31 protein-coding genes (2 of these 31 only partly in view) are annotated in these 57,671 nt (G+C 48.8%); 11 read left to right on the top strand and 20 right to left on the bottom strand.

The genetic code is table 11. The annotated features are described in order from the left end of the window. Both HMPREF0670_RS07875 and HMPREF0670_RS07880 read right to left on the bottom strand, forming a co-directional pair. On the bottom strand, nt 1–991 hold the 5' portion of the coding sequence (locus HMPREF0670_RS07875; RefSeq protein ID WP_052296869.1) for a TonB-dependent receptor. Its footprint begins 1,520 nt before the window's first position; 991 of the gene's 2,511 nt are visible here — the first part of the coding sequence; the start codon lies at nt 989–991; its stop codon lies beyond the left edge, outside the window. A gap of 1,521 nt (nt 992–2,512) precedes the next feature. Beyond that, nucleotides 2,513–3,829 carry a Fic family protein gene (locus HMPREF0670_RS07880; RefSeq protein WP_009230632.1) on the bottom strand — a complete coding sequence of 439 codons (1,317 nt, stop codon included), beginning with the start codon at nt 3,827–3,829 and terminating at the stop codon, nt 2,513–2,515. 557 nt (nt 3,830–4,386) lie between these two features. On the opposite strand from HMPREF0670_RS07880, the gene HMPREF0670_RS07885 reads away from it, so the two are divergent. Both HMPREF0670_RS07885 and HMPREF0670_RS07890 read left to right on the top strand, forming a co-directional pair. Continuing rightward, on the top strand, nt 4,387–5,676 hold the full coding sequence (locus HMPREF0670_RS07885; RefSeq protein ID WP_009230635.1) for a serine dehydratase subunit alpha family protein: 1,290 nt from the start codon (nt 4,387–4,389) through the stop codon (nt 5,674–5,676). A gap of 90 nt (nt 5,677–5,766) precedes the next feature. Next, complete coding sequence (locus tag HMPREF0670_RS07890) at nt 5,767–7,827, top strand: protein-disulfide reductase DsbD family protein (RefSeq protein ID WP_044077969.1); 2,061 nt, start codon at nt 5,767–5,769, stop codon at nt 7,825–7,827. 440 nt (nt 7,828–8,267) lie between these two features. Here HMPREF0670_RS07890 and HMPREF0670_RS07895 read toward each other — a convergent pair whose 3' ends face one another. The 9 genes from HMPREF0670_RS07895 to aroQ form a co-directional block, all read right to left on the bottom strand. Beyond that, nucleotides 8,268–9,836, bottom strand: coding sequence for a hypothetical protein (locus HMPREF0670_RS07895; protein ID WP_009230637.1), 1,569 nt, complete (start codon nt 9,834–9,836; stop codon nt 8,268–8,270). A gap of 302 nt (nt 9,837–10,138) precedes the next feature. Then, on the bottom strand, nt 10,139–10,315 hold the full coding sequence (locus tag HMPREF0670_RS16315) for a hypothetical protein (protein ID WP_009230638.1): 177 nt from the start codon (nt 10,313–10,315) through the stop codon (nt 10,139–10,141). An 887-nt stretch (nt 10,316–11,202) separates the two neighbouring features. Next, entirely contained in the window at nt 11,203–14,220 is a 3,018-nt protein-coding gene (locus tag HMPREF0670_RS07900; protein ID WP_009230639.1) for an endo-beta-N-acetylglucosaminidase, read from the bottom strand. Between the two features lie 136 nt (nt 14,221–14,356). Then, nucleotides 14,357–17,383 (bottom strand): endo-beta-N-acetylglucosaminidase, encoded by a 3,027-nt coding sequence (locus HMPREF0670_RS07905; protein WP_009230640.1) that lies wholly within the window; start codon nt 17,381–17,383, stop codon nt 14,357–14,359. A gap of 177 nt (nt 17,384–17,560) precedes the next feature. Further along, nucleotides 17,561–19,381 carry a SusD/RagB family nutrient-binding outer membrane lipoprotein gene (locus HMPREF0670_RS07910; RefSeq protein WP_044077970.1) on the bottom strand — a complete coding sequence of 607 codons (1,821 nt, stop codon included), beginning with the start codon at nt 19,379–19,381 and terminating at the stop codon, nt 17,561–17,563. A 104-nt stretch (nt 19,382–19,485) separates the two neighbouring features. Continuing rightward, complete coding sequence (locus tag HMPREF0670_RS07915; protein ID WP_083786803.1) at nt 19,486–22,911, bottom strand: SusC/RagA family TonB-linked outer membrane protein; 3,426 nt, start codon at nt 22,909–22,911, stop codon at nt 19,486–19,488. A gap of 1,892 nt (nt 22,912–24,803) precedes the next feature. Next, nucleotides 24,804–25,793, bottom strand: a complete 990-nt coding sequence (locus HMPREF0670_RS07920; RefSeq protein WP_009230643.1) for an ABC transporter ATP-binding protein — start codon at nt 25,791–25,793, stop codon at nt 24,804–24,806. A 176-nt stretch (nt 25,794–25,969) separates the two neighbouring features. Then, the gene (locus HMPREF0670_RS07925) at nt 25,970–26,602 is read right to left on the bottom strand and encodes an O-methyltransferase (protein WP_009230644.1); all 633 of its coding nucleotides are present in this window, start codon (nt 26,600–26,602) and stop codon (nt 25,970–25,972) included. A 3-nt stretch (nt 26,603–26,605) separates the two neighbouring features. Further along, nucleotides 26,606–27,022: a type II 3-dehydroquinate dehydratase gene (gene aroQ, locus HMPREF0670_RS07930; protein ID WP_009230645.1), complete on the bottom strand. Its 417-nt coding sequence runs from the start codon at nt 27,020–27,022 to the stop codon at nt 26,606–26,608. 45 nt (nt 27,023–27,067) lie between these two features. On the opposite strand from aroQ, the gene HMPREF0670_RS07935 reads away from it, so the two are divergent. Then, the gene (locus HMPREF0670_RS07935) at nt 27,068–27,982 is read left to right on the top strand and encodes a site-specific tyrosine recombinase (protein ID WP_009230646.1); all 915 of its coding nucleotides are present in this window, start codon (nt 27,068–27,070) and stop codon (nt 27,980–27,982) included. Nucleotides 27,983–28,198: 216 nt separating this feature from the next. On the opposite strand, the gene HMPREF0670_RS07940 is transcribed toward HMPREF0670_RS07935, so the two are convergent. The 6 genes from HMPREF0670_RS07940 to HMPREF0670_RS07965 form a co-directional block, all read right to left on the bottom strand. Next, complete coding sequence (locus tag HMPREF0670_RS07940) at nt 28,199–29,227, bottom strand: M28 family peptidase (RefSeq protein ID WP_009230647.1); 1,029 nt, start codon at nt 29,225–29,227, stop codon at nt 28,199–28,201. A 336-nt stretch (nt 29,228–29,563) separates the two neighbouring features. Continuing rightward, the gene (locus HMPREF0670_RS07945; RefSeq protein WP_009230648.1) at nt 29,564–31,402 is read right to left on the bottom strand and encodes a fused gamma-glutamyl-gamma-aminobutyrate hydrolase/peptidase; all 1,839 of its coding nucleotides are present in this window, start codon (nt 31,400–31,402) and stop codon (nt 29,564–29,566) included. Nucleotides 31,403–31,562: 160 nt separating this feature from the next. Beyond that, nucleotides 31,563–32,030: an Lrp/AsnC family transcriptional regulator gene (locus HMPREF0670_RS07950; RefSeq protein WP_009230649.1), complete on the bottom strand. Its 468-nt coding sequence runs from the start codon at nt 32,028–32,030 to the stop codon at nt 31,563–31,565. A 217-nt stretch (nt 32,031–32,247) separates the two neighbouring features. Further along, entirely contained in the window at nt 32,248–33,225 is a 978-nt protein-coding gene (locus HMPREF0670_RS07955) for an FKBP-type peptidyl-prolyl cis-trans isomerase (RefSeq protein ID WP_009230650.1), read from the bottom strand. Then, on the bottom strand, nt 33,225–34,100 hold the full coding sequence (locus HMPREF0670_RS07960) for an FKBP-type peptidyl-prolyl cis-trans isomerase (protein ID WP_009230651.1): 876 nt from the start codon (nt 34,098–34,100) through the stop codon (nt 33,225–33,227). Before HMPREF0670_RS07960 ends, HMPREF0670_RS07955 begins: the two co-directional genes overlap by 1 nt. A gap of 145 nt (nt 34,101–34,245) precedes the next feature. After that, the gene (locus HMPREF0670_RS07965) at nt 34,246–34,851 is read right to left on the bottom strand and encodes an FKBP-type peptidyl-prolyl cis-trans isomerase (RefSeq protein WP_009230652.1); all 606 of its coding nucleotides are present in this window, start codon (nt 34,849–34,851) and stop codon (nt 34,246–34,248) included. A 262-nt stretch (nt 34,852–35,113) separates the two neighbouring features. Between HMPREF0670_RS07965 and HMPREF0670_RS07970 the strand changes: the two genes are divergently transcribed. The 3 genes from HMPREF0670_RS07970 to HMPREF0670_RS07980 all read left to right on the top strand — a co-directional run bounded on the left by HMPREF0670_RS07970 (nt 35,114) and on the right by HMPREF0670_RS07980 (nt 41,466). Beyond that, a complete protein-coding gene (locus HMPREF0670_RS07970; protein WP_009230653.1) occupies nt 35,114–35,818 on the top strand; it encodes an SIR2 family NAD-dependent protein deacylase in 705 nt (234 codons plus the stop codon). A 1,740-nt stretch (nt 35,819–37,558) separates the two neighbouring features. Beyond that, entirely contained in the window at nt 37,559–37,978 is a 420-nt protein-coding gene (locus HMPREF0670_RS07975) for a lipocalin family protein (protein ID WP_009230654.1), read from the top strand. 248 nt (nt 37,979–38,226) lie between these two features. Then, the gene (locus tag HMPREF0670_RS07980) at nt 38,227–41,466 is read left to right on the top strand and encodes a glycoside hydrolase family 2 TIM barrel-domain containing protein (RefSeq protein ID WP_044077971.1); all 3,240 of its coding nucleotides are present in this window, start codon (nt 38,227–38,229) and stop codon (nt 41,464–41,466) included. Nucleotides 41,467–41,888: 422 nt separating this feature from the next. Here HMPREF0670_RS07980 and HMPREF0670_RS07990 read toward each other — a convergent pair whose 3' ends face one another. Beyond that, nucleotides 41,889–43,226, bottom strand: a complete 1,338-nt coding sequence (locus HMPREF0670_RS07990) for a hypothetical protein (protein WP_232213885.1) — start codon at nt 43,224–43,226, stop codon at nt 41,889–41,891. A gap of 739 nt (nt 43,227–43,965) precedes the next feature. Here HMPREF0670_RS07990 and HMPREF0670_RS08000 point away from each other — a divergent pair. Continuing rightward, nucleotides 43,966–46,791 carry a M16 family metallopeptidase gene (locus tag HMPREF0670_RS08000; protein WP_009230659.1) on the top strand — a complete coding sequence of 942 codons (2,826 nt, stop codon included), beginning with the start codon at nt 43,966–43,968 and terminating at the stop codon, nt 46,789–46,791. 535 nt (nt 46,792–47,326) lie between these two features. On the opposite strand, the gene HMPREF0670_RS16705 is transcribed toward HMPREF0670_RS08000, so the two are convergent. Further along, nucleotides 47,327–47,794, bottom strand: coding sequence for a hypothetical protein (locus HMPREF0670_RS16705; protein WP_198009288.1), 468 nt, complete (start codon nt 47,792–47,794; stop codon nt 47,327–47,329). Between the two features lie 677 nt (nt 47,795–48,471). On the opposite strand from HMPREF0670_RS16705, the gene HMPREF0670_RS08010 reads away from it, so the two are divergent. The 4 genes from HMPREF0670_RS08010 to HMPREF0670_RS08025 all read left to right on the top strand — a co-directional run bounded on the left by HMPREF0670_RS08010 (nt 48,472) and on the right by HMPREF0670_RS08025 (nt 57,253). Then, complete coding sequence (locus HMPREF0670_RS08010) at nt 48,472–51,258, top strand: TonB-dependent receptor (RefSeq protein ID WP_044077972.1); 2,787 nt, start codon at nt 48,472–48,474, stop codon at nt 51,256–51,258. A 57-nt stretch (nt 51,259–51,315) separates the two neighbouring features. Beyond that, nucleotides 51,316–52,674, top strand: a complete 1,359-nt coding sequence (locus tag HMPREF0670_RS08015; protein ID WP_009230661.1) for a DUF4876 domain-containing protein — start codon at nt 51,316–51,318, stop codon at nt 52,672–52,674. A gap of 87 nt (nt 52,675–52,761) precedes the next feature. Beyond that, on the top strand, nt 52,762–54,282 hold the full coding sequence (locus tag HMPREF0670_RS08020) for a DUF6850 family outer membrane beta-barrel protein (protein WP_009230662.1): 1,521 nt from the start codon (nt 52,762–52,764) through the stop codon (nt 54,280–54,282). A 46-nt stretch (nt 54,283–54,328) separates the two neighbouring features. Continuing rightward, the gene (locus HMPREF0670_RS08025) at nt 54,329–57,253 is read left to right on the top strand and encodes a M16 family metallopeptidase (protein WP_009230663.1); all 2,925 of its coding nucleotides are present in this window, start codon (nt 54,329–54,331) and stop codon (nt 57,251–57,253) included. A 262-nt stretch (nt 57,254–57,515) separates the two neighbouring features. Here HMPREF0670_RS08025 and HMPREF0670_RS08030 read toward each other — a convergent pair whose 3' ends face one another. Further along, nucleotides 57,516–57,671: the end of a hypothetical protein gene (locus HMPREF0670_RS08030; protein WP_009230664.1), read on the bottom strand. The gene runs 684 nt beyond the window's last position; the window shows 156 of its 840 coding nt (coding positions 685–840); its start codon lies off the right edge, out of view — the gene reads right to left on this strand; its stop codon occupies nt 57,516–57,518.

The raw sequence follows: 57,671 nt of genomic DNA on the forward strand, positions 1-57,671 counted from the left end.
GAAGGAAGGTGCTAAGCCCCAAAGTTTTATTGTCTAGCGTGGGCAAGTCGGTATAACCGTCACCATCGCGGTCGTAAGCCGAGCGGTGTCTGCTTTGCGCATAGAGGTAAAAGCCTGCTCTGCCGTTGGTTGTAACAACCGAAACGTTGCCCGTTGTGTTGTTGTCGAAAGCGGTAGAGCCAGTTGTTGCGCCCGTGATGGTGTGCGCCAGCTCGGCCGAATTTTCGCTAGGCTCCTTGGTAATGATGTTGATGGTGCCGCCAATGGCCGATGCACCGAAGAGTGCCGAGCCGCCACCGCGAACTATTTCCACACGTTCTATCATGTTGGCAGGTATCTGTTCGAGTCCGTAAACGCCTTGTAGGGCGGTAAACACAGGACGCGAGTCTACCAATATCTGCGAGTAGTGGCCGTCTAGTCCGTTGATGCGCACCTGCGAAAAGCCGCAATTGGTACAGTTGTCTTCGGTTCGCACGCCCGGTTGGAAGTTAAGTCCTTGTGCCAATGTCGTTGAATGGGTAGACTCGAACAACTTCGTGTCCAGAACATTCACGATAACGGGCGACTCGCGCCTAAGCGTTAGGCTGCGATTGGCCGAAACAACCACCTCGTCGAGTGCAATTTCGTCGGGCGTAAGCTCAAAGTTCTTCTCGGTGGTATAGTTTCTTTCGGTGGTAACCTCTTGTCTAAGTGCGCGGTAACCGGCAGAACGCACCTCTATTTTCACCTTTCCCAAGGGCAGGTTGTTCAGCGCGTAATGGCCCTCGGCATCGGTGGTGGTGGTTATCACCGTGCCAACCACCAGCACACTGGCGTGCGATAGGGGTTGCTGTGTCTTGCTGTCTACCACGCTACCCTTTATGTTGGCATCCGTTTTTTCTTTCACTTCGTTTTCTGCCCGCATGCCAATGGGGATGCTTAGGGCGAATGTTGCGCAGAGTGCGAACATCAGTTTAAAGAATTGTTTTCTTACTGTTCTTTTCTTTTTCATTTTACATTCACTTTTAAAAAGGCATGTTCTGTAAACCTTCCGCATAGCACGCAATTCGCCCTTTCGGGGTTCTTATCGTTCCGCGAAAAGTTTTAGAGCTCGCCTTTAGATTTGTTAATACAAAGTTACGGCTTTGTAGGGATATGCGCAATACCTAGAAGTAGGGAAAAAAGGTGAAAAGGTGAAAGGGTGAAAAGGTGAAAAGGTGAAAAGATGGCTGCGCCCTTTAAAAGGTGAAAGGGTGAAAAGGTGAAAAGGTGAAAAAATGGCTTCGCCCTTTAAAAGTGAAAAAGTGAAAGGGTGAAAAGGTGAAAAAATGGCTTTGCCAATTAACTTGTAAACCGGTCAATTCGTTAACTTCTCAACTCGTCAACTAACATCTTGTTAACTTGTTAACCTGTCAACTCGTTAACTGAAAAGCCTCTCGTTAACTCGTCAACTGCTTTATCTCTCGCGGATTTATTTTGTTTTGTCCACTTTTCAGTATGGGATTTAACACAAAGAGTGCCCTTTTTATCCACCAACAGCTCACTCGGTCGCAAAAAATCGATTCTCGCGAGGGTTTGTTTTGATGAAAGTAAGCGTTGAACTGTGGATGGGGCAAAATGAATATTTATGACAAGGAACTGCCATTTGCACCCGTTTTCTAGGTGTTTACTGCTATGTCTTCTGCAATATGCCGCTAAACGCAACGCGTTTTGGTGCTAATTGCAGTGCGTTTTGGTGCTAAATGCAACGCGTTTTGGTGCTAAACGCAATGCGTTTTGATGCTAAACGCAAGGTGTTTTGGTGCAAAATGAGAGGTAAAAAGCATAAAGATACGCCGTAAATGGCATAAATATAATCCTTTCGAGGCATTAAAATCATGGCTAAAAAGGGCAAAATAACCATTGTTTGGTGGCTTTTTGGTGGCAAAAAGCAGGTTTTTGGGCATGAAAAAATGACGAGTGAGTAACCATCTAGAAAGCTAAAATGGTGCAAAATGCAGGCGGTTTTCTTAAAAACGGACTAAAACAAATACCTATAAGGCTGCAAATAGCGGCTAATTGCCTACTAAATGGGCTTTATTTTTGCTAGAATGGGCTGGCGGTTAGGGTATGTTTTGTAAAACAATCGCACTGTTTTTAACTTTTTGGTTAGGTAAGTTGGCGAGGTTTTTTCATTTTAAATGAAGTATAAATGATGGGAAAAGGGCATTTGTTTCAGACATTCAAACTTTTAGGACTTAGCTGTCTTTGCCATCAAGCATGGGCAAACCCCAACAATATGCTGTGTTTTGCATCGTAAAGATAGGGGTAGACATGCGATAACTCCGCCATAAAAACGTTCCAACACTTTCCAATTCTCTCTAAATTGGAAAGGATTGGAGCGTTTGTTGATGACCGAAAGGCAGTTGGGTTTAGCCTTTTTTGATGGGGGAATAAGCACTTTTTGATAGGGAAACAAGCACTTTGCGCATTGCGAAACACATGCTGCCACTGGCATTAGTGCATAACGGCCAGCAGCGTAGAACAGGGTATGTCAAGCATTTAGCTGTTTTATCACCTCTTCGAAACCCTCACTTCGCACATATCCCTTTTTCACTTTGTTAAACGCAAATTCGCTGACAAGCCCGCGGCTAACAAGGCCCATGATGTCGGTCTTAGCGGTTGTAGGCGTAACCAAGAACCTATTTTGCAACTCTTTAATGGTAAGCACTGCCTTGGGATTATCTACAAGCAGCTGTATTATTTGCGCCTGCCGTTCGTTGATGTCGCCCAGTCGCAGGTAAGTGTTGGCGGCAAGGTGCTCTTTCTGCTTTCGTTTGATGTAGGTTTGCAACTCGCGGAACGCTTGTTGCAACACACGCATGTTGTAAGCAACGAAGTAGCCCATGTCGTTATCATCGGCCTCGGTGTAAAGAAAGGCCTTTTCGTAGGCCGTTTTTGAACGTGCTATCACGCGCGAAATAGACAAATATTGCGTTAGCCAATAGCCACGCCTCAGCAAGTACCAATAAAACAAGGCACGTGCTGTGCGCCCATTGCCATCGGCAAAGGGGTGAACGTAGGCCAACATGAAATGAATAACAATGCCCCTTATCAGCGGGTGGATGAAAACAGACTGCTCTTCGTCGTTGAAAAAGCTACACAAGTCGGCAACGAAGGGTTCTATATCCTTGTGAGATGGCGGCCGATGCACCACTTCGTGCGTTATACCATCTGCCACTACCACCTCATCGTTGGTTCTAAACCTGCCCGCGTACTCATCGTTGCTCAGTGTCTTCTCCGTCATCAGCCTGTGCACGTGTTGCAAAAGCTCCGGGGTAAGCGGCTTGTCCTTGCTCTGCACAATGAATTGTATGGTTTGATAGTTGTTCGCTATCATCTGTTGCGCCTTGTCTTTGGGCTTTGTTTGCTTACGTAGCATTTCTTTTGCCACACGGCGCGTGGTGTTGGCACCCTCCATCTGACTTGACGATATGGCCTCTTCCATGAGCGAACTCACCAAATAACGTTCGTTTGTTTCGGGCGGCAGCTTGTCGTCGGCCATCCACGTACCGCCAAAATTCATGTCGAACTCGTGGCACATACGTTGCATGTGGCTTGTAAGACTTAGCGTAATGGCATAGCTGGGCCATACGCACAGCTTGTTTCGCAGGCGCGATGCCTTGGTGCAGAGCCACAGCTTTTGGGGTGTACAGCCCTTGGGTAACGGCTTATACTTCACCGTGTCCCAATATTCGTACTCCTCGTTTATCTGTTCTACAAGGGCGGTAATGTCTTTATCTTGCATTTTGAACAAAGCTCTTAACCTGTCTTCGATGCTCACCTGCGGTGGTAATTCTATTTTACCCATAGTCTATTTGCCTTTAAACGTCATTACAAAGTTATGCAATTCTTTCCAATATTGCAAGAATTGGAAAGAATTAGAACGTTTGCTGACAAACCAAAAGGCGATGGTTGGGCAGAAGGAAAGGGGTGATTGGGCCGAAAGGGTACACCTTATTATATAGGCAAGTGGCGGCGGCGTGGGGCGAGTTTTTGCCTGCGTGGCAAACTTAATGGTACGAATGGGTTGGTAAGTGGAAAAACATTAGATTGTGTTCGCCTGTTAAAAAAGCCGCGAGATGTGGGCTAAAACATGTTGAAATGTTAAAAAATAGCCCTTTTAGGGCTTGCTTTTGCATTTCTATAAAAAAAATATTCGGTTGGTTGATTGTTTTAAGTAAATTCTACTAACTTTGCATGCGTTAGTGTTCCTCTTGTGCGAGTGGTGTGTTTAGGCATAGATTTTGCACAAAATGAAGGAGGGCATGGCAAACAAATCGCTGGCCGCGGGCAACTAGTCCACGGCTAAATAAAAGCATCAAATTATTCTACAACACCGTAAACAAAACAACCGACAAACTTACCATGCTATCAGAAAACGACAGGAAAGCCATTCTTGAGCTTATACATCGGCAGGTGGTGCCTGCCATTGGATGCACTGAGCCTATCGCTGTTGCACTATGCGCGGCGAAGGCTAAGGAACTTTTGGCACAAATGCCCGAAAGAATTGACGTGCGACTGAGTGCCAACGTACTTAAAAACGCTATGGGCGTGGGTATCCCTGGCACAGGGATGATTGGTTTGCCTATCGCCATCGCCTTGGGCGTACTTATCGGCGACAGCGAAAAACAGCTGGAAGTGCTTAAAGGTTGTACGCCCGAGAGCGTTAAGCAAGGTAAGAAACTGATTGCCGCGAATTGCATCGACATTAAGTTGGAGGAGGAAGACGAAGACAAACTCTTTATCAACATTACCTGCACCTGCGGCGACGAAGTGGCCGAGGCACGCATCAAGGGGTCGCACACCAACTTTGTTTACCTGCGCAAGAACGACAAGGTGTTGCTAGACAAGGCCGCATGTAGCGCAGAAACGGTGGCTAAAACAGGCGTGGAACTGTCGATGCGAAAGGTGTACGAGTTTGCAACGGAGACGGCTTTGGACGACTTGCGCTTTATCCTTGAAGCCAAAAAGCTGAACGAGAATGCCTCGCGCTGCGGATTGGAGGACAATTACGGCCACCAATTGGGTAAAACGATGTGCAGTCCGCTAGGTCGTGGCGTGCTGGGCGACAGCGTGTTTGCACATATTCTCTCGGCAACTGGCGGCGCATGCGATGCACGTATGGCCGGAGCGATGGTTCCTGTGATGAGCAACAGCGGCAGCGGCAACCAAGGAATTTGCACAACGGTGCCTGTAACGACGTTCGCACGCGAGAACCACAATACCGAAGAGGAACTTATCAGGGCGCTAATTATCAGCAATCTGACGGCCATCTACATCAAACAGCACCTTGGCACGCTGTCGGCTCTGTGTGGATGCGTGGTGGCCAGCACGGGAAGTAGCTGCGGAATAACCTACCTGATGGGCGGAACGTTTGAGCAGATATGCTATTCGGTAAAGAATATGATTGCCAACCTCACGGGTATGATATGCGACGGAGCCAAGCCTTCGTGCGCATTGAAACTCTCGTCGGGCGTTAGTACGGCCGTGTTGAGCGCGATGTTGGCCATGCAACACAAGTATGTTACATCTGTTGAGGGCATTATCGATGACGATGTGGACCGCTCGATTAGAAACCTGGCTGCCATTGGAAGTCGAGGAATGGACGAAACAGATAAGTATGTGCTAGACATTATGACACACAAATCGTGTTAACTAGAAAACTTGTCGACCTGTTTACTGGTCAACTCGTTAACTTGTAAACTCGTCAACTAAAATAACAACAAAATCAAAACCCCACCAAATATGAAGAAAATTAGATTGGCCTTACTGACGGCTTTACTTGCCGTCTTCGCGTTGGGGGCATCGGCACAGATGCAAAACCCCGTACATGTAAGCGTACAGCAGAAACAGGTTTCGCCCACCGAGGTGGACGTTATCTTCACGGCAAAGATTGATAATGGCTGGCATGTCTACTCAACAGGCCTGCCTAGTGGTGGCCCGATTTCGGCAACCATTACCACAGAGAAGGCAGAAGGTGCACAAGCAGCAGGCAAACTGCAAGCAAAAGGCAAGGAGATTAGCAACTACGACAAGCTTTTTGAAATGAAGTTGCGCTACTTTGAAAATGCTGTTACCTTTGTGCAGAAATACAAGATCACTGGAAAAACCTATCGCATAAAAGGTTATCTGGAATACGGAGCATGCAACGACCAAAACTGCTTGCCGCCAACACAGGTGGAATTCGACTTTAAGGGCAATGGTCCGGCCAACGCTCCCGATGCGAAAGAAACCAAAACGCCTGCCCAACTGGCCAAGGAAAAGGCCGACTCGCTGGCTGCTCTGGCTGCCGCCAACGCTAATGCAACGACCGACACGGCCAAAACGTCCGCAGCTGCCGTTGCCGAAGGAGGCAACAACGTGGAGCAAGGCGGACTTTGGGCACCCGTTGTGGCCGAATTGCAGGCTTATAACGGCGACCAAGGCAAACAAGACAACTCTATGCTGTACATCTTTGCCATGGGTTTCATCGGCGGTCTGCTCGCACTTTTCACCCCTTGCGTGTGGCCCATTATCCCCATGACGGTAAGTTTTTTTCTCAAACGCTCACAAAATAAGGCAAAAGGCATTCGCGATGCCCTCACTTATGGCGTGAGCATCATCGTTATCTACGTGGCATTGGGCTTGGCCGTCACTGCCGCCTTCGGCCCTTCGGCTCTTAACTCGTTGTCGACAAACGCTGTTTTCAACATATTCTTCTGCTTGTTGCTCGTTATTTTCGCCCTTTCGTTCTTCGGATGGTTCGAAATACGCCTGCCCGACAAGTGGGGTAACGCCGTAGACAGCAAGGCATCGTCTACCAGTGGCGTGCTCAGCATCTTCCTTATGGCCTTCACCCTTTCGCTGGTGTCGTTCTCTTGCACGGGTCCCATCATTGGTTTCTTGCTCGTTCAGGTGTCTACATCGGGCAGCATCATGGGTCCTGGCATAGGAATGTTAGGCTTTGCCGTGGCATTGGCCCTGCCTTTTACGCTGTTCGCCCTCTTCCCAACGTGGCTGAAAAAAGCGCCGAAGTCGGGTAGCTGGATGAACATCATCAAGGTTGTGCTGGGCTTTATCGAGCTGGCGTTCGCCTTAAAGTTCTTCTCTGTGGCCGACTTGGCTTACGGATGGCACCTGCTAGACCGCGAAGTGTTCCTCTCGATATGGATTGCGCTGTTCTTCATGCTTGGACTTTACCTCATCGGACGCTTGAAATTCGCCAGCGACCAAGGCAGTTCGGATGCCATGCCTGTACCTTGTGTGATGCTGGGATTGGTGTCGTTCGCCTTCGCCGTCTATATGATACCAGGCCTTTGGGGTGCTCCTTGCAAGGCTGTTAGTGCCTTTGCGCCACCTATGAACACGCAGGACTTTAACCTATACCATAACGAAGTGCGCGCACAATACGACAGTTACGAAGAAGGAATGGCCGCCGCTGCCGCTCAAGGCAAGCCGGTGCTTATCGACTTTACGGGCTTTGGCTGCGTAAACTGCCGTAAGATGGAGGCTGCTGTGTGGACAGACCCGCAGGTGGCAGACAAGCTTACGAAGGAGTATGTGTTGATTTCGCTATACGTTGACGACAAGAAACCGCTGCCCGAACCCGTAGAAGTAACCGAGAACGGACAGAAACGAACGCTTCGCACCATTGGCGACAAGTGGAGTTATCTGCAACGTAGCAAGTTCGGGGCTAACGCTCAGCCCTTCTATGTGGCCATCGACAACGCAGGAAAACCGCTGGCCAGGTCGTATAGTTACGACGAGGATATCGCGCATTACATGGATTTCCTGAACCAAGGACTAGATAACTTTAAGAAGAAATAGGCTGTTGCGGGCGTAAATGCCTGCACATTGCCGCTTTAAAGCGATAGGGAGAACTATTTTGTTGTCGTTCTCCCTATCGCGTTTATAGTCAAATCCACGACTTTCGTTCAACCCAAATCGGCCATTAGAGCCTGTACAGATTTTGTGTATTGCCCTCGCCACTCCTTATATATATACGCGCGCGCAAGGGAGAGCTTGAAATTCGTCTTGCCATTAGAGCCGTTCAGCAGCAGAGATTGCAGTATATCCGAGCGTACACTAATGCAAAGTGGGCGAACATTACGGCCAATCCACAAAAAAAAGATTGTCGCCTATCTCACTCGGAGGTAGGCGACAATGCTTTGTGTATGTTCTTTTAGTGATGTGTCTCTTTAAGGGTAATTCCATAAAGAATACCTACATCCATTATAGAAATACCTTATCGAATAACCTTCTGCCTGTTACCACTTCAAGTCTTCGGCAAAGCCGTTGAAACGGAAGTTGCTTCCAAGAGAGATTGAACTTGGGTTGAATGTCAAGCTGAATGCACGTTGCGCATCTGCTTTCAAGCAAGTGGCTGACCAGTAATAGCCAAGGTAAGAAATGTACTGCATCTTTCCTTCTACATAGAAGCCTTTGGCTGGGAGGTAGAAGTAATCAGATATTTCAGACTTTGTAGGACGTTCTTTAACTATATCGTTGTTAGAGAAAGTGTAATCCGCGAATGTGGCAGTGGACTGACGATAATCAATACCATTGTAACTTGCGTACATATTCTGAGTAGTCGTATGGTTCTCTCGTGCGATAACGTCTTGTTTCTTCAACCACATTCCACCCTTATAAAGATGTCCGAACAATGTCCATAGCTCAGCAGCATCCCAGTGTGGAGCACCTTTTTGCACATACCATATTACTTGGTTCACCGAGGCGCATTGAGTTGCGCTATTTGAAGCCCAGTTAGCACCGCCCGCAGGTGAGTTAAACCAACTATCAGGAGAGTCTGCTTGACTTTTGGGGAAATTTGTGGTTGATGCGCCGCTAACCTTTGGTTGGCTGCTTTCCCTATTATACCAATAATGTTTCTTTGCGTCCCACATGAAGTATTCGCCCGACACGTCTGCGGGGTTAAGGTTGGCTGTTATGTCGTATATCTTGCCAGCTTCGCAGTTAATGTCAATGTACTTGGTTACAGTTCCTACAATTCTACCATTTGGATTGTCCACCATGTTCTCGAGCCAGTAGCGAACAGTGAGGTGATGCGTTCCAGGAGGGATAACCACATAGGCGCCATTGGTGGCGAGGCTTGTGTTTTCGTTGGTGAGATCGAAACCATTGCCTGTTACAAGTGTTATCATCTTTGAGCCATTTGCCACGGGTTGGGCACTCAACGAACCGTTAGAGAAGTCGAACGTTCCGGCAATGTCGCTTTCGGCAACCACCTCGATGGAGGTAAGTTTACTGCGCTTTACGAAAGCATTTGTTGTGCGAGGCAAGAAGCAGAGATAGCTTGCCTTGTGGTTTAGCTTAAACTTAAAAGAATTGCCATTGCCTGTTGCCGTTGCTACACCACAGTCTCCCGAGGCCCCAGCATGGCTAAAATCGTTGGCTTCTGTTTGATTTTGTTTAGCGGCAATAGTCACCTTGTCGCCAGCAGTACCATTAGAACCGGTGTAATGCACGGTGCATCCGTTAGCAAATGTTCCCGAGACAGCGAACACGCCATCTGTCATGGCAGAATTAAACGTACCGGCGTTGCTCTGTTTAAAGGTACCGTTAGTGTCTTTAACCCAGATTTTGTCGCCTGTCGACCAATAGGGAGTTGCCCCTTGTCCTAGGGCGTGCTTAATTGTCGTGCGTGAAGTAGGGCTTACCTGAGCTATATCACGCTCGCCTGTAAACGTCACCACAGGCGCGTTTGTGGCGTTTTGGGCCTGTTTGTTCTCGTCTTGCGCCACGTCTTCATTGGCGCAGCTTGCAAAGGCTGTTACTGTTAACAGCAATGCAGCATGTAGTAAATGTCTGTATTTCATTTCCTGTTGTTATACTGTTTGGTAGAATGGCGAGAGGAAATCGCGTTAACGCAGATTTCTTCTTAGCCGTACGAGGAATAACGAGCGTGAAAGCCCGTCTAGTTGCAGTCTAGTTAATGGGTTAACGAGTTGGCATGCCTACCGTTCTCGCCGCTCATGGCCTTAAAAGCAAGTGAAATAACAGGCTCGAAAAGCGCATGCACCCCAAAAAACAATGGTTTTGAAGTTAAATATACCCAAAGCTTGGGCTTACTTATACTTCCTTTCGTTCAATCTTGTAATAATACTCCGAAGCACACTGCCTATTCTTCGTCTTCGTCCACGAAGTTTCCTTGCTTGGCGTCGCCATATGTTCCTCCTTGTCCAATAGGACTATGGTTTCCGCTTACTTGTTGCATCAGGTTCTCCATTTCTACGCCCACAATCTCAACTTTTGGACATAGATACGCTTGTTTCCTAAATACTACTTGTTTCATCATCTGCTTATTCTAATGATTAATTACCTGTCTCATCTTTCGCCAGCTTACAGAGAAGGCGGTGGAAAATGAACAATGGGATCGTTGTAAAAACTTACTTTAATAAGGGGTACGCAAAGTTATCCTTTGTATATGTTCTAAAAATCATCCGAGATGATTTACATCGCACTGCTTGTGCGCCAACAACACATCTGATTTAAAATGAATATGAGATGTTATGAGTGAAAGAACAGACATGTTCCACACTCTGTCTACGCACTTGCTCATTGTAAGAGAATGCCCTAATTAGATTCACAACTCTCCGCTAAATTATGTTAAACTGTGGTGCAAAGTTATGAGAAAAGGATAAAACATACAAGAAATGGCACTCTTTTCTTATTCGCGCGCTTGTTTAATTGATATTCCTCAATTGATTGATAATTCTCCATTAACTAAACACGCCATCCTTAACTGGTCTAAAAGATGCTGTCGACAGCCATGCCAATACTGTAAGCTATTGTTAGCTACTTACAATGCGGATGTTGTTTATGATTTGGGCTACGCCTAGAATAATCAAGCGTTACATCCGCATCCTCTTGTAAATAGATGAAAAAACTGTCTTGACTTTTAATGTTTCTATATGTTGGGAGGAGTTTATTATCTTTGTGATGCCAATACAAGATAAGCACTCCTCTCATGTACGAAGTGCCTGGCAAATCAACTCACTGGCTTATAAACTCACGAAAACCCAACAACTCCCCGGTACATCAACTCATCGGCTTACAAACTCAAGAACTCATAAACTTACAAGGCAAGCCATTATCAGAAAGGAAATCACCCTGCTGATTCCATATAAGAAACAGCAGGGTGAAAGCTAAAATCGCTTAATGCTTATATGTGGATTTGTAAGTCTACTTCATCGTAATTTTCCCAACACGAACCACATTCTTGTTCTTCATCTTCACAAGATAAACTCCCTTGGGCAGCACACTTGCATCGAACGAGCTTGGCTTATGCAAGGTAGTAACCAGCGTTCCGTCTACTGCAAATATCCATGCCTGTTCAACATGGGCAAAGGTCATGCTACGGCCGTCCACCTGCAAGGTTGAAGCCTCTGCAGCAGCATTAGTAATGCTATTGGTTATGTCAAGCCCTTCGGGTTGATCGGCTTGTCCTTCATCCCAATTGCCCGACTTATCGGATCGCGAGGTATTAGTACCCTCAATCATTACGCCAAGGTCGATGGCAAAGCCTTTGTTAAACTTGCCCACGGGCTGCAAAGCCCCTTCAAACCATGCGTCGGAGAACACGATGCGCAAACGGCTTTTACCCACACGTGCATCATTGGGAATGGTGAAGGTTTTTTCTTGCAATGACTGCACATTATAAATCGTTGAACTTTTGTACTTGCCCACATTGAACAAGCACTCTCCTGCATCTGGGTTGTCTTCCAAAAGGTTGCCATTGAAAACATGGTCGCCATTAAGGTCTAACCAACCTTTACCCAAACAATAGCGCAAGTCGTCTGTGGTGTTGTCGGCATACTCGGTGGCCTCGTATCCTTTAAACTTTATTTTTACGGTCTGGCCTTGTTTCACTCGCCATACAAGATGTGTTGCATCAACATAATTTTTTCCACCAACAGGTTTGCTGGCATTGTATTCAATGTCTTGTAAACCACCTTCTGTTTTAACCACAGTCAGAAATCTCACTTTCTGAGCAGTTGCCACTCCGTCTGCTGCCATATCCAGTTCAACAGTGCCATAATCTTCTTCGGGCAAGTCGGGTAACAATTCTTGCTTTGCTCTTGTAATAGGCTGCCAAACAACGGGCGAATAGGTTTTCAGGTCGGTACTAACCGCTCTTACACCAACGAAGGGTGCATCGCCTGCGTTAGGCAGGTCGATGTCGCCTACAAACGTTGCCCATTGCGTTGTGCGGGCAATCTCGCTAACCTTACCTTTTTCACCATTCTTATACAGCAACTCAAAGTGGTCGATGTTAGCATCTGCATTCGTTAGCACGCGTTGTCCGTCTTCGCCAGCAATTGTCCAGGCAGCCTTCACCGATAAACTTTTCTTTGTTTCTTCTTTAACCTGAACGGTAAAGTCTTCAACAGGTTTAGGTTCAGCCTTAAAGTCGTCGGCAAGGAGAAGCTTGCCCACATACATTTTATAGTTAGCGTCACTATTCTTCACGCGTAAGCCAATTCGGTCTATTACGTCGCCCGAATTAATGCCTGTAAGCGGGATGCGTTTCTCTTCCCATTGCTTGGTGGCAACATCTCCCACGGCAAACTCTTTCCACGCAGGGTTGCCCTTAACGCGAACCAGCAAGTAGAGATTAGAAACCTGCTCTGCACCCTTGCCATTCTTTATGGCAACGTTGGCATAAATGTTTCCTTTGGTGCCCTGTATGTCTGTTTTGTAAAGCACCACATCTGTCTGCGCAGCCGCCTGCTTGCCTGTAAGCATTAGGCACGAGCCACCCATGTACGCATCGGTATTGGTAAACTCTGGCTGTACTGCGGTGCTTACATTTGTAGAGCCACCTTCGTAAACCAACCATCTATACGTAGGCACGATGTCTTGATTGGCCATGTTGTACCATGCTCCGCCCGTTTTCTTCCCCTTATAGCAATAACGCTCGCCGTTGCCAAGGTTGAAGTAGGTGGCAAACGGCAGGTTTCCGCCAATGGCAGAACGTTCAGGAATCCACGTGGCCAGGCCAGCAAAGGTAGACAAGGGCGGTGTTGAACCGCTCCAACGCAGGTTATTGCCTTGGTCGGCCACGGCAGGACGTTTAGCAGGATTGCGATAACCGCCAGAGAAGGCTCGTTCGAGCAACATTTGGTAATTGCTCATCAGGTCGTGCGGTCCTTTCCCTGAGTTATACGACCAGAACCGGCTTTGGTCGTGTTCGCCCCAAAGGGCAATGCCGCAACGTTTGGTAACTTCGTCGCTGGACAAGTGGCTCCAGTTCTTATCCATGCCAACCAGCCATCCCCCGGCATAAAGGCCTTTGCTGGTTTTCATCACCGACTCGGCCATCATCACCGACTGGCGCATGTTATAAGTAAAGCCCGAACCCGAATAATTAAGCATCAGTTCGGCCGTACGCTTGCCATTGGAACCGAAAAGTGCGGGGGCATCCCAACCGCCTAAGGTAGAGTTGACGGTGTAAATCATAATGTGAAAGTTGTCGAAACCTTCTTTTTGGGCTATCGCATATAGTTCGCGATGGAAGTTCACTACATCCCCATTGCTGTAGCCCATTGCCTCCCAGTTGTAGTTAATGCCGTCCATACCTAGATAGCGCAACAAGTTAATGAGAGGTTGGGCATATTTGTAGGTTTGGTCTGACTTTTTCTGGCTCAACAATGCAATCCATGCGCGTGGATTACCGCTCTTACTGTCGAAGAACTTCATTCCGCTAAGGATGTCGGTACCGTTTTTATGTGCAGCATCGGCCCACGCCCCAGGAGCTTGAAACAAGGAATGGTTCCACGAGCCCCATAGGTTGGTGTAATTCCAGAATGAGAAGTTGTCGCTGGCAAAACTCTTCGAAGGATAGCCGCCAATACCTTTACCCACGGCCATTGGCAGGTTAAGAAACAGTTCGCGTTCGGCATAAGTGCCGGGTATAAGTCGGTCGGCATTGTCAATAAGCTTTCGTTTGGCCACATGCGAGCGCACAAATTGCAGTTCCTCGTAAATGCCGGCCGCTTTCAATTCGGCCACAGTGGGATATTTACGTCCATTCTCTTGGGCTGTTACAAAAAGGTCGAGCAAGAGTTTCTCATCAAACTTGGAGAAATCGTAAATGTCTGTCGAAGCTGTTTCTGACTGTTGTTGGGCAAACCCTCTAACGGGTGTCGACGTCAAGAGCGTGGCGAAGGCCAACGATGTTAAAACATGGTTTCGTTTCATTGAATATACAATGTTTTTAAATGTTATTAGTGTGCATACATTGCAGTTAGCATGCCAAAGGAGAATAAAATAAGGGGGAAAGCCGAGATGGCTTTCCCCCTTTGAGTTTGGGTTTAAAGAAAACCAAACGCCACGCTTACTTTACAGTAATTTTCTGTGTGCGAATGATATTCTTGTTTTGCATCTTCACGAGGTAAACACCCGATGCCAACGAAGACAAGTTGTAGTTGGCAGGATTGTTAAGGGCAGCAACCAACGAACCATCGGCTGCAAATATCCATGCCTTCTCCACATTGGCAAAATTAAGGCTGTTGCCTTCTTGCTGCAATTGCGAAGGAGCTACGGCCACATTGCTAACACCTGTGGTGGAAAGTCCTGCGGGTTCGTCGGCCAAACCTTGGTCGCGTGTGTCGGCGGGAACAGGACGTTGCGGGTTGTTACCGGTAATCTTTACACGGAAGTCGATGGCGAAACCCTTGTTGAACTTACCCGTAGGTTTCAATGCGCCCTTGAACCAAGCATCAGAGAACACGATACGCATGCGGGTGTCGCCAATGCGTGCGTCTGCTGGAATTGTAAAGGTCTTAGTAACGATTTTCTGTACTTGGTCGGGTACGCCCTTGCGCAATTCACCAATCGTGAAGAGTTGCTCTCCTTCCTTGGGATTAACGGTAAGCTCGCGTGGGTCGAAACGATGGTCGCCGTTCAGGTCAATCCATCCACGGCCAAAGCAATAGCGCAAGTCGTCGTGTGAGCCGTTCTTTTCATCAGTAGCCTCAAAGCCCTTAAACTTCAACGTAACGGTTTGGCCTTGTCCGATAGTCAACACCTGATCGGTAACATCGACATAGTTCGTACCACCCGTAGGACCGGTAGCCTTATAGTCGATGTTGGTGGATCCACCCTCGGTTTTGAATATCTCCACGTAGCGAATAGCTTGCGCAGTTTTGTAGCCGTCGGCATCGGTATCCAATTCGGGTGAGGTATATGGGTTGAGAACCAGTTCGGGCAATTCGTTGGCATTAGCGCGAACAACCTCAGTCCATACAACAGGCGAATAGCTTTTGAGGTCTTTCGATACGGCGCGAACACCAATGAAAGGATTGTTCGTAAAGCTCTTCAAATCGATATTGCCCACGTATGCAGCCCACTGGCTAGTACGGGCCACTTCAGACACACGTCCGTTAGTACCGTCTTTGAGGAGAATTTCGAAATGGTCGATGTTGGCATCGTCATTGTAAATCATGCCTGTGGTGGTTTCGGCTTTGTCTACGGCCCATGTAGCCTTAACAGAAAGCGAAGACTTTGTTTCTTCTTTCACCTGAATAGCCACATTCTTAACGCCTGACGGAGCTGCGGTGAAACCATCTACAAGCTCTAGCTTGCCAATCATCATCTTATAGCTGTTGGTGCTATTCTTAACGCGAAGACCAATCTTATCAATAGCCGTTCCCGAAGTAATATCGTTCAAGGCAATCTTTTTCTCTTCCCAGGTTTTACCAGTTGTGCCGCCAACAGCATATTCTTTCCATTCATTACTGTTCTTGAGGTGTACGATGAGGTAGAGATTCGACTCGGCAGGCACTTCTTTACCACTCTTGATAGCCACATTGGCAGTGATGGCACCATTAGAGCCAGCGATGTCGGTTTTGTAAAGCACGATGTCAGTAGAGCTAGCCTGTCCCTTGCCGTTAAGCAAGAGGCACGAACCACCCATGTAAGCGTCCTTATAGGTTATCTCAGGGTCTACCTTATCACTATGATTGTTGGTATTACCTTCCACTACCAACCAACGATAGGTTGGCACGATGTCTTGGTTACTCATATTATACCAAGAACCAGCAGTTTTCTTTCCTTTATAATGGTATTGCGAACCTGCGCCCATGTTGAAGTGGGTGCTAAAAGGAAGGTTGCCAGTGATGGTTGTTCTTTCGGGAATCCACGTTGCCATGCCTGGGAAAGTAGAAAGGGGCTGAACACCATTAGACTCTTCCCAGTTGTGTCCTCTGTCATTCACAGCAGGGCGAGAGAGTGGATTACGGTTACCACCCGAGAAACCACGCTCAAGCAACTTTTGGTAGTTAACCATCATTTCATCAGCATCGCCACCGGCATTGTAGCTCCAAAAACGACTTTGTGCATGTTCACCCCAAAGGCAAACGCCACACTCAGGAGCAGAGTTCAGGCGTGTCCACGAACGGTTCATCGTAACAATCCATACGCCAGCATAAACGCCATCGGCTGTTCCCATCGCAGCTTTGGCCTGTGCCACTGATGTCCTCATACCGTATGTGAAGTCATCACTCACATAGTTGAGCATAACATCGGCTGTTTTCTTCTTATCTTTACCATACAGAGCCTCAACATTTCTTGTTGTCAACGAATTGTTCAAGGTATAAATAGCGATGTGGAAGTTATCAAACTTCTCTTCTTTTGCTATCTCGTACAATTTCTGATGGAACGCTATCACTTGAGGGTCATCATAGTTTGGTGCCTCCCAGTTATAGTTGATACCATCGAGACCTAAGTACTGCAACATGTAAATCATAGGCTTTGCATACTTAAAAGAGCCATCGGCATTCTTCTCTTTAAGTATAGGCAACCAGCCTCCGGCATCAACACCACCAGGGTTGCCAGTGGTATCGAAAAACTTAATACCGCTCATCATGTCCGTTCCGTTCTTATGTGCAGCGTCGGCCCATGAGCCAGGAGCTTGGAACAAGCCGTGGTTCCATGCGCCAAAGAGGTTGGTGTAGTTCCACATAGAGAAGTTGTCTGATGCAAACTCGGAAGAGGGATATCCTCCAGTGGTTCTTCCTGCACCAGCAGGAATGTTCATAAACAACTCACGGGTTTCAAAAGTGTTTTTTATAAGACGATCTGTTCTGGGAAGGATAGAACGTTTGCGAACGTGCGAACGCACGAACTCAATCTCGTCGGCCAAACCAGCCGCCTTAAGCTCCTCGTACGATGGGTAGCGTTTTCCTTCCCTTACTGCCTTTTCAAACAATTGCAACATCTTAATGTCGCTGAAATGCTGAAAGTCGTAAACCACCTTAGAGGCAGTTGGTGCGGTGTTTCCACCCTGCGCCTTAACCGTAAAGGGAGCCGCAGACAGCATACCGGCCAACGCCAGTGCGCTAAGAGTAACTTTTCTCTTCATTCTTGCTTAGTTTTATGTTGTTAAATAATAAGATATTTAGAGTTAATCGCATTGTAATGGCTAAATCCATGCCACACTAAAATGCGTTTTAAGATAGGATTGTTAAGCTAAGGGAGCGGCCGTGCCTTGTGGCCTAATAAGGGCGGCGCAGCCGTTCCCTTAGTTTATTACTTTAAATTAAAAGTTCGGAGTTCCTTTTACGTCCCACCAAAGCCTTGTCCCTACAAAATCAGGCCCGCCTAGTGCGCCAAGCCCCGTAGCCTTAATGTCTGCTTGCGTAGCGGGATCGGTACGACCGGGGAACGGCAAACGACGGATGATGTCACCATCATTAAGACTCCCGTCGGCCTCATCAGCCTGGAGCACATCGAACAAACGCGGATAACCCGTGCGGCGCAAGTCCACCCAGGCTTCAAAGCTCTCAGGATAGCCTGCGATATACTTCTGGGTGATAATCTTTTCGAGTTTCACCTCCTTGCTGTCGTCTTCGTTCCACTTAACGCCAATCTTAGTTAAGCTTTCAATGGGGTCGCTCTCACCAGTAGGGTCCTTATATGTATAAGGTGTGGCACTCTCTTGTTGCATGTATTCGGCCATACCTGCAGTGTAAGGATTTTGGTTATTGGCATCAGTATAGAATTGTTCGCGGTCCTCGCAGTTACCGGCGAGAATACCCTTCTCGTAGAATTCTTTGGCCGTTCCGCCCATGCTCCATCCTCTGAGCGCACCTTCCGCTCTAAGGAAACAAACCTCAGAGAGCTTCATCAAGTACAAGGGCATGCTATGTGCCGCCTCTGGATTGATAGCACTGAAAGCGATAAACTGATTGCCGGCATAATCCTGACCTTCGCCAGGCGTTACTCCTGAGCGGATACCGATAACGTCTGTATTGGCTGGTGTCACTTCCTTTGTTTTTGAATTGACAATGTCGCCATCGTTCTTTAGGAAGAGATACTTAAGGTAAGGATGGTTAAGGCTTTTCAATATCGACACCCATGAGGCCGTTATTCGCGTGTCGTGCCAGCTTTGACTAGCCTCAAGCAAGGGATGAGCTATACCCTCGGCGGCCGTGTTGATACATACCTCTTGCGAGTATTCTTCTATCACTCCCGCTTTAACGGCTTCTTCTGCCCATCGCTTTGCCAACGTTGGGTTAACTTTAACAATATGCATGGCCATGCGTAGTTTCAGCGAATTGGCAAAACGCACAAAAGTGTTGAGGTTGCTGAAACCCGTTTTGTAATCGCCAGTAACATGCATATTCTGTTTCAGAATGTCGCGCAAGGCTTCCTTATATTCCTCGGGCTTGGTTTCATAGTAGTTTAAACAAGCCACTATGCTGTCTATATTGTCCACCGCCTTATTGTATATCGTTTCCAGGCTTTGATATTCAAAGGGGGCCGTCTGGGCGTTCGTTTTGATATCTTGATAGGGGAATGGGCCATAGACATTTGCCACCTCAACCGCCGAATAGTTGTACAACAGCAGATAAATGGCCTTTAACTCAGGAATAGTGTCGATAGACTCGTGATTAAGCAACGGCACCATCTGCGTTGAAACCTCATTGAAAGACCCCATCGCACCACCATAAAACCTGTCGGAGATGTTATAGGCAGAGGTAATAGTAACCTTTGAGTAGGGGAAATTGGTATGTGGTATAACGCCATACTGCGCATACAAGTCGGCACCCAGTCCATATTGATATTGATAGGCGTGTGTAACAGGCTTTTTACCTTCCTTACCACCGCGCATTGCATACTGGGCACTGAGTCCCGCCGCAATTACATCAGACATTTTGTTAGCTGCTCGTTTCACATCCTCAGCCGTAAACTTAGCCCGATAGTTCAAGGAGTCAACCTTTCCTCGGCGGCTCACCTTATTGGTATTCTTTTGCGTTGCGCTGAATTCGTCGCCAGTGGTATCGAAATCCAGACACGATTGTAAGGTTAGGCTCAACAGGGCCATAACGCCTACAAACCATTTGCTATATCTGTTCATAATTTTGTTGTTATTAACACTCCCTCTCCCCTTTATTAGCTTTGCCCGAAAAAAGGGAGTTCGGGAAACATTTTCTTTAGTTATACTCTTGAAAGTATGGCTGCTTACAAGTTCAACTTCATCGACAAACCATACGAACGCGACGAGGGCGTGTTGAACAATTCGAAACCTCCTAAGCCATTACCCGTAGAAAGCGACACGTCTGGATCTGCAGGACTTTTCTTGTAAAGGAAGAACAGGTTGCGTGCGATGAACGAAACCGAAAGGTTCTTGTTTTGTCCCATGAGGTTTCTGAACGTATAGCCCAGCGACAGCTCGCGAAGGCGGAAGTTGGTTGCACTATATATGTAGCTGTTGGGGTTGGAAGAGCCTCCTAGGGTTTTATAATAGGTGTCGATAGGCACAATTCTTCCGCTGCCATCAGGCAGGGGGATACCAGGCACATTGCCATAGTTTGCGGCAACAATACCGTTTGCCTCGGCATCCTGACGCGCCTTACCCGAACGTTCAGACAGTCCATAAAGGTCAAGGTAAGCCTCTGTAAGTGAGATAACCTTGCCTCCCAGGCGGCCATTGATAAGCATAGAGAGCGTAAAGTCCTTGTAATTAAAAGTGTTGCTCCATCCCATCTGCCACTTAGAGTTCATGTTGCCAACATATTTGCGGCTATTGCCCGACTTGTCGAACCTTGGCGCACCGTTCCGTGTCAGTTTGATGTGTCCATTTGCATCACGCTTAAAATCATCTACGTACATGTCGCCCAGCGAACCACCTGGTTTGTATACTACATACACACCTGCAATCTCGTTCTTTATTTCTTTCTGTTTGCCCTGGTTGTCGTAGGCTGTTTCAAGTATCTTGTTGTCGTTGAACGACAGGTTGTAAGACGTTCTCCAACGAAGGTCTTTGCCAAACTTAAAGTCATAACCAATTGTTGTCTCAAATCCGCGGTTGCGTACTTTACCCGTGTTCCCCGCGTTCGTTTTGGCGGAGATATTGGCCGACTCCATATACATGTTGCGCAAGCGGCTATCATACAAGGTTAGGTCGAAACTCAAGCGGTTCTTAAAGAATAACATCTCCACACCCGTTTCGAAAGAGCCCAACGTCTCCACTTTCGGCACAAAGTCCGAATATTTGTTCACCGTTGCCGTTCCCGTTAGGTAGTTGCGACTGACATCGAAATAACTGTTATTGGGAATAGAGTTACCTACGTCCGAGTAAGACACGCGGTACTTCAAGTAGTCTATCCACACAGGAAGCTTAACCAACGAACTGACGATTGCATTGGCGCCCACGCCGAAGTAGCCTTGCCATTCCGAATCGATAATGCCTCTCAGTTTAAATTGTCGGTAGGGACGATAGGCGTCCAAACGATACGAGCCATCAACAAACACCTTATCTTGCCATCCCACTTGGGCAGTGAAGAGCATGGCCTTGTCCCAGTTAGAACTCTTAGTCGTTGTTGTAGCTCCCACATCGCCTGCGCTGGTTTCAAACACATTCACGGCCGATGGTAAAATGCGGCGTAAGGGGTCTACGAAAGTGGCGTTACCAACAGCGGTGCGCTTATATGTGTTCTTAATTGTATGCCCAACCCAACCTGCAGTTGCTGAAACGCTGAAATCTTTCACGTTTGTGTTGTAACTCAACAAATAGTCGGTGTACATTTCGGTTGTCTTGAAATCTTCACTCCAATAGCTGCCAAAGCTGTTCATGCTAGACGGCAAAAAGGTTGTGGCATACTGCCGAGCATCTTTGGTAAAGTGAGTTTTGGTGTAGTTAAAACGCGCTTGGAACGAAAGCCCCTTATATATATCGATGGTTGCAGAAAGCGTTGTAAACAGTCGGTTCTCGTCTTGTCGGTTACGGTTTTTGTTCACCAGCCAGTAAGGGTTGTTGTTGCCGTTCGAAAGATAGGCCCAATCTTGCATCTCGCTGCTTAGCGGAACACGCTTACCTTGCGTATAAACATAGTGGGTCTCTTTCTTTTGATTACCATTTTGATCCAGCACAGTGAATTCTTTCGGTTCATAATACGACAAAGGATTAGAAAGCCACGTACCACGTTTAGAATAGTTTTGGGCATAATAGTCCATGTCTATGTTGCGGGGCATCATGTACGCATGATAGATGGGATTACCTATTGTTCCCCCACCAGGTCGATTCCGGGTGATGGTCTCAACGTAGTTAACCGAGCCTTCCAACTTCAGACGGTCGAAAAGCTTGAAACTCTGTCGCAAAGTTATGCTGTTACGATTATACGAGTTGTTCTTTATCATACCATTGGAGTGGCTGTTTCCCAATGATATGTAGGTTCTCGACTTTTCCGTACCGCCCGAAACTGATACGGAGTTGTTGGTCGTAACGCCTGTACGGAAGAAGTTGTCTATGTCGTTTACCGCATTCTTACGGAGATGCACTTGGTTAAGCGCCCCTTGGGGATACTGGTCGCCGAGCTGTACAGAGGGAAGCAGGTTTGTTTGGTCTGAAAGTTTACCGCCCCAACTTGAAGGCGACAACATATAGGTTTGTGTTCCGTTTACCACCGAACCATCGGTAAGCGCAGCACCATATGTGTTCTGCAACTTGGGGGTAAGCAATGGCGTGTCGAACGTAACATTAGACGTAAAGTTGATGTCCACTTTACCCTCGCGTCCCGATTTGGTGGTAATCATAATAACGCCATTGGCAGCGCGCGAACCATAAAGTGCAGCCGCGTTTGCCCCTTTAAGAACGTTCATAGACTCGATGTCGTCTGGGTTAATCATAGAAAGCGGGTCCGAACCTTCCGACGAACCTGCATATCCCAAATCATCTCCATTGGTTATCTTGCCACGAGTTTCGTTAGTCAAGGGAATACCATCGACCACAATTAGCGGAGAGTTGTTGCCGGTAATCGACTTGTTACCGCGCAGAATAATCTTAGATGCACCACCCGCGCCACCTGCACTCGGCGTAATGGTAACTCCGGCAACCTTACCTTCAAGGGTGTTGGCCACGTTGGGGTCTTGCACTTTCATCAAGTCTTCTGCCTTCACTTTCTGGGTGGCATAGGTAAGCGACTCTTGCTTTCGCATAATACCCATAGCCGTAACCACCACTTCGCCCAGCACCTTGCTGTCTTCTTTGAGCGTTACGTCTACTTGCGAGCGACTGCCAGCTGCCAATTCCTGCGCCGTGTAGCCCACATAGCTAAACACCAGCGTGGGATTGCTCTCGTTAGTTGTTAGGGTGTATTGGCCATCGATGTTGGTTATGGCGCCCTTGCCAGTACCCTTCACCTGAACGCTCACACCGATGAGCGGTTCGCCTTGTGCGTCTTTCACAACGCCCGTAATGGTTCGCGTGTTGGCCTGCACGCGTTGCAAGGCAGAGTTTTGAGTTGTAGCAGTTGCTTTAAGCAGTGGGTTTTGCGTTGTGTTGGCTTTAACACCAGCCAGCACGCCCACGCTAGGAACTGCGGTCATAGACAATGCCAGAAGTGCCTTCAACAGCAAGCCCTCTGTCTGTGCATTTGTTCTTTTCATACGTGTAGTAATATTATTATAAAGTAGTTATAACTTTAAAAATCGACTGCGCATTTTAATACGCCTTACAATAAAAATACAACTAACGAACGAATATTACTTAGCGATATGCAGAAAATAAATTAATTTATTTTATTGGGCGATAAAACGCTCATCGTGTTGATAATAGAGGGCGGAATAATGCTGATGTTGGTATAAGACACAAAAGGTATGAAACGAAGGCACTTAAAAGTTCAACGACTAAATATTATATATGGTACGCGCGCACGCGAGAGGAAACGAAGATGGCATCGGGAAAAGATGCGCTGTAAGCCCGATTGCCTTTCCAACGCAAGGAAAAGGCAAAGGGCTGTAAACTGTTGGGCGATTCACCATAAAAGTAATTGCGATGCAAAGCTGCCAACTTGTTAACGAGTAGACGGGTTGACAAGTTAGCGAGCGTAGGTTTAGTAAGCTTGTTGGGATAGTTATAGAAGTAGTATTAACTTTTAATGTTTCTATAAATTAAGAAGTGTTTGTTTTCTCTGTGATGCCAACACAAAATAAACGTTCTTCTCACACACGAAAGTCTAGATGACTTCATTGTCATGGCGAGATGCCAACACAAGATAAACACCCTTCTTACATACGAAGTACAGGACAAATCAACCTACCAACTCGTCAATTTATCAACTCATCAACTCAAAAAATCAAAAAACACCAACTCATCAACTCAAAAAACACCAACTCATCAACTCAAAAAACACCAGCACGTCTACTCAAAAAACACCAGCACGTCTACTCAAAAAACACCAGCACGTCTACTCAAAAAATCGAGAAATCTCCAACTCACTAGTTTTCCAACTCACCAACTTGAAAGCTTAAATTATTATTTTTTATTTTACAATATCGCTCCAAATTTCGCTCCGTTCTAGCGAAAATATAGGCCATAAAGTAGGTAAATCGCCCCTATTTCTTGCTTTTCACTCCTCTTGTTTTGTCTGTTTTTAAGAGCAAAACCTGCATTTTGCACCATTTAGCCTTTCTAGATTGGTTGCCAGCTCGTATTTTTCTAAGCCCAATTACACGCTTTTAGCCCCTAAAATCCAACTTTTTAACCACTATTTTGCCCTTTTCGGCCATGTTTTTAATGTCTCTAAAAGGTTTTGTTTATACAACTGGTGTGGATATTTATGCTTTTTGCCTTGCATTTAGCACCATTTTACCTTGCGTTTTGCACCATTTCGCCTTGCGTTTTGCACCAAAACGCACTGCATTTTGCACCAAAACGCAATGTATTTAGCACCAAAATGCAGTGCATTTAGCGGCAAAACGCAGTGTATTTAGCAGCAAATAGCCCAAAATCTGGTGCAAATGGTGGCCGTTTTAAATAAAAATTCATTTTATCGCATTCACAAGCTACCCCCTTCTCGCATCAAAACCAACCTTCGCGAGAATCGATTTTTTGCGACAAGATGAGTGGTTGGTGGACAAAAAGGGCACTCACAATGTTAAATTTGTTGCTAAAAACTAGACAAAACAGCTATACCGTAAAAACGCGCGAGTGGGCAACGGTACCGAAAACATGTACGCTTGCGACAGCCTGCGTGGGCGGTTGCAGGGTATGCCACTTACATACTGCACCTTGAAACGCAGAAGTTATCTGCTATCGACAAGCGGTTTTCAACTTGTAGAGAGTGTATGGAACAACTTCCGCCAGGCTCCTTTTCAACAGCAGGAGCAGCCATCTTTTCACCCTTTCACCCTTTCATCTTTTCACCCTTTCACCTTTTCACCCTTTCACCTTTTCACCTTTTCACCTTTTCACCTTTTCACTCTCTCACCTTTTCACTCTCTCACCTTTTCACTCTTTCACCCTTTCATCTTTTCACCTTTTCACCCTTTTAATCTTTTCACCTTTTAATACCCTCTTCCCCCAACAGTCGAAGTAGTTCTTGGGTGCGTGTTTCGAAATTGGGAGTGGCGGTAAGCGTGAGGTGGGGTGGAGCAGGAGCCGTGGGGGCGGGCTCGAATACAAGCTGTTGGTGCCCCTGTTCGGTGGTGTGGATGTGCTTTTCTAGGACGTAAAGCAAGGGGAGATGATGGTATTGGCTAAAAGAGTTAGGCGCATCAAGGCCGTTAGGTCTGTCAGACTGGTCCGACTGGTCCGACCTGTCTGAGCTATCCGACCGCGAGCAAGGCTGCGTGCCATCGCCTAGCTGTTGCTTAGCCACCACCCAAAGGGCATCGGCGGCATGCACAGCTTGTTCTAAATCGTGGGTAGAAAGCAACACCATCTTATTGGTTTCGTGGGCAAGGCGTGCCAACAAACCAAGCACTTCAACCTTACTTTTGTAGTCGAGAAAGGCCGTTGGCTCGTCAAGTAATATCACAGGTGTATCTTGTGCCAAGGCTTTGGCAATCATCATTTTTTGTCGTTCGCCGTCGCTAAGTGTCTGCACTTGGCGGTGGCGCAGGCTGGTTATGCCCACAACATCCATCGCCCACTCCACCATACGATGGTCTTCGGCACGAAGTGTGCCCCATATATTGGTGTAGGGCGAACGACCAAGGCCCACAATCTGCTCAACAGAGAGGTTTTCAACGCTGGGCTTAGCCGTTAATACCACGCTTACTAGGCGTGCCAAGCGTGCTTGCGAGAGCGAGACGAGGTTGATGGGCGCGACTTGTTCGCCAGAATAATAGTGCATTTGCCCAGCAATGGGCGGTTGGAAGGCGGCCAAAGTGCGCAGAAGGGTACTCTTGCCAATGCCGTTGGCACCCACAAGACAAGTGAGCTGCCCTGCATGTAAGGTAGCATTGAGCTGTGCTAGCACGGTGGTTGGCGTGCGCCGCGGATGCTGGTAACCTACGGAGAGGTCGCGAAGGGTTATCGAGGGCATATTTCTTCTGAGGGGGATTGTGTTGCTAGGGGCTTTTGACTTTCTAGGGTTCTTAGGTGGGTCTAGGCTTACTAGTTATTCCAGGCTTACTAGGCAGGCTGTTAAAAGTGCACAGTTATCTTTTCACTTTTTCACCCTTTCACCTTTTAAAGGGCGCCAGCCATCTTTTCACCTTTTCACTTTTTCACCTTTCTTATCAGCGTTAGCCCATCTCGCAAAGGAAGGATAACTTTCTCTACGCGCGAATCGTTGGCCACAAGGTCATTAAAGCGGCGTATGCCAAGGGTTTGTTGGTCCTTATCGTAGGCTGAATCGAACACATGACCATCCCACAGCGTGTTGTCGGCCACGATAAAACCACCCTGCCTGAGCACAGAGAGAGCCATCTCGTAGGTTTCGACATACGTACGCTTGTCGCCATCGATGAAAACGAGGTCGAAGGTGATGCCTAAGCGTGGGGCCTCGGTGATGGCATCGCCGATGATGAAGCGTATTTTGTTGGCCACCGCGCTGCCTTCTATCCACGGACGGGTGAAGTCTTCTTGCTCGTCGTTAATCTCGAAGGTGTACAAAAGTCCGTCATCTGGCAGTCCTTCGGCCAAGCAAATGGCACTATATCCGCTAAAAGTACCCACTTCGAGCACGCGTTTGGCCTGCGTCATCTGCACAAGCATCTTCAACAAACGGCCTTGCAGGTGTCCGCTGGCCATGCGCCCGTGCAGCGTATGCAGGTTGGTGGCTCGGTAAAGACGATACAAGTAGTCGCCTTCGGGGTCGATGTGGTTGGCGATGTAGGTGGTTAGATCCATGCCTTAGCGTTTGAAACTCTCTATCGCCAAGCGGTAACCATCTAGTCCGAAACCGCATATCACCCCCCGACAAGCGGCGGCAATCATGCTTTGGTGCCTGAATGCCTCGCGTTGGTGAACATTGGAAATGTGCACTTCAACCACAGGTGCGCTGATGGCACGGATGCAATCGGCCAGCGCGATGCTGGTGTGCGTGTAGGCGGCGGCGTTAAGCACAATGCCATCGCACTGAAAGCCCACGGCTTGCAACTTGTCGATAAGCTCGCCTTCGATGTTGCTTTGAAAGTAATCTATCTGTACATCGGGGAAGCAAGCACGCAGGTGGGGCAGAAAATCGTCGAACGACGTGCTGCCGTAGACGTCTGGCTCGCGTACGCCAAGCAAATTGAGGTTTGGCCCGTTGATAATTTGTATCGTCATGTCAGCTTTATTTTGTACTTTTGTTCACAAAATTACGAATAAACGATGGAAAGAGAAAATAAAACCGTCGACAATATGGTGAAGGCCTATATGCGTTACTTGAAATTGGAACGCAACCTTAGCCCGAATACCATTGAGGCCTACCGCAACGACCTGCGTTGGCTTTTGGCTTACGTTAACTTTCACGGGTTAAAGGTGGAGGAGCTTAAGCTGGAACACTTGGATAACTTTTCGGCCTCGCTGCACGACCAACGCATTATGCCGCGTTCGCAAGCGCGGATACTAAGTGGTGTGCGTTCGTTCTTCAAGTTTTTACTTCTCGATGGTTTTATTGATGCCGACCCAACGGAATTGTTGGTGTCGCCACACGTGCGCAACGCCCTGCCCGACGTGTTGAGTACGGCCGAGGTTGACCGCTTGGAGGCATCCATCGACCTTTCCAAATGGGAAGGACAACGCAACAGGGCCATTGTTGAGGTGCTGTTCAGTTGCGGATTGCGGGTGTCGGAACTTGTTAACCTGAAACTTTCTAACCTTTATGTTGAAGAGAAGTTTGTGCGCGTAACGGGAAAGGGCGACAAAGAGCGGCTAGTACCCATATCGAGCCGTGCGCTTGACGAGCTAAACGCATGGTTTGCCGATCGTAATGCGATGCGCATTAAGCCGGGCGAAGAGGATTATGTGTTTCTTAATCGGCGCGGCGCACACCTTACTCGCACGATGATTCTTATCATGATAAAGCGCCAGGCGGTGGCGGCCGGCATCACAAAGACCATTAGTCCGCACACATTGCGCCACTCGTTCGCCACGGCTTTGTTGGAAGGTGGTGCCGACCTTATCGCCATTCAGGCGATGATGGGACACGAAGACATTGCCACCACCGAGATTTATACGCACATAGATACATCGTCGCTAAGGGAGGAGATAACGAAACACCATCCAAGAAATAAGAAAGGGTGAAAAGATGGGCTGCGCCCTTTAAAGGGGAAAGGGGAAAGGGTGAAAGGGTGAAAAGGTGAAAAGATGGGCTGCGCCCTTTAAAGGTGAAAAGGTGAAAGGGTGAAAAGATGGCTGCGCCAGCTGATGAACAAGTATGTTAAGTTTGTGCTAGAAGACCTAGAAATCCTAGGAAAACTAGAAACCCCAGGAAACCTAGAACAACCTAACCCTCATCCACTACTTCTCGCTATACAGCGTTTGTATAACCGTTTGCCCCACAGCTTTCAGCGTATTGCGGTCGATGTTTTGCAAGTTATCGTTTAAGGTGTGCCATGTAGGGCCAAACGAGCTTTGAACACAATCGGGATAAAAGGCGATAATGTCTATCGTAGGTATCTTGGCTTTCTCGTTAAGCGGCACATGGTCGTCTGTAATCATTCCGCCGTCGCTTTTAGGAAAGAAACTACCATAACCTGCGGCACGTGCAGCGCGCCATACCTTCTTAACAATGTCGGGAGCAAAGGCCTTCGACATGCCTTCGCGATAGAACTTAGCCCCAATACCGCCCACCAAGTCGAGCAGAATGCCGTAACGCGCCTCATAACCAGCAGGTAAGTTGGTGGCGAAATGCTGCGCACCAAGTGCCCAAGTGTCTTCGCTATCTTCTTGTCCGCTCCACTTTGGCGTGCCCCAATCTTCGGCATCAAAGCACACAAAGTCTACACCAATGTTTAAATTCTTGTTTTGATTCAGCAGTCGGGCAATCTCTAACATCACGGCAACGCCGCTCGCACCATCGTTTGCGCCATCAATGGGCTTACGCCAATTGGCACTATCGGGGTCGTTATCGGCCCAAGGGCGCGTGTCCCAATGCGCGCAGAGCAAGATACGCGTAGTAGATTCGGGGTTATAACTGGCCATAATGTTCCGACAACGCAACATCGTTCCGTCATATCCGCGCAGTTCGGTGCGCTGATTTTTCACCTTACAGCCAAAGCTTTCAAACTTCTTGGCAATCCATTCGCCGCAATTGTCGTGGCTTTTGGTGTTCATTGCGCGCGGTCCGAAGGCGCATTGAGCGGCAACAAAGGCATAAGCCGAGTCGGCATTAAAGGCCGGGCCCACCGGATTAAGCTTTTCTGCGGCGGCCATCTCGGCCTCTTCCGCTTCTTCTGCCGCACTATGCGAGGTAGAGAACAAGCCCATTGAATAGGCAATGAGGGCTATAACGGCAATCATGATAACTGCTATGATGATTTTTTTCATTGGATGGTAAATCTTGTAAATGGGAGTTTGGGGGTTGGGGAGTTATGAGTTGGGGAGTTATGGAGTCAAGGAGTTATGGAGTTAAGCCAAATGCTGAGCACTTAAAGGGTTTAAGGAGTAAAAGGCATCTGTGCAAGAAGCTAAGGAATCATTGGGTTTAAAGAGTTAAGCCGCATGCCTTGATGGCCTTAGCCACCTTTTCGTCCTTGCTGGTCTACCAACTGACAAGTTAACAGGCAGGTAGGCGCAGCCATTCTTCCACCTTTAAAAGGGGCGCTAGCCATTTTTTCACCTTTTCACTTTTTCACCCTTTCACTTTTTCACCCTTTCACCTTTTCACCCTTTCACCTTTAAATGCTTTTTCGATTGTACTTCCTTCATCACCCTCAACCAATTGCCGCCCCATATCTTCTCAATATCTTGTTCGGAGAAACGTCGGCGCAACAATTGAATGGTGAAGTTGATAATTTCAGACGAGTTGGCGATGCCACACACGCCGCCATCGCCGTCGAAATCCGTTCCAAGTCCCACGTGGTCTACGCCCATTACCTTAATGGCATGCTCCAAATGCGCCATCGCATCGAGGATACTGGCCTCGCCTTGGGCGCGAAGAAACCCGTGGTAGAGCGTGATATGCGCCACTCCACCCTTCTGGGCGAGCGCGCGCATCTGGTTATCGGTGAGGTTTCGCGGCACATCGCAAAGCGCTTTGCAGTTGCTATGACTGCAAACAATAGGCACGCTACTAATCTCTAAGGCATCGTAAAAGCTCGATTCGGCACCATGACTGAGGTCAACCATGATGCCCGTGCGGTTCATTTCTTCGATAACACGTCGGCCAAAATCGCTAACGCCGCCATGAGTTGCCGTTCCGCGTGCGCTGTCGCAGATGTCGTTGTCGCCGTTGTGACAAAGCGTAATGTACGTTACGCCACGCTGAGCGAAGTGAGCCACGTTTGCAAGGTCGTTCTCAATGGCCAGTCCGTTCTCTATTCCCAACACGATACTCTTCTTTCCTGCCGCCTTGTTGGCGTATAGTTGCTGTGGATTTCTGGCCAAAGCCACGTATTGACTGTTCTCGGCAACGATGCTTTCAATCTTATCGAAGATGAGATCGGCGTAGTTTCTCGGACCCGTTACATCGAAAGCAACCTTCTCGCGGAACGTTTCGCCAGACTTAGGCTGCGGCAAATAGGCAACCATCGTGGTAGCATCCTGCCGTCCTTCGCTCATCTTATGCAAGTCTACGAGTATGCGTGGGTCGCGTTGGTCGAACCGAACGTTAAGCGGAAAGAACATCGGCGTGTCGCAATGCGTGTCGAGCGTAAGCACCTTGGCATGCAAACGCTTGGCATCGGCAAAGGTTTGGGCCTGCCTAACGAGCCACTGAAAGAGCGGCAAACCCTGTTCTTCCATCCATTCGGGATGCCATTGCACGCCAAGCAAGGGTTTATGCTCGGTGCTTTCCATCGCCTCTGGGATGCCGTCGACCGTGGCTGCAACGAAACGGAACTTGCTACCTGCGTGGCTAACGGCTTGGTGATGGAACGAGTTGACGTGCAGACTGGTGGCCTCGAAGATTTGCGCAGGCAACGAATTGGGTTCGAAATACACCGTTTGTGTGGCCAAATTGCGTTGCGCGTCTTGCGAATGCTGTATCAGCTTATCAGAAAATCGCGGTAAGAAATGCTTGAACTCGCCCTTTGCCAAGCCGCGGCGAACATCGTTGGTAAAATGCTCTTCGATGTCTTGCGCCACCTTTCCACCTAGTGCCACGGCCATCGTTTGCATGCCCCGACAAATGCCTAGGATGGGTATTTGGCGGTTGTAGGCTAGTTGGGTGATGAGAAGTTCGGGCAAATCGCGCTCTGCGTTGACCGCATGCAGGCGCGGCGAAGGCTCTTCTCCTGCCCACAGGGGATTGAGATCGGCACCGCCCGTGAGTATCAGCCCGTCTATATTATCGAGCGTATTAACGATAACGTCTACACTATCGACGGGCGGAATGAGCACGGGAGTGCCGCCTGCATCAACCACCTGGCGATAATAACGGTCCATCAGCATGACACTACCGTCGCGAAAGTTGGCAGTCAACCCGATGACGGGCTGGCGTTTGGCCTGCGGAAACGAGGCGTATATGTTTTGCAAGCGGGCTTGCAAGTCGAAGTTTTGCATAGCTTTTGGGTTAGATTGATGAGGGGGTGGTTGGAATTGTCAGACTGGTCAGACTGGTCGGACTGGTCGGACTGGTCGGACAAGTCTGAAAAGTCGGATAGGTCAGTCTGGTAGGTTCTACCCTTAACATCCTGGGCATACGCCCTTTCCCTCAACCTCTTTATTTTTCATCAGGGTCTACCAATATCTCTCGTTTGATGCTTTGTTCGAGCGAAATGAGCGTCTCAGTAGAAACCACACCGGGGATAGTTTGCAGTTTATTGTTAAGCAAGTCCATCAGCTGCTCGTTGTCTTTGGCGTACAACTTAATGAGCATCGTGTACGAACCCGTTGTGAAGTGGCACTCCACAATTTCGTTAATGCTGTTAAGACGTGCCACAACGTTCTTATACATACTTCCGCGTTCGAGATTAAGCCCGATGTAAGTGCATGTAGAGTAGCCCAGGCTCTTGGGGTTGACGTCGAATCCGCTGCCAGTAATCACACCGTTTTCTATCAGATGCTGTACGCGTTGGTGTATGGCTGCGCGCGATACGCCGCACTCTGCTGCCACGTCCTTAAATGGAATACGTGCATTTTGCGACAAGATGTTTAGGATTTTCTTGTCTAGGCTGTCTATTTTCTCCATGTGTTGCTAACGTGTTTTATGTATTTAAGTTGTTTTAATGTGCTTATAAAGCACGAGCAAATGTAAACAAATTAAATGAAATAAGCAACAAAAAGTTAGATAAAAAGGCGCATATTGCGTATTTTGGCAATTGGTTAACGCCTTTAAAGATAAATTAAGAAGTTAGAAACCAGGTCAAAGATGTTCTTTAACCTGGTTTCCACGCCTTCATTTGTGTTTATTTTCTCTTTTTTGCGGCAGGTCTTCCGGCCTTCTTTGCGGGCTTTGCGGCAGGCGTTTCGGCCTTAGCATTGCTCACTTCGGGCTTTGGTTTGTTCACTTTCAGCAATTCTACGGTGAATATAAGCGTAGAATAGGCAGGAATCGACCCCATTTCTCTTGCCCCATAGGCCAAGTTTTGGGGGATATACAGTTCCCACTTGCTGCCAGGGGACATCAGTTGAAGTGCCTCGGTCCAACCGGCAATCACTTGGTCTGCACGGAAAGACGACGTGTCGGGCGTGCGTTTGTAACTGCTGTCAAACACTGTCCCATCGATAAGTTTGCCTTCGTACTTCACAACCACCTCGTCGGTAGCAGTGGGTTTGTCGCCCGTTCCGTTGGCAATCACCTTATATTGCAGTCCGCTAGGCAGTGTAACCACGCCTGGTTTCTTAGCATTTTCGGCCAGCCACTGCTTGCCCGTGCTGATGGCGGCCTCCACTTTGGCCTTCTTGGCGGCCTCAACACGTTGTTCGAAGAGCTGCTGTGCCTCCTCTTCGGTATATTTAGTGAAGTCTTTTTCCAGGGCAGCAATAAATCCGTTGTAGAAGTTTTTAGCGGCAACAGAGTCTTTCGTCCCGATTAACTCTTGCTGAACCGAGGGCAAAATGCGCTGTTGGGCCATCTGTGCAATCTGCATTCCGGCAGCATAAGCCGTGAAAGCACCGTCGCCGTCGCTTTCCAAAGCCTTGCGGAACCCACGTACAAAGTCGGCCATATAAGTGGTGTCCACCTTATATTGTTGCTGGATGAAAGCAGTCAGTCCCTTCGTGGCAGCCATTCCTGCGGCATAGCTAACCGAGTCGGAAGATGTGTTTAACACTACGGGGGCAGCGGTAGCCACCTGCACTACGTCTTTCTTTTTACCTGCGGAGGCGGTATTAAAAGCGGCACTCGCCAAGAGAGCGAGTGCCATAAAGGTTAATTTCTTCATTATTTTTCTCCCACTGAAATCAGTTCAATCTTGAAGATAAGAGCCGAGTAAGGCTTAATGTTTGGTTGTTCGCGCGAGCCATAAGCCAGGTTTTCGGGGATATACACCTCCCAAACGCTACCGGCAGGCATGCGTGTAAGCACCTCTGTCCAGCCCTTAATCACTTGGTTGGCGCGCATGGTTACGGGTTGTCCCTGGGTGTAGCTGCTGTCGAACACCTTACCGTCGATGGTTTTGCCCTCGTAGTTAACCTTAACCACCGAAGTGTCCTTGGCAATGGGGCCGTCACCTTCTTTGATAACGCGATATTGCACGCCACTGGGCAAGGTCTTTACACCGGGTTTCTTAGCATTCTCGGCCAAGAACTTCTTACCTGCCTCCTTGTTTGCACCATAAGTTTTTTCGGCCGTTCTATCTTTAATCTTCTCGGCTTGTGTCCGCACATAGTCCTCTGCCTCCTTCTGGGTCATGATGCCCTTCTTGTTCTTTGCGCCAGTGATGAAGCCGGCGAGGAAATTCTTCATCGAGATGGTCTTGGTAGAATCCTCACCAAACAGTTCGTGGTTGATGCCCTTCACCATTTGGTTAGAGATTTGTTGGCCAATCTGCACGCCGGCATAGTAGGCGGCTTTCTTCTTGTCGTCGCCAGCATTGGCGCCATCGTTCAAGCCTTTAACAAATTCGTCGATGTAAGCCGTGTCCACATTCAAGCCTCTGCTAAGATAGTCGCGTAGGCCTTGTGTTTGGCTGTAACCCAAGGCATAACTTAGGGTGTCGATGTCGTTCTTTAAGTCGGCCTTAGGCGTTGAGTTGCCGCAAGCCGAGAATGTAACGGCTGCAATGGCCGTTGCTGCTAAGATTGTTAATTTCTTCATTGATATATAAGTTGTTTTGAGTTTATAAGTTTATGAGGGGGGCGAGGGGTGAGGGGTTGAGTTAATGCCCGCTTAGCCTTAGCTCTTACCCCACCCAAGCATACTACGCCCCTCTCCCCTTGGAGAGGGGTAGGGGGTGAGGCCTTTATTTCACCTCAATCAGTTCCACATCAAACACCAATGCGGCGAAAGGAGGGATGGATGCGCCGGCTCCGCGTTCGCCGTAACCCAGTTGATAAGGGATAAAGAAACGATACTTGGCACCCTCTTTCATCAGCTGCAAGCCCTCGGTCCAACCAGCAATAACACCATTTAGGGGGAAAGTGGCAGGCTCGCCGCGTTGAATAGAGCTGTCGAACATCGTTCCATCAACCAGCATACCCTCGTAATGGCACACCACCTTGTCGGTAGCCTTGGGGCTTTTACCGTTCCCCTCTTTAAGCACCTTGTATTGCAAGCCGCTGGGCAACGTCACAACACCTTCTTTTTTAGCATTCTCGCTGAGGTATTTCTCGCCCTCGCTCTTGGCTCCTTTGTACTTCTCGGCGGCCTCGGCGCGTTGTTTTTCTTCTTGTCTGCGGAAGAAATCTTCCACAATCTGCTGTGCTTCTGCCGTAGGAACTTGGGGTTCCTTGCCGTCAATCATGTCCTTTACAGCTTGTGCAAAGTCGGCAACGTTCAAGTCGTCCGCACCCATTTGCGACAATTGGCGGCCAATACCTAGGCCCAAAGCATAACTAAGTTTATCCATAAAATATTGTCTTTTATCTCTTTATTTTTAGTACAATGGCACAAAGTTACAATTATTTATCCTATTCGATACGCATATTTGCAAAAAAAACACTAAATTTGGAGTTGACAAGCCCACCTGCCTGCTTGTTTTCAGCTTTTGCCTGAAAGAACATCGCCAACAAGCCGATGGCTTAACCGCGCGCAAAGCCGCACCGCGCCAGCAGCAAACCATCGCCCCGATGCAAAGTACAGGGATGTTTAACAATTTAAAACGAAACGTCATGAACACAAAAAACAAACACGTAGTATTCCTTACAGGCGCAGGCATGTCTGCCGAAAGCGGCATAAAGACGTTCAGAGGCAACGACGGACTGTGGGAGAACTATCCCGTTATGCAGGTGGCATCGCACGAAGGATGGCTCGCCGACCCCAACTTGGTGAACCAATTCTACAACGAAAGGCGACAACAGCTGTTCGCCGCGCAACCCAACAAGGGACATCAGCTAATTGCCGAACTGGAAAAACGATGCCAAGTAACCGTTATCACGCAAAACGTAGACGACTTGCACGAACGCGCAGGCTCGTCGCACGTTATCCACTTGCATGGCGAACTGCTCAAAGTCTGTTCCTCGGCCGACCCAAACAATCCGCGTTACATCCGCACGCTAACGCCCGACAACGCCATTGTCAGGCCCGACGAAAAGGCGGCCGATGGTTCTCGGCTCCGTCCTTTCATTGTGTTCTTTGGCGAGCCGGTTCCGCTTATCGACTTGGCTGCACGCACCGTAAGGCAAGCCGACGTGCTGATTGTCATCGGCACATCGCTTAACGTCTACCCCGCAGCCGGCCTACTGGCTTACGCCCCCTCTACAACACCCATTTATCTTATCGACCCCGAACCCGTAGAAACCACCTATAACCCGCAGGTTAAGCAACTGCGCATGGGCGCATCGCAAGGAATGGAAGAGCTGATTGGGAAAATATAAGGTGCCGTATCGCCCATACCCCCACCACCAAAGAGAGGAGGAGAGCGATGACTTACGGCATGATTTAATGCAGAAGTTAGCTAGACCTTTAAAATCTCTATAAATTGAGAGGAGTTTATTTTCTTTGTGCTGTAAAGCCAAGATAAAAGCTCCTCTCATATACGAAGTGCAGCACAAATCAACTCACCGGCTTACCAACTCACGAAAGCCCAATGATTTCCGAACACATCAACTTACAAACTGGATAATTCACAAGCCCACCAACTCACCAATTCATCAACTCACCAACTCATCAACTCACCAACTCATCAACTCGCAAACTCACAAATTCACCAACTCGCAAATTCACCAACTCATCAACTCACCAACTCACCAACTCATCAACTCACCAACTCACCAGCTCATCAACTCAATATTCTAAAACCTTAAAATATTATCTTTTATTTTACAAAATCGCTCTAATTTTCGATTCATTCTAGCGAAAAAACAGACCATAAAGTAGGTAAATCACCCCTATTTTCGGCTTTTCTCGTTATTTGTTTTAGCAGTTTTTAAGAGCAAAACCTGCATTTTGCACCATTTTGCCTTTCTATTTGGCCGCCAACTCGCAATTTTTTCGCCCCCAATTACCCACTTTTAGACCCTAAAAAACCACTTTTTAGGAGACATTTCGCCCTTTTTTGCCATGTTTTTCATGGTTCGGGAAGGTTTTATTTGTACAATTAGCGTGGATATTTATGCTTTCCGTCTCGCAATTAGCACCATTTCACCTTGCATTTTGCACCAAAACGCACTGCATTTTGCACCAAAACACGCTGCATTTTGCATCAAAACGCACCGCGTTTAGCGGCATATTGCACCGCGTTTAGCACCAAAACGCAGTGTATTTAGCGGCAAATCGTCCAAAAGCGGGTGTTAGTGGCAGTCATTTTAAATAAAAATTCATTTTGTCTGCATCCGCAACTGCCCCCTTTTAGCACCAAAACAAACCTCCGCGAGAATCGATTTTTTGCGGCAAGGTGAGCGGTTGGTGGACAAAAATGGCACTCACAATGTTAAAATTCTTACTGAAAGTTAGACAACGCGATTATGCTGCATGCACGCGCGAGTGGGCAACGGCACAGAGAACACGTGCGCTTGCTACGGCCAGTGCAAGCGGTTGCAGGGCATACTGCCACGGCCAACGGAGACAACACCATGCAAACGCAGAAGTAATCTGCCATTGGCAACCAGGCGCTCAACTTGTAGAGAACGTATGGAATAACTTTCGCCAGGGTCGCCTGCTGAAACATGGCTCCGTTTTGTCACAGACAAATGGGGCAACATTTCAGATTTCATCACATCTCCATCCAGTACTTTGTGCATGAGCGAGGTGTTTATCTTGGTTTTACTGTATAAAGACATAAACCCCTCTCTGTTTGTAGAGATATTTAAAGTCAAGACGACTTCGCTGATGGGTTAGGGCTGTTGGCAAGTCAATCGCGCCGGCATTGGCTGTCGACGGCTAACAAAGCTGCTTGTACCGAAACCCCAAACAACTGGCTTAACGCCTTAATTACACACCACACCACAGCCCCTCCCTCGTTGTAAAGGAGTTGAGGGTAAGAGCGTTTACACTAAACGCAAGTTCTACAATCTGCATAAAAAAACAAAAAAAAGCTTTTTTACTTTTCGCGTTAAGGTCAATTGTTGTAACTTTGCGACAAATTAATTCATCTTATAAAGAAAGGAAATAAGTTCATGAAAAGTACTGGTTTAAAAAATCGCGCCTGGCAACTTGCCGCTATGCTTGTGGTATTGATTGCAGGTTTGTCGTTTGCATCTTGCGCTAGCGACGACGGTGAAGACAAAGAAGCAAGTCCTATCATAGGTACATGGATGGCACAAGCCAGCAGCACAGGCACTTACTACATGCAGTTTACCGAGTATAAGCAATACTTCTTTACCAACGACATCAACAAAGGCAGCACCACTGAGGAGGGAGGTTACACCTTCTCCAACAATACACTGACACTTAACCCAAAGGGTAAAGCGCCGAGGACGTACAATTGCACATTTAAGGGAGATCACCTTTTCCTTACCCTCGCTTCTGGCAAAGAAGGTGAACTGCAATTCATACGCTACACACCTACCAAGAGCGTTAAGCACGTTAAACGCTAACGCCACTCTTGCACAACATACAGCCGCCGCACTGCGTACCCACATCAGGACGTTGTGCGGCGGTTTGTTTTGTCTTCTAACCACCTGCCTTTGCCCCGAAACAACCAGTGGCGCACCATTATCCCACCAAGAAAAAGGGAAAACAGGTGCACCAAGTATCAAACGGATAAACACATAAGCTTACTCCAAACTCAACTAAAAATCGTATCTTTGCAAAACAAAACAACCTAACAACAATCCTTCACAGCATGAAGAAAATATTCTTTTTGGCGGCACTGGCTGCCCTCAGCTTGCAGGCACAAGCCCAAACAGCAACGCAAAGCAAGCTGAAACGTTCTGCAACAAAGGGCAATGTAAAAGCCACTGCAAAACAAACAGTGGCCGCTAGCCGCATTGCGGCACAGCCTACGTTCACCGAATGGCACGACTTGCAGGTGAACACCCTGAACCGCATGCCGATGCACACCAACTTCTTCCCCTTTAAAAACTATGAGGAGGCGAAGATGGGCGACCCAAAACGCTCGGAAAACTACTTGTCGTTGCATGGCGATTGGAAATTTAATTGGGTGGAAAATGCCGACCAACGTCCCACCCGCTTTTACGAAACCGACTTTAACGACACGGCGTGGGGAACCATGCCCGTGCCTGGCAACTGGGAATTGCACGGCTATGGCGACCCCGTTTACCTGAACGTGGGCTTTGCATGGCGCGGACATTTCAAGGACAACCCGCCACAAGTGCCCGTAAAAGACAACCACGTGGGCAGCTATCGCCGAACCATCACGCTGCCCGCCGCATGGAAAGGCAAACAAGTTATCGCTCATTTCGGCTCGGTAACGTCTAACATCTACCTTTGGGTTAACGGCCACTTCGTGGGCTATTCCGAAGATAGTAAGGTGGCACCAGAGTTCGACCTTACTCCATATTTAAAAGAAGGAGATAACCTCATCGCCTTCCAATGTTTCCGTTGGTGCGACGGCTCGTACTGCGAAGACCAAGACTTCTGGCGGCTTTCGGGCTTGGCACGAGATACATATCTCTATGCGCGCGATAAGAAAACATACCTGGAAGACCTCCGCATAACGCCCGACTTGACCGACAATTACACCAATGGCACACTAACCATCGATGCGAAGACACAAAATGGCACGGCGTTAATTTATCAATTGCTGGATGCCGAGGGCAATCTTGTAACCAACACCCACGCAACGGACGGTAAAACGCAACTGAAAGTGCCCAATGTGCACAAGTGGACTGCCGAAACACCTTATCTATATACGCTGAGAACAATCGTTGTAGACTCGCGCGTAAAGAAAGGACAACAGCCTAAGAAGGCAGACGAGGACGCATACGTGGCCGTAACCAACCAAAAGGTGGGCTTCAGAAAGGTTGAGATACGCAACGCGCAGCTGTTGGTTAACGGCCAGCCCGTGCTTATCAAGGGAGCCGACCGCCATGAGATAGACCCCGATGGCGGATACGTGGTGAGCCGCGAACGCATGGTGCAAGACATCCGCATAATGAAACAACTCAACATCAATGCCGTGCGCACGAGCCATTATCCCAACGACCCCATGTGGTACGACTTGTGCGACGAGTACGGCATTTACGTTGTGGCCGAGGCAAACCAAGAGTCGCATGGCTTTCAATATGGCGACGATGCCCCCTCAAAAAAGCCCATGTTTGCCTTGCAGATATTGCAACGCAACCAAAACAACGTGCAAACTTACTTCAACCATCCATCAATCATCACGTGGAGCCTGGGCAACGAAACGGCCGATGGGCCAAACTTCGCCGCCGCATACAAGTGGATTAAGGGCTACGACCCAAGCAGGCCCGTGCAGTGGGAACGCGGTGGCGTAGACGGTCCCAGCACCGACATCGCCTGTCCCATGTATCGCACACACCAATGGTGCGAAGATTACGCGCGCGACGACAGCAAAACGCGCCCGCTGATACAATGCGAGTATAACCATACGATGGGTAATAGCTCTGGCGGATTTAAGGAATACTGGGACTTGGTGCGCAAATATCCCAAGTTCCAAGGCGGATTTATTTGGGACTTTGTCGACCAAGGACTTCGCGCAAAGGATAAAAACGGCGTGGAGATATATAAATATGGTGGCGACTATAACGACTACGACCCATCCGACAACAACTTTAACTGCAACGGAATTATCAGTCCCGACCGCGTACCTAACCCGCATGCCTACGAAATTGCTTACTGGCACCAGAACATTTGGGCCGAACCCGTTGACCTGAAAGCAGGAAAGATAAGCGTGTATAACGAAAATTTCTTCCGCAACTTGGATAACTACAAGCTGGTTTGGACGGTGCTTAAAAATGGTAAGGCCGTGCAAACGGGCGAGGTGGAGCAGCTAGATGTTCAGCCACAACAGCGTTGCGAGATTGCCCTGCCCATCAAAACAGATAGCCTTTGCCCCCATGCAGAGCTGATGCTGAACGTAGACTTCGTGCTGAAAACGGCCGAACCGCTGCTCGATGCAGGCACACGCGTGGCCTACAACCAGTTTGAGATGCAGCAAGGCGCTTGTTTCCGTAAGATGCCAAAGGCACCCGCGGTTGACAAAGACACGCGCCTGAACCTCCGAAATAAGTCTGGCGAAAGCCAAGTCGTGGTTTCCAACAATCATTTCACGGTGGCTTTCAACCGCGTTTCGGGTCTTCTAGCCACCTACAATGTGGATGGGAAACCAATTCTAGGCCAAGGCGGAACGCTCAAACCCAACTTCTGGCGCGCCGTTACCGATAACGATATGGGTGCAGGTGTGCAAAAGCACAATCGTGTTTGGCGCGAACCCAAGCTGCAACTTGTGGCTATCAATGCAGCACTCGACAAGAAAGACAACAAGGCGGATGTACATGTAGAGTATGACATGCCCGAAGTGGGCGCGCAACTTACGCTCACTTACAGCGTTATGGGCGACGGCTCAATGCACGTTACCCAGCAGATGACGCCCAAAACAGCCGACGAACGGCCGTTCCTTCTTCGTTATGGCATGGTGATGCAATTGCCTTACGACATGCAGGTGAGCGAGTTCTACGGCCGCGGCCCTATTGAGAACTACGCCGACCGCAAGCTTTCGCAAAACGTTGGCATTTACAAACAAACGGCCGACGAGCAATTTTATCCCTATATCCGTCCGCAAGAAACGGGCACGAAGAGCGACATACGCTGGTGGAAACAAACAAACGACAATGGTTTTGGTTTCCGTATCGTGTCGCCAGAGCTGTTCTCGGCCAGTGCTTTGCACTATTCCATCGCCGATTTAGACGAAGGATTGGAGAAGGCACAACGCCATTCGCCACAAGTTCCAAAGTCTAAATACACCGAGCTTTGCATAGATTTGGGTCAAACGGGCGTGGGTGGCGTCAACAGTTGGAGCAAAGAGGCCATCGCCCTGCCGCCTTATCGCCTGCCTTACAAGCCATATACGTTTACGTTTAGCATTATTCCGCAGAAGTAAACGCACAGCAAAGGGGGCTGAAAAGCTGGCTTGGGACACCTTGTTACCCTAGCGAAACCCAAGGCTAGCCGCAACAGTCATCACACTTAGGAAACGAATACGCCCAACATACAACAAAAAATGGGGTGCGCCAAGCTCAGCGCACCCCCGTTTTTTCGTTACCTATACTTTTTAAAGGCTGTCTACAAGCAATCTCAACTACGCTTAAGAGCCAACCTCATCTCGTTTATTTTCCTTCCTGCTTATTGCCGGCATCAGACGACGAGCCTTTGTTCACCCCCAATTGCCTGGCAACATTCTCCGAAACACGTTTGGCTATGCGGGTAGATATTTCGTCCACCTGCTCCCTCGTGAAAAGAGTACCCTCCAACTTTGTGTGTGGGCACAGGCTACTTAACATTAAATCCATAGCAAATCCTTCCTTATTTAAAATAGTTATTGAAAAAAGCGGCGTTCAATTCGGGTTTGAAGTAATGCTTTCTTTTAATCCACACAAAACCATCTCCTTTAGATATCACCGCAACATCCACAGGTCCACCCACAGTTTCCTTGCCAGGTTGCATCCTACGCACAAGCGACGTCAAGGCTATAAAGCTTTCAGCCATGTTGGCCATATCCTCTTTATCTAGCGAAATCACAGTGTTCAACAGCAGTTTTGTGTACGATTCGAACATCTGTCGGCCCATTTGCCGCATAATATCTCGAATGATGTCGTCTGTTTCTAGGTTCCTTATACTCTTCGAGACATGTGCAGCGGTTGGGTCTGCATCTATGTACGATGTAATTACGTTAATAAATTCTTTGATGGACTTTTCTGTCACACTATATATTATATCTTGAAACGAGGGATTGATACCTTGTATGATGGTTTGTGTAACGTCCGTTTGCGCAAATGGAGTGATAATTGCATGCGAACCATTTTCCGAAATTACTGCAACTTTCTTCTCTTCGCAATAATAACGCAAGCGTTTATCAACGCCAATTGCCACATCAAGGGGGTAGAGTGAGGGATAAATTTCGTTTTCCCCATAGCCTACAAAAACTAATCCTGTACTTAATTGCGTGCTTATCTGTGTGCAGAGGTAGGCATGGAATGCCTTGCTGAGTAACTCTTTTTCACTCAATCCTTTGTTACTTGCACAATCTCCAACAACCTCCTTGTTTGTTTTTATGAACACATCGTATGAATAATCCTTTAATTCTGGGCATTTTTCCTGTTTCTCAAAGTAAGTTAATGCCTGGTTCAGCAATTTTTTAACCTTGTCTTCACTATAACCCGATGCCGCAATGGCATCCGAACCACCATGAGTTTCGCTTATGCATAAATCCCAAAATGCCTCCAACAACAAACCCAAATACTTACTTTGCGTCGTACTGTCGCAAAAGAAATCTCTAGAATGCAAGAACCTTACAAAGTCATCAACGTAACATTTTACGCTTGGAAGAGCCTTACTTCCTAGCTCTTTACGATATTCTTTGATGATAATGTCCCACGGAACACCCATAAAGGCGGCATTGTTAAAAACCATCACGGCCACGGGATGGAACTTAGACAGCGTAAAAATCTTATTTGCACTGTTCACCACCTTATGCGTATTGCCCATTGTCACGGCACTATCTGCTGCTATGGCAACGGCATGTTTGTTTAAAACGCCAACTAAAGCCGTCATAATTATATTATGGATTAGTGATTTCTTGTTGCAAAGATAACAAAACTTACCGAAATTACAAGTACGATTTATGAAAAGATAAGTTAGCAACCTCCAAAGTGAGCATCCATTCTTTCGGCGTTTTTAATTGTTTAAGAGATGTGACACAATACTATTGGTCGTTATATTCAGGAATGTATTTCCCTAGCAATTGACAGCCCGCCCCCGTTCCGTTTCAGTAAGCCCATACCTTCGCGGAGTTTAATCGGGGGCGGCGTAGGCTTTTGTATTATCTGTGGTATTTAACTATTATCTTATTCCGATGTTGCAAAGTTACGCTTTATTTTACTTCAAACAAAGAGATTTTGATATTTTTTTTGACGTTTGATGAAAATAGTAAGCACGCTGGTTGGTTTGCGACGTTACGAAACGACGAGTTTAACCGACACCCAACCAGCCCAAAACGTCCGCTAGCCCCAGCCACAAAGCACTGGAAAGCACTTTAAAACACGCCCTTGCTAAGCAAAAATTATCGCCCATTCATCCGCTCATGCCAAGCCCCACTTCACACACAACAGTCACCCCTTTCAAACCATCCTTTATATAATATGCGTTAAATTGCTAAACAACTAAAACCTACGCAAATGACTACAAACATCCAAACAAACCTCTGCCAGAAACAACCAATAATGCGAAATGATGATGCACATTTATCCTTCAAGCGATGATTTTTCGTTAATTAAATACGAAAAACATGCAGAAGTTGGTAAAAATAACTTATCTTTGCTGCCAAATAAACTCCACCTCTTTCGAGGTTTTACCCCATTAACAAAAACAAATAAACTATCCTATGCGTTTTAGAAACTTGCTCGCGCTAGCTCTTCTCGCCCTTTGTGGCGGCGTTCAGGCGCAAATGCAGATGCCCCCGATTCCACGCGACCCTGCCGTTCGCATCGGTAAACTCGACAACGGGCTCACCTATTACATCCGTTACAACAACTGGCCAGAAAAGAGAGCCAACTTCTACATCGCCCAAAAGGTGGGTTCGCTGCAAGAAGAAGAAAGCCAACGCGGCCTTGCTCACTTTCTCGAACACATGTGTTTCAACGGCACGAAACACTTCCCCGGCGATGCTTTGCTGCGCTATTGCGAAAGCTTGGGCGTGAAATTCGGAGCCGACCTCAATGCCTACACGGCCATCGACGAAACGGTTTACAACATCGACAACGTACCAACCACCCGCCAAAGCGCACTAGACTCGTGCCTGCTCATCCTTCGCGACTGGGCCGGTAGCCTTACACTCGACCCGAAAGAGATTGACCAAGAGCGCGGAGTGATACACGAAGAGTGGCGTTTGCGCACTAGCGCCAGCAGCCGAATGTTCGAACGCAACCTACCTAAGCTCTATCCCGGCTCGAAATACGGCTTGCGCTACCCCATCGGACTGATGAGCGTGGTAGACAACTTTAAGTATAAGGAGCTGCGCGACTACTATGAGAAGTGGTATCACCCCACAAACCAAGGCATCATCGTTGTGGGCGACGTGGACGTAGACCACGTTGAAGCCGAGATTAAAAAGCTTTTCGGCCCCATGAAGAACCCCGCAAACGCCTCGCCCGTAGTAACCGAGAATGTTCCCGACAACAATACGCCCATCGTTATCATCGACAAAGACAAGGAACAAACCAGCACCATCGTGCAAATGATGATGAAACGCGATGCTACTCCCGACTCGGTGAAGGGCGATGTTAACTATCTGGTGTACGAATACGTAAAAGGCGTGGGCATCGGTCTGCTTAACGACCGCCTGGCAGAGGCCGCCCTCAAGTCCGATTGCCCCTTCGTTGGTGCCAGTGCAAGCGTAGAAAGCTACATCTTTGCCAAAACCAAGGAGGCGTTCTCCATCGCCGTGTCGCCCAAAACCACCGAGTTAACGGCCGATGCACTGCGGGCAGCCTACACCGAGGCGTTGCGAGCAGCACAATTCGGCTTTACAAAAACCGAGTACGACCGCTCAAAATCGTCTACACTCAGTTCGCTCGACCGCATGTACAGCAACCGCGACAAGCGTTTTACCTCGCAATTCGCCAACAGCTACAAAGAAAACTTCCTGGACAACGAGCCCATTCCGCCCATCGAATACTACTACGAAACGATGAAACAGGTGGTGCCCAACATCCCATTGGAGTTTGTTAACCAGGTGTTTGCCGACCTTGTGTCGAAGACCGACACCAACTTGGTTATCGTTAACTTCAACCCGGAGAAAGAAGGACTGACATATCCCACCGAAGCAGGGCTCATAGCTGCCGTAAACCAAGCACGCACCGCTAAGCTAACGCCTTATGTAGACAACGTGAAGAACGAGCCGCTCATCACCAAATTGCCCAAACCCGGTAAGGTTGTCAGCCAAAAACGCGGTCCTAAGTTCGGCTATACCGAGTTGAAACTCTCTAACGGCGTAACCGTATTGTTGAAGAAAACCGACTATAAGAAAGACGAAGTGCGCCTTTCTGGTAGCGGCGGAGCGGGCAGTTCGAGCTATGGCGCGGCCGACTTTGTTAACCTCAACGTCTTCAACAGTGCCCTCGAAGTAAGCGGATTGGCCAACTTCTCGAACACCGAGCTGAGCAAAGCCCTCGCCGGAAAGAACGCATCGGCAAGCCTTTCGATGAGCGAAAAGCGCATGCGTGTTGGTGCAAACGCCACGCCTAAGGACATTGAAACGATGTTCCAGCTGGTTTACCTGCACTTCACCAAGATTAATAAAGACCAAGAGGCATTCAACAACCTGATGGAAAGCTTGAAAGTGAGCCTGCAAAACCGTGCCATATCGCCCGACCAAGCATTCAGCGACTCGCTCAGCGCAACCATCTACGGACACAATCCACGCGTGAAACCCCTCGAGTTGGCCGACCTTCCCAAGGTTAACTACGACCGAATACTGCACATGGCAGCCGAACGCACGGCCAACGCCAACGGTTGGCGTTTCATCATCATCGGCAATTACGACGAGGCAACCATTCGTCCGCTCATCGAACGCTATCTAGGTTCGCTGCCTTCTAAGGGTGCCAATCCCAACAGCAAGAAGGTAACCTTCTTCAAAAAGGGCGTAATCAACAACGATTTTACACGTAAGATGGAAACGCCGAAGGCCGATGCCAACATGGTTTGGTTTAGCGAAGACATCCCCTACACCACAGAGAATGCCATCAAGGCCAGCATTGCCGGCCAAATCCTCAGCATGGTTTACCTCAAAAAGATACGCGAGGATGCCAGTGCAGCCTACACTTGCGGCGCCGCAGGCTCGGCAAGCATCGACGACAAGGACCACAATGTAACCCTCTTTGCTTACTGTCCCATGAAACCAGAGAAGGCCGACCTGGCTTTGCAAATCATGCGCGACGAGGTTACCAACCTTTCTAAGCAGTGCGACCCCTCAATGCTGGCCAAAGTGAAAGAGTACATGGTGAAGGAAGCCGACAACGAGGCGAAGACCAACGGCTATTGGGCCGGCGTTATCAGCACGTGGTATCGCTACGGCATCGACTTGCATACCGATTACAAAGCACTTGTGGCTAAGCAAACGCCCGAGAGCATTAGCAACTTCGTTAAAGAAATTCTGAAAGCAGGCAACCGCATTCAGGTTACGATGATGCCAGCAGAAGAAAAGAAGTAAATACATAAAGCGTATGGTGGAAAGGCCGACACACAGGCCCACCATTCCACCATCCATCCTAACGAAAAACAGGTAGGGACGGGTCTGTTTGCAAGACCTTCCCTACCTGTTTTGGGTTTATGGGATTTGTGAATGGACGAGTGGACGGGTGGACATGTTGACAAGGGGACAAGAGAACGGAGTTGACGAGTTAACAAGTTTACAAGTTAACAAGGGAAAGGAGTGAACAAGAGGACGAGGGAACAAGGGAATGGAGTTAACGAGGGGACAAGTGGGCAAGTTAACGAGTTGACAAGAGGACGGAGTTGACGAGGGGACAAGTTGACGAGTTGACAAGTTAACAAGAGGACGAGGGGACAAGTTGACAAGGGGAAGGAGTGAACAAGATGACGAGGGAACAAGGGAACGGAGTTGACGGGGTGACGAGTGGACAAGTTAACAAGGGGACGAGTTGATGAGCTGACGAGAGGATAGTTAACAAACGAACAAGTTTACCAGTTTATAAGTTAACGAGTAGATAAGGCCGTCTTGGCTTTTAATGTAAGCCCTGCAACGGTTCGCCCAGGCTGTGGTAAGCGTACATGCCCTTCGTGCCATTGCCTATGCTCGCGTACATACCACAAACGTTTTGTCTAATTTTCAGCAAGAATATTAACATTATGGCTGCGATTTTTCCACCAATCGCCCACCTTGCCGCAAAAAATCGATTCTCGCAAGGGTTTGTTTTGGTGCAAAAAGGGGGTAGACTGTGAATGCGGCAAGATGAATATTTATTTAATAAAAACGCCATTTGCACCATATTTTGGGCCATTTGCAGCAAAATACAGTGCAATTTGGTGCTAAATGCAGTGCGTTTTGGTGCTAAACGCAAGCTAAAATGGTGCAAAATGCAGTACTTTTTGCCGCTAAATGCAAGGTGAAAAGCATAAATATCCAGTGCAATTGTATAAACAAAACCTTTTCGAACCATGAAACAGATGGCCAAAAAGGGCAAAATGGCCATTAAAAAGTGGGATTTTAGGGTCTAAAAGGGGGTTATTGGGCTCGAAAAAATACGAGCAGGCAACCAAACTAGAAAGGCAAAATGGTGCAAAATGCAGGTTTTGTTCTTAAAAACAGACAAGTTGAAGGACGTGAAAAACTAGGAACAGTGGCTTTTCACCCACTTTTTCACCTATATTTTCGCTAGAACGGGTCGAGAAAAAGATAGGTTTTGTAAAACAAAAACAACAATTTAAGTTTTTAAGTTGGTAAGTTTGTGAGTTGGTAATGTGAGTTGGTGAGTTTTTGTGTTGGTAAGTTGATGACTGGCAATTTCATCTGTTGATAGACACACAAGTTAACAAGCTAAGCGATTAGTCACCAGCAAGTGTTAACTTCACAAAGCATATCACTCCCCTCTCCCTTTGGAGAGGGGCTGGGGGTGAGGCCGAGAGGGGTTGGGGGTGAGGCTGGTAGGGGCTCGGGGTGAAGCCACTACATTAACAATCTAAGCGATTAGTCACCAGCAAGCGTCAAATTCGCAAGGCATATCACTCCCCTCTCCCCTTGGAGAGGGGCTGGGGGTGAGGCCCTGCAAATACCTACATATAGGTATTGCTCAGCTCGTTATAAACACCTAACTTTGCAAATTGCATAGTGTGTTTTGCACTTAACAGGACAAGAAAAAGACAAAAAGATATGAAGTTTCCCACACGAATTCTATGGGGAGGAATACGTGTTATGGTTTTGTTCATGGCTTTTGCGTGTGCTTTTAACCAGTTGGCACACGCCCAAACCACAGACGAGAACATCTCATTGACCATTACCGACCGCAATGGGCAGGCCTTACCCTACGCCACTGTTATCGTTGAGAGTGCCGGCCTTACCTATACCGCCGATGCACAAGGCCGATTACGCCTAAAACCAACACTCTTTACCACCAAAGGAACGCGCCTAACAGTGTCGTATCTGGGCAAAGCCACGCGCCAATTAACCATCACGCACGATGCCGTGGCGAAAGACAAGAAGATAAACATCGCACTAGACGACAACAACCTTTACCTGAAAGACGTGCAGGTGAACGCCACACGCGCACCCCGAAACAGCAATTCGTCGATGCTCATTCAGCGAAACACCATCGACAACATACAGGCTTACAGCTTGGCAGACATCGTTCAGGCACTGCCAGGTAAGGCAATCCTTAATACCGACATGCACAATGCCAGTTTCTTAACCTTACGTTCGGCCCTGCAAGGCGACCTGCAAAACCCCCTCGATGCCTATTCGCGCAACAAACTTAACGACTATGTGCGCAACGCCGCCTTCGGTATTGCCTACGTGGTAGACGGTACGCCCCTCTCGAACAACACCAACATGCAGCTAGACAGCTACGGAAAATGGGGCGGCATCAAGATGTTCGACCGACGTTTTAACACCGACAACAACGAGAACGTGGGCAGCGGAAACGACTTACGCCTTATCCCAGCCTCGTCGATAGAGAGCGTTGAGGTGATTTCGGGCGTGGCTCCTGCCAAGTATGGCGACTTAAGTAGCGGTGCCGTTATCATCAATCGCCGCGCCGGACTTACCCCTTTCTATGGTAGTGTGAAGGTGCAATACGATATTTTCAATGCCTCGTTGGGCAAAGGTTTCGCCCTTGGCGAGCGTTGGGGCATGCTTAACCTCAACGTAGACTATCTGCACAGCACCCGCGACAGGCGCGACAAGCTGAAAACAAACGCCAACATCGCCCTCAACGCCACGTGGACACACACCATTAGCCGAGCCTTGGCATGGGAAAACACCCTCGCGGTAGACTTCTCCAAAAACGTTGACGGACTGAAAAGCGACCCCGACGCCACGCTTAACCGCACCCGAACCGACCGCCAAAACCTGCGTTTGGCCCTGCGCGGTGCGCTTTCGCCCCAACAAAATGCGCTTATCGACGGCATCGACTATAACTTTTCGCTCTCTCTGTCGCACCAATACGACATGCACGAAGAGTTTATCGCCAACAACAGGCTAAACCTTATCACCGATGCCTACACCAACGGCGTGCACGAAACCGATGTTGCGCCACCCTATTACACGGCTCTTTTGGAGATAGACGGCAAGCCCTTGGCCCTCTCGGCCAACGTAGAGGCACGCCGAACGCTAAGGTGGAGCCGCGCCACACACACGCTTAGCTTGGGTGTTTTCGCCCGACACGAGGCCAATCATGGGCGTGGAAAGATTTTCAACGCCGAAACTCCGTTCTACGATGGCGGACAAGGCGGGCGCGGCGACCGCTCTTACCAGTACCGAAACCGCATCAAGCTGAACCAATACGGCTTGTATCTGCAAGACAAGTTGGTGCTGCCCACGGCTCACGGCACGCTAAACGCAACGGCAGGCCTACGTCTTGAATACCAAAACCAACGCTTTGCGGCCTCTCCACGCATCAACATGATGTGGGCGTTAGACAATGGATTGAGCTTTAATGCGGCCTACGGCATCAGTTATAAGATACCCGCCACGGCCTTTTTATATCCCGAAAACGTGTATTTCGACCGTTTGGTGTACAGCAATTACAGCAACAACGCCAACGAGCGGCTCTTTATGTACAAAACCAAAGTGGTTAATCCCACCAATCCCAACTTGCTTTCGCCCTACACACACAGCTTTGAAGTAGGCACAGCCTATGCCAACAGCAACTTCAACACCTCGCTAACGGGCTATCTTAAGATAGACTTGCGCGGCATAAGTTCGGAGGCTGTGCTCGATACGATGTGGGTTCAGCGTTACGAAACCGTGTCGCAACCGCCCAACCAACGGCCCATTTATGCGCCAAAAGGCAACCCCGAACTCATCATCGACTATTACTACACGCCCCGCAACCTGCTTTACAGTCGCGATGCAGGCGTAGAATGGATTGGCAACCTGCGCAACATCAAGCCCTTGGGCCTAGGCGTTAACTTCTCGGTGGTTTACAATTACAGCCTTTACCACCATCAAGGCGAACGTATGGGTACGTCTATCGACCTCGACAAAGAGGCCGTTTCGGGCATCTACGCCCCCACAAAGAACAGTTCGCACGAGCTAATCTCCACCCTAAGCCTCACCAAACAGATACCCACCCTTGGCTTGATATTCAACTTGCGCCTGCAAAACTTCTGGTTCAGGCACTTCAACCGCCACGGGTTCGACATCTATCCCATTGGTTACGTCGACCGAAACTTCCGTCGTGTGTACCTCGACGAGCAGCAACGAAAGGACATCCGCTGGGCATATCTGCGACTAAAAGACAACGAACCCGTAAATATTTCGCAGCCAATCATCGTTCCCAACTGTCATCTTCGCGTGTCTAAGGAGATTGGTAAGCAGCTGCGCCTATCGTGTTATATAAATAATGTATTCAATTATCGCCCTTGGATAGAACGCCAAGGCGAACGAATATACTTTAATCAGCCGCCAACGGTGAGCATGGATGTTAGCTACAAGTTCTAAATGGGCACGCATCACGCTCGCAAAAGCGGCATTACTCAACAATAAACTTGTTATACAATGAAAGGAAAAATGTTTTGGAATTATCGTATCTTCTTACTCATGGCGGTGGGTGTAACGCTCTTTTTCACCGCTTGCAGCGAAGATGATGCACCCGAAGTGCATGGCGCATCGATTAAATTGAACGTAAAACTAGCCAAGGAATTCGAGAAAGCGAAGAACCAGAAGGTTGCCGTTACGCTGCGAAACACCAGCACCAGGGAAGAAACAGTGGTGGAAACCACCCTCAACAAAGACACCGTGCTGGCCAATCTGCCCGTAGACATGTACGACGTGATTGCCGCTTACACCCTCTCGACCGAAGAAATAAAAGCGCTTACCGGCAGGGAAGCCGACGGCGACATCGCTTTTTCGGCCGCCGCAACGGGCATACAACTTAGCCCTGGCAAAGAAACAGGCATAGATTTGGAGCTAACGGCTGGCGGAACAGACGATTTTGTGTTCAAAACCATCTACTACGCAGGGTCTGACAACAAGAAGGCGGCAGGCGAAGACGACTGCTTTATCGAGATTTACAACAACACCAACCGAACCCTTTACGCCGACAGCCTATGCATTGCGCTAACAACCATGAACCGATATGGGCTTCGCAACAACGGCAAATGGCACGAGTATGCCCAGCCCCAAAAGTTCTATTTCACCCCGAAAGGAACTTACGATTGGAGCAAAGCAGAGGGAATGGCCGACCCCGAAGGCGCTAACGACAAGTATGTTTACGGAAACATCGTGCTTATGGTGCCTGGAAACGGCAAAACCTACCCCATAAAGCCCGGCCAAAGTTTCATCATCGCGCCCTTCGCCCTCAACTTTAAAGAACCCTACACCACGGTTAACGGCAAGGAAGTGAAACCCGAATGGCCCGACTCAACCCTCAACCTGAGCAATGCCGAGTTCGACGTTGTTTACCCCGGAAACGAAGAACTGGACAACAAGAACGCTGACAACATGGTGATTTTGCATAAAGGCAACAACCGCTACATGCGCCTTTCGCGCAACGGCAAAGAGGGTTACGTGCTCTTCCGCCACCCCAATCCCTCCCAACTTCCCCTCTACCTGCGCCCATACAGGGACATGAAGTATGCCGACCCCTCGCAATTTATGCAGATACCCGTTGCGGGCATCATCGATGCCGTTGAGGTTATCAACCCCAATGCCGATGGTTACGTGTCGCCAAAGGCTTTCCCCAAGCAACTAGATGCCAGCTATGCCTACTCAAAGCCCGATTATAGTTTCCGTTGCATCTCGCGTAAGGTGAGCCGAGTGAACGAAGGTCGCCGCATATTGCAAGACCTCAACAACTCTGCTCTCGACTTTGTTCAGATGATTCCAAACCCAAAGGCGTTTGCCCCAAGCAAGTAACGCCCCATTATAAGCATCTCCGCTTGCCTGCATAGAAAAAGCAGGCAGGCGGAGAATTGCCTATAACGAAATTCCCAAATCAACAACATGCACGCACGTTTATTCGTATCTAGCCTCTTGTTCGGGCTTTTCTATATCGCCTCCGCCCAAGATTCGCTCACGCGTTTTGCCGTTCTCACCCCCCAAGAGTGGCGGCAACACCACCAAATCATGGCCTCGCCCCTGGGCATTTACTTGCTACCGGCGCAGAGCTATGGTTATACCTCGGCCACTTTCACGCACGAACGAGGCCCTTTAATGCGCCTGCAAACACCCGAAAAAGATACGAATTTGCGGCTTTCGTCTATGGGCGTGCACACCACTAACCGCTGGCGACTATACGGTGAGTTTGCTTACGACCGACAATTTGCCGACAGTGTGGGTTGGCTGCTTAGCGAAACGCCACGCCTGGGCATGCCCTATTATTTCGCTTCGCCACGCAAAGGCAGTTGGCTAAACGAAACCTACCAACTTAAAGGCGCAGCCAATTACCGTCTTTCGCGTCTGTTCGATCTCGGTGCAGCCTTGCAAATAAGGTATCATAAGGGCGCGCGCAGCAACGACCCACGCCCCTCTACCGAGAGCTTTTACTCGCGTTATCACCTCAATGTGGGCCTAAACCTCGCCCCCGTACATATCGCTATGGCGGCAGGAATGGTGTACGGAACAAGCGATAACAACATTATTTACGTAAACGAGAATAACGATCGCATCGACCGATTGGACTTTATGGCCTACGAACTGATGGGATTTGGCATGCACCGAAAGACGGGTAAGCTGCAAAACCGTGAGATGCAAGCCAACACTTACGGGCACGAACTGTCGTTACAAGCCAGCTTTACCCGAAACGAAACGATGCTTTGGGCGCGCGCCAGCTATCTTGCGCAAAGCGACAGCATACGCCGAAGCCGAACAAAAAACGTGTCGGCCAACCTCCTTTCCACCTATAACGTTCGCCAAACGCGCATTCTTGCGGGGTTAATTCATCCCCTTTCGCCCGCTCTTCGCCTGCAAACCACAGTTCACGCCCACTTTACCAAGGGGTGGGATAGGCTAGATAACATCCTCGGCGGACAGAAAAACTATGTGTATAACCATCGCGATGTCGGCCTTAACGCCTTGCTCTACCATCGTTTTACCTCGCAGCGGCTCGACCTATTTGCGCTCGATGCCACCGCCGAACACGAGAAACGACAAGACGGAGCCACGCAACACACCCTCGTTCGCGATGCTTTCCATCTCGCTGCAGCCTATCGTTCGCAACGTGGCTTGCCTCGAAACTTCGCCTTTTTCTATGGCGCAAGTCAAGCCTTCACCTTGCCCAAGGCCTCGCTAAGCTACCCATCAACGCAAGAAACGGTGTTCTCTACCCAACTAGCACTTCCCCTGCAACGTTTCTACGCCACGTCTACGGCCAGCACACGCATAGCGTTGGGTACGGCCAAGCGTTTCGCCCACTATCAGCTAACGCTCTCCTTGGCCTACCAATTGGGCTATGTGCTTAAAGCCCAACCCACCATTCACGGCACGCGCCACAACTTTGAGGCTGCCCTCGGCTTGGCTTTCTAGCGGCCAACAGTCCTTTACACAACAGCGATAACACCCCTTTGCGTAAATGAAAAAATACCTCCTTATCCTTGTTCTCGCCCTGTTTGCCCTTTCGGCAAACGCCAAACGCACACAGGCAACACTGTCCACCGACCCCAACCTGCATGTGGGCAAGTTGCCAAACGGCCTTACCTATTATATACTTCGCAACAACACACCCCCCAATCGTGCCAATTTCTACCTCGCCCAATGCGTTGGCTCGCTGCAAGAGAGCGACAACCAACGCGGCTTGGCCCATTTCTTAGAGCACCTTTGCTTTAACGGCACGCGCCATTTCCCATCCAATACATTCGTGGCTTACCTCGAAACGCTGGGCTTAAAATTCGGTCAGAACATCAACGCCTATACCGGAATGGAGCGCACCGTGTATCATCTCAACAACGTTCCCACAGCGCGCGTCTCGGCCTTAGACAGTTGTCTGCTTGCACTTCGCGACTGGGCGTGCGACATTTCGTTTTCTCCCGAAGAGATAAACAAAGAACGTGGCGTAATTAACGAAGAGTGGCGACAGCGCAATTCGGCCACAGCACGCATGCTACAACGCAATCTCCCACGCCTTTACCCCAACAGTTTGTACGCTCATCGCATGCCAATAGGCTTGATGGAGATAATCGACACCGTTGGCCCTTCCACCCTTCGGCAATATTATCACCGATGGTATCACCCACAAAATCAAGCCGTTATCGTGGTGGGCGATGTGGATGTAGCGCGCACGGCCAAACGCATCGAGGCACTTTTCGCCCCCATACGCCCCACCAAGGCCGCGCGCCGACCCGCCATTGTGCCCGTTGCCGACAACGCCAAGCCAATCGTTGTGGTAGATAGCGATGCCGAACAGCGCACCACGCTTGTGCAAGTGTTCTGCAAAATGCCGCCCATAACGCCCTCCGAGAAGTCTACGCGCAGTTACTACGCCCTGTTGGCGCGCCGCTCTTTGATGATGTCGATGTTGCGCATGCGCCTTGCCGAGTTGGTGGTTAAGCCCCAATGCCCCTTCACGCAGGCCGTGGTGGGCTATGGCGTATATCTCTATGCCTCCTCAAAATACGCCTTCCAAGTAACCATTATGGCCAAAGACGGACAGGCGCAGGCCGCCACACAAACCGTGATGACCGAGCTATGGCGCGCTGCCAAGCATGGGTTTTCGGCCGCCGAACTGGCTCGTGCCAAGGCCGAAGAGCGCAATATCATCGAACGACAGTATGCCGCGCGCAACGAAGTGGGTAATAATTATTTGGGCAACCAACTGGTGGAACACGCCCTAAGCGGCGAACCCATGCCCTCGCCCGATGCTCTTCGGAAGTTGCGAACAAGCATTGTTGATGCCATTACGCCTGCCGACGTGCAACAGTGGCTGCGCAAGATGCTCCCCACTAGCGGTAGAAACCTCGTTGTTCTTAGTCTTAACCCCCAGCGCGAGGGTGCAAACACACCCACCAAAGAAGGGCTTTTGCAGGCCGTTTTGCAGCCTGCCACGGCCAACATCGCCCCTTACGAAGACAATACCCCCAACCAACCGCTGCTCCCCATATTGCCCAAGGCAGGCCACATCGTTAGTCAACGTCAAGAATCCGCTTTGGGTATCGAGCGCATAGAGCTGTCTAACGGGGTGACGGTGCTGCTCAAACCCACCTCTACGGGCAAAGACGAGCTGCTGATGACGGTCTTTGCGCCTGGTGGTTCGTCGCGTTTGGGACAGGCCGACTTCGCCAATGCGCGTTTCTTCAATCGCATTGTGGGTAGTAGCGGACTAGGTTCTCTCTCGTCGCAACAGCTCACCAAGGTGCTAACAGGGCAAACGGCAAACGCCAATCTCTCGCTCGACACCTATTGGCTAAGCCTCAACGGCAGTGCCTCTACACGCGATGCCGAGTGCCTTTTGCAGCAAACTTACCTGTATTTCACCGCCTTGCGCCCTGACCAACAGGCTTTTGACAACATCATGACCAACAGCAGGGCGCGCCTTAGCCAAGTGTCAGGCCTGCCCGAAATGGCCCTTAGCGATTCGCTTACGGCCACCTTGCACGCCCACAACCCACGTTTTGCCAACAACACGCTCGCCGATCTCGACCATGTAGACCCCAATCGCATTCTCACCTTGGCGCGCCAAGGCATGGCCAATGCTGCAAACTTCACCTTTGTTTTCGTTGGCAACTTCCAACGCGACAGTCTTCTCGCCCTCGTTTGCCGTTACATCGCCTCGTTACCTGCCAGCAAACCCCTGCTCGTTTCAGGTCAACCCGCCTCCATCAACCACCCTTCGCCCCGCCATCAGAGAGCGCAAAGCTCCACCGCGCCCACCACTACCGCCGCTCCAAACAGCGAAACATCCCTCGTTGGCGCACTGCGCAGCGTACAAACCTATGCTCGCGGCATCACACGCAACCACTTCCGACATGCCATGACCACGCCAAAAGCCAACGCCTACATCGTGTGGTGGGCCAAGGGTACGCCCTATACGCTAGGCAATATCGTGATGGCCGAGGCCGTTGGTCAGCTGCTTGGCATGCGCTACACACAGCGAATACGCGAAGAAATGGGTGCAGCTTACAGCACCGATGCCTCTTGCACCCTCGCACCCGATGTGAACACCACCTACTTAAAGCTATATGGCATCTGCCCCATGAAACCCGAATTGGTTGACAGCACCCTCAATGCGATGCGCGCCGAGGCCGAAAACATGACTCGTAACATCGACCCCACGCTCCTCGAAAACGTGAAACGCCACCTTGCCAAACGCTTTGAAGAACGCACAAAGCAAAACAGCACGTGGCTACGAGCTGTGCAAACATGGGCGCAACAGGGCATCGACATCCACACCAACTATCTCATCGAGCTGCAAAACATCACGCCCCAACGTCTGCAACAGTTTATTGCACAACAATTAATGGCGCAAGAAAATAGGGTTGAAGTGGTGATGATGCCGGAGTGAGAGGAAAAAAAAGCCGCAACCACAAGTTCTCGGCCTCACCCCCAGCCCCTCTCCAAAGGGAGAGGGGAGTGAAATGCCTTGCTTGTTGTACGCTTGTTACGGGTTAACTCGCCAACTGATTAACTCGTCAACTGGTTAACTCGCCAACTTGTTAATTCGTTAGCTACTCTATCTTCCATCAACTTGTCTGCTTGTTAACTTGTTACAATGGAAAGGGGTACAAGCAATAGCGATTGAACTTTAGTCTGTTTTTAGCACATCCCTACAAACTAGGTGCGAGTATTTCGAGTTTCTTTTCTTTATAGTTTAGGATAAACGAGTGGCCTTTTAAGAAATTCAAGCTGAGCAAACCATAATTGTCTTCGCCCTCAATAAAGTCGAGAACGATAGTTTGTTTGCCTAAACCAAAGGTAACCCC

Origin of the sequence: Prevotella sp. oral taxon 317 str. F0108 (genome assembly GCF_000162415.1) — a bacterium.
GTDB classification, from domain to species: Bacteria; Bacteroidota; Bacteroidia; order Bacteroidales; family Bacteroidaceae; genus Prevotella; species Prevotella conceptionensis.

Excerpts from the sequence above, each read along its gene's own strand:
- HMPREF0670_RS07880 (WP_009230632.1), bottom strand. The coding sequence starts at position 3,829 with ATGGGTAAAATAGAATTACCACCGCAGGTGAGCATCGAAGACAGGTTA.
- HMPREF0670_RS07885 (WP_009230635.1), top strand. The coding sequence starts at position 4,387 with ATGCTATCAGAAAACGACAGGAAAGCCATTCTTGAGCTTATACATCGG.
- HMPREF0670_RS07890 (WP_044077969.1), top strand. The coding sequence starts at position 5,767 with ATGAAGAAAATTAGATTGGCCTTACTGACGGCTTTACTTGCCGTCTTC.
- HMPREF0670_RS07895 (WP_009230637.1), bottom strand. The coding sequence starts at position 9,836 with ATGAAATACAGACATTTACTACATGCTGCATTGCTGTTAACAGTAACA.
- HMPREF0670_RS16315 (WP_009230638.1), bottom strand. The coding sequence starts at position 10,315 with ATGATGAAACAAGTAGTATTTAGGAAACAAGCGTATCTATGTCCAAAA.
- HMPREF0670_RS07900 (WP_009230639.1), bottom strand. The coding sequence starts at position 14,220 with ATGAAACGAAACCATGTTTTAACATCGTTGGCCTTCGCCACGCTCTTG.
- HMPREF0670_RS07905 (WP_009230640.1), bottom strand. The coding sequence starts at position 17,383 with ATGAAGAGAAAAGTTACTCTTAGCGCACTGGCGTTGGCCGGTATGCTG.
- HMPREF0670_RS07910 (WP_044077970.1), bottom strand. The coding sequence starts at position 19,381 with ATGAACAGATATAGCAAATGGTTTGTAGGCGTTATGGCCCTGTTGAGC.
- HMPREF0670_RS07915 (WP_083786803.1), bottom strand. The coding sequence starts at position 22,911 with ATGAAAAGAACAAATGCACAGACAGAGGGCTTGCTGTTGAAGGCACTT.
- HMPREF0670_RS07920 (WP_009230643.1), bottom strand. The coding sequence starts at position 25,793 with ATGCCCTCGATAACCCTTCGCGACCTCTCCGTAGGTTACCAGCATCCG.
- HMPREF0670_RS07925 (WP_009230644.1), bottom strand. The coding sequence starts at position 26,602 with ATGGATCTAACCACCTACATCGCCAACCACATCGACCCCGAAGGCGAC.
- aroQ (WP_009230645.1), bottom strand. The coding sequence starts at position 27,022 with ATGACGATACAAATTATCAACGGGCCAAACCTCAATTTGCTTGGCGTA.
- HMPREF0670_RS07935 (WP_009230646.1), top strand. The coding sequence starts at position 27,068 with ATGGAAAGAGAAAATAAAACCGTCGACAATATGGTGAAGGCCTATATG.
- HMPREF0670_RS07940 (WP_009230647.1), bottom strand. The coding sequence starts at position 29,227 with ATGAAAAAAATCATCATAGCAGTTATCATGATTGCCGTTATAGCCCTC.
- HMPREF0670_RS07945 (WP_009230648.1), bottom strand. The coding sequence starts at position 31,402 with ATGCAAAACTTCGACTTGCAAGCCCGCTTGCAAAACATATACGCCTCG.
- HMPREF0670_RS07950 (WP_009230649.1), bottom strand. The coding sequence starts at position 32,030 with ATGGAGAAAATAGACAGCCTAGACAAGAAAATCCTAAACATCTTGTCG.
- HMPREF0670_RS07955 (WP_009230650.1), bottom strand. The coding sequence starts at position 33,225 with ATGAAGAAATTAACCTTTATGGCACTCGCTCTCTTGGCGAGTGCCGCT.
- HMPREF0670_RS07960 (WP_009230651.1), bottom strand. The coding sequence starts at position 34,100 with ATGAAGAAATTAACAATCTTAGCAGCAACGGCCATTGCAGCCGTTACA.
- HMPREF0670_RS07965 (WP_009230652.1), bottom strand. The coding sequence starts at position 34,851 with ATGGATAAACTTAGTTATGCTTTGGGCCTAGGTATTGGCCGCCAATTG.
- HMPREF0670_RS07970 (WP_009230653.1), top strand. The coding sequence starts at position 35,114 with ATGAACACAAAAAACAAACACGTAGTATTCCTTACAGGCGCAGGCATG.
- HMPREF0670_RS07975 (WP_009230654.1), top strand. The coding sequence starts at position 37,559 with ATGAAAAGTACTGGTTTAAAAAATCGCGCCTGGCAACTTGCCGCTATG.
- HMPREF0670_RS07980 (WP_044077971.1), top strand. The coding sequence starts at position 38,227 with ATGAAGAAAATATTCTTTTTGGCGGCACTGGCTGCCCTCAGCTTGCAG.
- HMPREF0670_RS08000 (WP_009230659.1), top strand. The coding sequence starts at position 43,966 with ATGCGTTTTAGAAACTTGCTCGCGCTAGCTCTTCTCGCCCTTTGTGGC.
- HMPREF0670_RS16705 (WP_198009288.1), bottom strand. The coding sequence starts at position 47,794 with ATGGCCATTTTGCCCTTTTTGGCCATCTGTTTCATGGTTCGAAAAGGT.
- HMPREF0670_RS08010 (WP_044077972.1), top strand. The coding sequence starts at position 48,472 with ATGAAGTTTCCCACACGAATTCTATGGGGAGGAATACGTGTTATGGTT.
- HMPREF0670_RS08015 (WP_009230661.1), top strand. The coding sequence starts at position 51,316 with ATGAAAGGAAAAATGTTTTGGAATTATCGTATCTTCTTACTCATGGCG.
- HMPREF0670_RS08020 (WP_009230662.1), top strand. The coding sequence starts at position 52,762 with ATGCACGCACGTTTATTCGTATCTAGCCTCTTGTTCGGGCTTTTCTAT.
- HMPREF0670_RS08025 (WP_009230663.1), top strand. The coding sequence starts at position 54,329 with ATGAAAAAATACCTCCTTATCCTTGTTCTCGCCCTGTTTGCCCTTTCG.